This window comes from Pirellulales bacterium (genome assembly GCA_035546535.1).
Lineage (GTDB): Bacteria > Planctomycetota > Planctomycetia > Pirellulales > JACPPG01 > JACPPG01.
In genome coordinates, this window is sequence record DASZWQ010000047.1 from 1 (window position 1) to 45,206 (window position 45,206).

At 62.7% G+C, this 45,206-nt stretch carries 34 protein-coding genes; 23 read left to right on the forward strand and 11 right to left on the reverse strand.

Annotation, left to right across the window (positions count from 1 at the left end; translation table 11 throughout):
- Positions 1-1,725: alkaline phosphatase family protein (locus tag VHD36_05480; protein ID HVU86749.1), on the forward strand; the 1,725-nt coding region annotated here is incomplete at its 5' end.
- Positions 1,726-1,752: 27 nt separating this feature from the next.
- Here VHD36_05480 and VHD36_05485 read toward each other — a convergent pair.
- The 3 genes from VHD36_05485 to VHD36_05495 all read right to left on the reverse strand — a co-directional run bounded on the left by VHD36_05485 (position 1,753) and on the right by VHD36_05495 (position 6,958).
- On the reverse strand, positions 1,753-2,592 hold the full coding sequence (locus VHD36_05485) for a transglutaminase-like domain-containing protein (protein ID HVU86750.1): 840 nt from the start codon (positions 2,590-2,592) through the stop codon (positions 1,753-1,755).
- 404 nt (positions 2,593-2,996) lie between these two features.
- Positions 2,997-6,569 carry a M56 family metallopeptidase gene (locus VHD36_05490; GenBank protein HVU86751.1) on the reverse strand — a complete coding sequence of 1,191 codons (3,573 nt, stop codon included), beginning with the start codon at positions 6,567-6,569 and terminating at the stop codon, positions 2,997-2,999.
- Positions 6,566-6,958, reverse strand: coding sequence for a BlaI/MecI/CopY family transcriptional regulator (locus VHD36_05495; protein ID HVU86752.1), 393 nt, complete (start codon positions 6,956-6,958; stop codon positions 6,566-6,568). Before VHD36_05495 ends, VHD36_05490 begins: the two co-directional genes overlap by 4 nt.
- A 290-nt stretch (positions 6,959-7,248) precedes the next feature.
- Here VHD36_05495 and uvrA point away from each other — a divergent pair, with 290 nt between their 5' ends.
- Positions 7,249-10,203, forward strand: coding sequence for an excinuclease ABC subunit UvrA (gene uvrA, locus VHD36_05500; GenBank protein ID HVU86753.1), 2,955 nt, complete (start codon positions 7,249-7,251; stop codon positions 10,201-10,203).
- 49 nt (positions 10,204-10,252) lie between these two features.
- On the opposite strand, the gene VHD36_05505 is transcribed toward uvrA, so the two are convergent.
- The gene (locus tag VHD36_05505; protein ID HVU86754.1) at positions 10,253-10,579 is read right to left on the reverse strand and encodes a hypothetical protein; all 327 of its coding nucleotides are present in this window, start codon (positions 10,577-10,579) and stop codon (positions 10,253-10,255) included.
- Positions 10,580-11,125: 546 nt separating this feature from the next.
- Between VHD36_05505 and VHD36_05510 the strand changes: the two genes are divergently transcribed.
- Genes VHD36_05510 through trmB form a run of 3 tightly spaced genes read left to right on the forward strand, consistent with a single transcriptional unit; the run spans position 11,126 to position 13,182 of the window.
- On the forward strand, positions 11,126-11,662 hold the full coding sequence (locus VHD36_05510; protein HVU86755.1) for a 3-hydroxyacyl-ACP dehydratase FabZ family protein: 537 nt from the start codon (positions 11,126-11,128) through the stop codon (positions 11,660-11,662).
- 34 nt (positions 11,663-11,696) lie between these two features.
- A complete protein-coding gene (locus VHD36_05515; protein ID HVU86756.1) occupies positions 11,697-12,503 on the forward strand; it encodes a rhomboid family intramembrane serine protease in 807 nt (268 codons plus the stop codon).
- Entirely contained in the window at positions 12,442-13,182 is a 741-nt protein-coding gene (gene trmB, locus VHD36_05520; GenBank protein ID HVU86757.1) for a tRNA (guanosine(46)-N7)-methyltransferase TrmB, read from the forward strand. Before VHD36_05515 ends, trmB begins: the two co-directional genes overlap by 62 nt.
- Before the next feature lie 466 nt (positions 13,183-13,648).
- On the opposite strand, the gene VHD36_05525 is transcribed toward trmB, so the two are convergent.
- Together VHD36_05525 and VHD36_05530 are read right to left on the reverse strand one after the other, a co-directional pair.
- Entirely contained in the window at positions 13,649-14,335 is a 687-nt protein-coding gene (locus VHD36_05525) for an RluA family pseudouridine synthase (GenBank protein HVU86758.1), read from the reverse strand.
- Between the two features lie 40 nt (positions 14,336-14,375).
- On the reverse strand, positions 14,376-15,038 hold the full coding sequence (locus VHD36_05530) for a DUF1361 domain-containing protein (protein ID HVU86759.1): 663 nt from the start codon (positions 15,036-15,038) through the stop codon (positions 14,376-14,378).
- A 122-nt stretch (positions 15,039-15,160) separates the two neighbouring features.
- Between VHD36_05530 and VHD36_05535 the strand changes: the two genes are divergently transcribed.
- From VHD36_05535 to odhB, 5 genes are all read left to right on the forward strand, one after another.
- Entirely contained in the window at positions 15,161-15,778 is a 618-nt protein-coding gene (locus tag VHD36_05535) for a Maf family protein (protein ID HVU86760.1), read from the forward strand.
- 238 nt (positions 15,779-16,016) lie between these two features.
- On the forward strand, positions 16,017-17,207 hold the full coding sequence (locus tag VHD36_05540; protein HVU86761.1) for an aminotransferase class I/II-fold pyridoxal phosphate-dependent enzyme: 1,191 nt from the start codon (positions 16,017-16,019) through the stop codon (positions 17,205-17,207).
- Between the two features lie 280 nt (positions 17,208-17,487).
- Positions 17,488-18,522 (forward strand): hypothetical protein, encoded by a 1,035-nt coding sequence (locus VHD36_05545; protein ID HVU86762.1) that lies wholly within the window; start codon positions 17,488-17,490, stop codon positions 18,520-18,522.
- A 140-nt stretch (positions 18,523-18,662) separates the two neighbouring features.
- Entirely contained in the window at positions 18,663-21,482 is a 2,820-nt protein-coding gene (locus VHD36_05550; GenBank protein ID HVU86763.1) for a 2-oxoglutarate dehydrogenase E1 component, read from the forward strand.
- 86 nt (positions 21,483-21,568) lie between these two features.
- The gene (gene odhB, locus VHD36_05555) at positions 21,569-22,912 is read left to right on the forward strand and encodes a 2-oxoglutarate dehydrogenase complex dihydrolipoyllysine-residue succinyltransferase (GenBank protein HVU86764.1); all 1,344 of its coding nucleotides are present in this window, start codon (positions 21,569-21,571) and stop codon (positions 22,910-22,912) included.
- A 95-nt stretch (positions 22,913-23,007) separates the two neighbouring features.
- Here odhB and VHD36_05560 read toward each other — a convergent pair whose 3' ends face one another.
- Positions 23,008-23,565: a hypothetical protein gene (locus VHD36_05560; GenBank protein ID HVU86765.1), complete on the reverse strand. Its 558-nt coding sequence runs from the start codon at positions 23,563-23,565 to the stop codon at positions 23,008-23,010.
- A gap of 257 nt (positions 23,566-23,822) precedes the next feature.
- Between VHD36_05560 and mutY the strand changes: the two genes are divergently transcribed.
- The 7 genes from mutY to VHD36_05595 all read left to right on the forward strand — a co-directional run bounded on the left by mutY (position 23,823) and on the right by VHD36_05595 (position 33,100).
- Complete coding sequence (gene mutY, locus VHD36_05565; protein ID HVU86766.1) at positions 23,823-24,914, forward strand: A/G-specific adenine glycosylase; 1,092 nt, start codon at positions 23,823-23,825, stop codon at positions 24,912-24,914.
- Positions 24,915-24,962: 48 nt separating this feature from the next.
- The gene (locus tag VHD36_05570; GenBank protein ID HVU86767.1) at positions 24,963-25,580 is read left to right on the forward strand and encodes a hypothetical protein; all 618 of its coding nucleotides are present in this window, start codon (positions 24,963-24,965) and stop codon (positions 25,578-25,580) included.
- A gap of 8 nt (positions 25,581-25,588) precedes the next feature.
- Positions 25,589-26,047: a hypothetical protein gene (locus VHD36_05575; GenBank protein ID HVU86768.1), complete on the forward strand. Its 459-nt coding sequence runs from the start codon at positions 25,589-25,591 to the stop codon at positions 26,045-26,047.
- Between the two features lie 207 nt (positions 26,048-26,254).
- On the forward strand, positions 26,255-29,401 hold the full coding sequence (locus VHD36_05580; protein HVU86769.1) for a PSD1 and planctomycete cytochrome C domain-containing protein: 3,147 nt from the start codon (positions 26,255-26,257) through the stop codon (positions 29,399-29,401).
- Positions 29,402-29,409: 8 nt separating this feature from the next.
- Complete coding sequence (locus tag VHD36_05585) at positions 29,410-30,639, forward strand: TlpA disulfide reductase family protein (protein ID HVU86770.1); 1,230 nt, start codon at positions 29,410-29,412, stop codon at positions 30,637-30,639.
- Positions 30,640-30,732: 93 nt separating this feature from the next.
- A complete protein-coding gene (locus VHD36_05590; GenBank protein ID HVU86771.1) occupies positions 30,733-32,214 on the forward strand; it encodes a DUF1501 domain-containing protein in 1,482 nt (493 codons plus the stop codon).
- A 319-nt stretch (positions 32,215-32,533) separates the two neighbouring features.
- On the forward strand, positions 32,534-33,100 hold the full coding sequence (locus tag VHD36_05595) for a hypothetical protein (protein ID HVU86772.1): 567 nt from the start codon (positions 32,534-32,536) through the stop codon (positions 33,098-33,100).
- A gap of 468 nt (positions 33,101-33,568) precedes the next feature.
- Here the strand turns inward: VHD36_05595 and VHD36_05600 are convergent, their stop codons facing one another.
- On the reverse strand, positions 33,569-33,832 hold the full coding sequence (locus VHD36_05600; protein HVU86773.1) for a hypothetical protein: 264 nt from the start codon (positions 33,830-33,832) through the stop codon (positions 33,569-33,571).
- A 9-nt stretch (positions 33,833-33,841) separates the two neighbouring features.
- Between VHD36_05600 and VHD36_05605 the strand changes: the two genes are divergently transcribed.
- The 5 genes from VHD36_05605 to VHD36_05625 all read left to right on the forward strand — a co-directional run bounded on the left by VHD36_05605 (position 33,842) and on the right by VHD36_05625 (position 39,728).
- Positions 33,842-34,303, forward strand: a complete 462-nt coding sequence (locus tag VHD36_05605) for a hypothetical protein (protein ID HVU86774.1) — start codon at positions 33,842-33,844, stop codon at positions 34,301-34,303.
- A gap of 407 nt (positions 34,304-34,710) precedes the next feature.
- On the forward strand, positions 34,711-35,985 hold the full coding sequence (locus tag VHD36_05610; protein HVU86775.1) for an amidohydrolase family protein: 1,275 nt from the start codon (positions 34,711-34,713) through the stop codon (positions 35,983-35,985).
- Between the two features lie 168 nt (positions 35,986-36,153).
- Positions 36,154-37,407, forward strand: coding sequence for a PQQ-binding-like beta-propeller repeat protein (locus VHD36_05615; GenBank protein ID HVU86776.1), 1,254 nt, complete (start codon positions 36,154-36,156; stop codon positions 37,405-37,407).
- Positions 37,408-37,514: 107 nt separating this feature from the next.
- Complete coding sequence (locus tag VHD36_05620; protein HVU86777.1) at positions 37,515-38,252, forward strand: VOC family protein; 738 nt, start codon at positions 37,515-37,517, stop codon at positions 38,250-38,252.
- 27 nt (positions 38,253-38,279) lie between these two features.
- Complete coding sequence (locus VHD36_05625) at positions 38,280-39,728, forward strand: DUF1501 domain-containing protein (protein HVU86778.1); 1,449 nt, start codon at positions 38,280-38,282, stop codon at positions 39,726-39,728.
- 167 nt (positions 39,729-39,895) lie between these two features.
- Here the strand turns inward: VHD36_05625 and VHD36_05630 are convergent, their stop codons facing one another.
- The 3 genes from VHD36_05630 to VHD36_05640 form a co-directional block, all read right to left on the reverse strand.
- Positions 39,896-40,300 (reverse strand): Dabb family protein, encoded by a 405-nt coding sequence (locus tag VHD36_05630; protein HVU86779.1) that lies wholly within the window; start codon positions 40,298-40,300, stop codon positions 39,896-39,898.
- Positions 40,301-40,410: 110 nt separating this feature from the next.
- Positions 40,411-41,535 (reverse strand): peptidylprolyl isomerase, encoded by a 1,125-nt coding sequence (locus tag VHD36_05635; protein HVU86780.1) that lies wholly within the window; start codon positions 41,533-41,535, stop codon positions 40,411-40,413.
- Complete coding sequence (locus VHD36_05640; GenBank protein HVU86781.1) at positions 41,532-42,827, reverse strand: hypothetical protein; 1,296 nt, start codon at positions 42,825-42,827, stop codon at positions 41,532-41,534. Before VHD36_05640 ends, VHD36_05635 begins: the two co-directional genes overlap by 4 nt.
- Positions 42,828-43,327: 500 nt before the next feature.
- On the opposite strand from VHD36_05640, the gene VHD36_05645 reads away from it, so the two are divergent.
- Complete coding sequence (locus VHD36_05645) at positions 43,328-44,995, forward strand: long-chain fatty acid--CoA ligase (protein ID HVU86782.1); 1,668 nt, start codon at positions 43,328-43,330, stop codon at positions 44,993-44,995.
- Positions 44,996-45,206: the final 211 nt, after the last annotated feature.

Here is a 45,206-nt window from a genome sequence, read left to right on the forward strand (position 1 = left end):
GTCAGTTGCGCCTCGAGTAACTGCGTGTCGGTGATCGACACGCGGCGCGGCGTGGTGACCGAGACGATCATGACGACGCTTTTCCCGAAAGCGCCCGAGGGGAGCACGCCGGACGCCGTGGCCGTCTCGCCCGACGGCGAAACGCTGTTCGTCGCCAATGCCGACAATAACTGCATTGTCGTCGTCGACATCGAGGAGCCAAACGAGAGCGGCGTCAAAGGGATGATTCCTACAGGCTGGTATCCGACGGCCGTGGCCGTGACGCCGGATGGCAAGAACCTGCTCGTCGGCATCGGCAAGGGAAATCAGACCAAGCCAAACCCGATCCCTGCGCAACTGGAACCCAAAGACAAAGACCAGATCGCGCGGCGCGGTTTGCCGTTTCCCTACATCGGGACGACACTCTCGGGCGCGCTATCCATCATCCCGATTCCCGACGATGACGACGACCTGGCCGCATACACCGAGCGCGTGTACAAGAACTGCCCTTATTCCGACAAGCTGTTGGCCGGCACACCCAGCGAGACGAAGACCGCCGTGCCCACCAAGGTCGGCGATCCCTCGCCGATCAAGCACGTGATTTACATCATCAAGGAGAATCGCACCTACGACCAGGTCTTCGGCGACATGCCGGCCTCGAACGCCGATCCGTCGCTCGTCATGTTCGGCGAGGAGATCACGCCCAACCATCATCAACTGGCGCGCGAGTTCGTGCTGCTGGACAACCTTTATTGCAACGGTCAGGTGTCGCGTGACGGTCATCCCTGGTCGACGATGGCGTACAACACCGACTACGTCGCGCGCGATTGGACGCTGACTTATTCCGGGCGTGAAGGGGTCGAGGACGACGACGAGGGGGATTTGTCCAATGCACCCAGCGGCTACATCTGGGATGCCTGCGCGAGGGCCGGGCTGACCTATCGCAGCTACGGCGAATATGGCCGCCGCGTGAGCCAGCCCGACGGTTCGGTACGCGTCGAAGGGGCGGTGCCGGGCCTGGCGGGCCACATGTGCCCCGATTACGGCGTGCCCAAGGTGCCGGGACAGCGGTCGCGCGACACCGACAACGTCGAGACGTTCTTGCGCGAGTTCCGTGAATTCGAAAAGCAGGGCAACCTGCCGAATTTCATCGTCATGAGCCTGGGCGAGGATCACACCTCGGGCACGACGCCCGGCGCGTTCACGCCGCAATCGTGCGTGGCCAGCAATGACCTGGCGTTGGGGCAATTGGTCAATGCCGTCTCGCATAGCAAATACTGGCCCGAGACGGCGATCTTCGTCATCGAGGACGACGCGCAGAATGGGCCCGACCACGTCGATGCTCATCGCACGATCGGCCTGGTAATCAGCCCCTACACCAAGCGCAAGCACCTCGACAGCACGCAATACACGACGGTGAGCATGCTGCGGACGATGGAACTGATCCTGGGGCTGTCGCCCTTGAGCCAGTACGACGCGGCGGCGAACCCGATGTACGGCTCGTTCACGGACAAGGCCGACCCGACCGCGTATACGCACGTGCCGGCGCGCTACGACTTGAACCTGAAGAACACGGCGCTGTCGTACGGGGCCGAGCGTTCGAGCAAGATGGACTTCAGCGAGTACGATCGCGTGAACGATTTCGAGTTGAACGAAGTCCTGTGGTACGCGGTGAAAGGCGAGAACGCCCCGCTGCCGCCGGCCGTCCGCCGGGCGATTGCGTATCGGGGCGCGGTTGAACGGTGATTCGATTCGCACGGCGCAGTGGATGAGCTAATTTCTCTCAGCGACCATGCGACGCGCCGATTTCAAGAAGGGAAGCACCGCTTCGGCGTCGGCCGGCGGCGCTTTGTCGATATATTCCTCGAGAAGCTTTGCCGCTGGATGCGGATCGCTGTTGCGCAAATAGATCAGCCCCAGGTCGCGCCGCTCGTCCGGCAGCTCGGGCAGTAGCGCGACGAGCCGCAGTTGAATCGGCAGGGCCTCGGGCCAGGAATCGCGCATGGCATAGGCCGCCTTCAAATTCCGCAGCACGCGGGCCGCGATCTCGCGCGGCGTGGCGGCGCGCAGGTGCTCGCTCGACAAGACATTCTGCTGGCCCAGCACGCGCTCGATGCGCTCGCGGCACGCTTGTTCGTCGAGAACCGTGCCGGCGTCGAAAGGATCGACGTACAGCGTGCGGCCGCCGTCGTGGCAGCCCACCATGAAATGGCCGGGCGAGCCCACGCCGAACAGGTCGAGCCCCGCCTGCCGGCCGACAGCCGTGTAGACGATGGCCAGCGAAATCGGAATACCCAAGCGACGCTCGAGCACTTCATTGAGGTAGCTATTGCGCGGATCGTAGTACGCATCGTGGTTGCCGCGAAATCCCTCCTGCCCATACAAGAGTTCGCTGACGGCTTGCAGTCGCTCGGTAGCCTCGCGGCCTGATTCTGCGACCGCTTCTTGGGCCGCCTGGCCCAGCCGGGCCAGTTCGGTGAGCGGCCCTTGCACGTCGAGCGCTGGATATTCGTCCGTGGCAAACTCCAGCATGAGCCGCACGAGATCGACCTGGTCTTCGCGACCGGCGAGCAGGCAGGCGAACTGCGGATTGTCGGAGAAGGGCGAAGACATGAAGACGGGTGAAGGAAAGTCCGCTAAGGGAACTGTTCGAATCCGATAAATTCCAGACGCACCAGAACCGCGACGATAAGTAGGGCGCCTGTCGCGACGACTGGTGCCAGCCCCACAGCGATGACCCAACCATTCTCCTCTCGCCTGAGGAGCCGATGTATGGCCGCACTGATACCGACAAGCACCGCCGCCACGAGGACATGGCCTCGTCCGCCAAGTCCAGGGCTCGAACCGATGAGCACTATACAGCCCACCCACAAGGCGCCGACGGCGCACGCAATCAACAACGTGGCTGGTGACGGCTCAGACCGCATGGCAACGACATGATACCGCGCCACGGAAGCCCAACGACAGTGCGGGTGTGGCGAATCATGGAGAACGGCCGAGGGAAATGGCCCGGCGGCTCAGCGCTCGGGCCGCTCTTTGTAGCCGGCCGGCGGTTCCGTACTGAAAAGCTCGGCGTCTAGCGGCCGATCGAAAATGATGTCGCTTTGGACCCAATCGGACTCGGCATGGCCCGGATTGGTGCCGCGCAGCGAGACCTCGATCCGCACGGGCAGCTTCGTTTGCGGATCCAGCCAGTACCGGCGCGTCCAGGTGTCGATTCCGGCCGCACGCTCTGCCTTCGAGATCACCTCGTAACCGTTTGCGACTTTGCCGTCAATGTAGCGGTCTGGTAGCTTCATTGCGGTTGCGACCGGCACGTCGCGCATACGGCCGTAATAGTCGATTTGCGGCTGTGGCTCGGGTTTCGATTCGACAACTTCACCGGCGTCGTTGATACCGAGGATTTGCTTGACATATTCATAGGTCTTGTCGTTGGGGTCGAGCGTTAACAAGACTCCCTTCTTCGCGTCCGTGATCTGGACGTAGGAGCTTGTGTCACCGCTCTCCGGTTGATCGCCCGGCGTGTGCTGCATCTCCTCGCGCTGGCGATATCGACCGAGCACCTTTACGCGCCGGATCAATCCTTGCACCTTGCGGCCGTCGGGTAGTCGATTTGTGCGCGTTTCGGTGTATTGGACCGTGTGGCCGTCGGACAGGTCGGCGTCGCTCGCGGCAGGCTTCTGAGCGCCGACATCCTGACTCTCTTTGGTGGCCGCGGGCGCTGTCGGGCGATCCGGGTCAGGCGTGAAGGTAAGCTTCTGCCCCTGTTTTGCGCCGCGATCTTCTGGCGGGGCAGCGGGCTGCGGCATATCGCGATACGGCTTGTTTTGTTCGTACAGCTTCAGCCGCTGTTCGGCCCCGATTTGAAATTGCTTCTTTTCCGCAGCTAGCTTCATGGCCATGGTTTGCCACTTGATGGCAGCTTCGAAATTGCCGACCTCGGCGCTGGCGGCTGCGAGTGTATCGATGGCTTCCGCGGCTTGCGGTCCTTTCCAGCCCAAACCTTCGCACGACGTGCGCGCCAGTTCCACGGCGCGCTGGCCATCGCGAATCTTGTCATCCGGACAGGTGGCCAGCAGCCAGGCCAGATTGCACGCCACCAGGTTGCGAAGTTCGCCGGCCGGTGGGCAATGGCGCAGCGCCTCTTCGTAGTCGGATTTCGCGCGCGAGAATTCGTGCCGGGCGATCCATTTCTGCGCATCGTTTACCAGTCCGTCAGCGCGAAGACGTCGACCGTTTTCGACCGTCTCTTGTTCGGTGTTGATCGCCTCGACATGGATCTTCTTGGTGTTGTCATCATCGGCTTGTATTACAGCGAAATTGGCAAAACGATCTTCGTACGCGAGAATCGTCACCTTCGTTTTCGGCAGTGCTGACTGCAGACGCTCGATGCTTTTGTTGGACAATGTTTCAACTGGTTGCAGGTTCAGCGTTGTCAGCTGCTTCAGTTTCGCAAGTGCGTCCACGGCCGCATCGTCGATCGTCATCGCATAGGCCGTCAACGAACGCAATGATTTCACGCCGGCCAGGTTGGCATAGCCCGGTCCGCGAATCTTCCAGCATTGGATCAGCTCCAGTGTGTCGAGTTTGTCGAGCCCCGATAGCGCTGCCAGCGCATCGTCACTGATCCCTGCATCGTAGAGCTGCAGGCTTTTCAGACTCTGGATCCGAGCAATGCTGCCCAAGCCTTGATCGGTGATGCCTTTTTCAGCAAAGGTGGCAAGGTACGGTGTCGGGATTTCTAACCGCTCGATACCAACGGCCAACTCCGCCAACCTCTTGAATCCGTGGTCCGATAGTCTATAGCGCGGCAGAGCTAAAACCGTAGAGGGTGGAAGCCGGTCCACTTTTGCGAGCACTTCGTCCGAAAGCGCATCGAGGTTCAAGTACGGGATCGCATGAGTGAACTTCAATTGTTTCAGCCCATCCGTGCCGACAGGCTTTTCGAAATCGAGATGCAGCCACTCGAGTTCTGGCAGGTCATTGATCAATTTCAGATCGTCGTCGGTCCCCTTCCACGCGAGATCAATGCCGATCTGCTTGCGATTCGCCGGAGACGTGCCGAGTTCCTGCAGTCGATTGAGGGCGCGCTCGGCCTTTGTGCCTGTCGCCTCGTCTGGCGATTTTTCCTCTGTTCGCTTATCGGCCTCTGCCTGTCGTTCCAAGACGACCGAGGACGTTGGAAAGTCCTTACTGTAAGCAAACGTCTTCGGTCGCTTGTTCTTGGCACTGCCGACACCCACGCAGACGGTCAGCTTGTTGTTTTCCAGTTTGTAGATGCCGAGCGTGTCTGCGTCTGCATTGGCCGCGGTCTCTCCCTTTAACTTCATCTCAATCGTGGGCGGATTCACAGACGAATCCAGCTTTACGGTTCCCGTGTGTTGTTTTTTCCCTTCGAAGAGAATCGTTATTTTGTCATCCGCGACGACCCAAATGATCGGGGGCGCTTTATATGTTTTTCCCTCTTCTACGGACGCTACGCACGTCCACGTGCCTTGAATCGCCTCGAGGGCGGATATGTCACGCCGTTTGGGAGGTGCGTCCTGCGCGACGAGCCGCCAGGGAACAATAGCGACCGTTCCGGTTAGCAGCAGCAGAAACGCGGCAACGGTAATGCGCCGGCGCGAAAACGACTTGACCCGGGCGATTGTTCGAACTCGCCGCTCGAGGTTTCGATACGCCCCCAGTACACCGGCCGTTGCTAAGCTGGGTTGCGTCTCGGACGACGCCAGCGATGCCAACTTCAATAGCAGCCGGCCATACGCCGCCGGCTGCGCCACGCGCCGCTGAATGACCAGCTCGTCGCAGGCCGCCTCTTGCGCCTCGGACCAGCGGCGCATCATGAGCCACACCAGCGGATGAAAGAAAAACAGCCAACTCGCGACGGTGGGCAGCCAGTTCCAGGCCAGGTCGTGCCGCGCAAGATGAGCCAGTTCATGCGCCAGCATCATGCGCAGCTCGGGCTCGTCGAAGGCCTCCTCGGTGCGCTGGGGAACAATGATCGTCGGATGCCACACTCCGACAAGAATCGGGCTGCCGACTGATGATAACCGCCGCAATTCCGGCACTCGATGAGTGCCCAGCCGCGCCGCTTCCTCGGCGCAAAGTTGGGATAATCGCGAGCTGCTGTCGAGATTCGCGGCAGTTGTCAAGCGCCGCGCTGCGTGCCATTGCCGCCATCCGCGAAGGACGCAATAGCTCACACCAGCCAGCCAGATCGACAACAGGATCGCCGTGACGCTCAGCGGGTTTGTTTGCGGGGCAGGCTGTGCGGGTGACCATTCGACTTTGGGTGCGCCTGCAAGCGGTTGCACGTCGAAGGGCTCGATCGGTTCGAATCGAGATACCGGCGGCGGCGCTTCGCGCACTTGTGCCGGTAACAGCGCAAGCAGAACCGGCTGGCTCCAGACGAGCGCTACCAGCAGCTTCAGACAAGCCACGCGCCAGATCCAGCACACCACCCGCGGCGACAGCGTGGTCCACCATCGCTGCACCGCCCAGGCAATGGCGATGGCGAGCCCTCCCTGCCACGACGCGCGCACGATCGCCGCCGACCAAACGTCCGCCAGTTCATTCCAGGCAGGGATCATGTTCCCTCCTTTTCGCGCGCTTCGAGGCGTTTGAGCAGTTCTTCGATCTCGCGGGCTTCGGCCGGCGTGAGCAGCGACGACTGCGACAGATACGCGACGAACGGCGAGACGGCCCCGCCCAACGACGCGTCCACAAACTCGGCCACCAGGCCGCGCAGCAACTCGGCCTTGCCGACGGTCGGGCAGTACAGGTGCAAGCCATCGACCTTGCGGCGCCGCAGGAAGCCTTTGGCACGCAGGCGTTCCATCGTGGTCAATAACGTCGTGCGGGCCCGGCCGGTCGTTTCGGCGAAATGTTCGGCAACCTCGCGCACCGAAATCGGATGGTGGTCGCCGACGTATTGCAGCACGTCGAGCTCGAGCGGGCCGAGTGCTTCCTTGGGGGGCATAACGAATCTCCTTTGACTATCTTGGTAGTCACGTTATCGCCGACTATCGCGATAGTCAAGAAAAATGCTGCTGACATTCTTGTCAGCGTCGTTCTCCGATCCACGACCGCCACGACCTTTCAGTCGATGATGTTGAGAGGACTGTGCAGCCGAGACGGCCGCACCACAACATGTTTCGCGTCGGCATCTTGTGGTGCAGGCGTCTCGCCTGCATCTTTGCTGCCCTGGCGGCCGGAGCTATCATGAGAGATTGCGTTACTACATCCCGGGGCCGACAGGGAGAACTGTAGGTGAGCGAGCGGCTGATCTCGTTGCGCGGCGTCGAGGTACACAACCTGCAGGGGATCGATCTCGATCTGCCGCATCGGAAGTTGATCGTCTTCTGCGGCGTCAGCGGCAGCGGCAAAAGCAGCCTGGCCTTCGACACGATTTATGCCGAAGGGCAGCGTCGCTACATCGAGAGCTTTTCGGCCTACACGCGGCAGTTTCTCGAACGGCTGGAAAAACCGGCGGCCCAGCGGATCGACGGTATCTCGCCGGCCATCGCCGTGGCCGCCTCGAACACCGCCCGCTCGAGTCGCGCGACGGTGGGCACTTCGACCGAGGCGTACGATTATCTGCGCCTGCTCTTGGCCCGGGTTGGCCGTGTCTTCTGCCGACAATGCGGCCGCGAAGTGGTGCGGCACGCGCCGCAGAGCGTGGCCGCTGAACTCGCACGGCTGCCGGCCGGAACGCGCTACATGGTCGCCTTTCCCTGGCCGCATCCGGCGTCGGTCGCGCCCGCGGACCTGGCAGCGCGGATCGTTGAAGAGGGATTCGTCCGCGCGATCGTCGATTCGCAGATGGTCGAGCTGCCGAACCTGGCAGCGCAAGCGGCCGCGGCCGAAACCGCCGCCGTGCTGCCACTGTTTGCTGAGCCGGCTGAAGAAGCGACTGCTGCGATAGAGCAAGAAGCCGGAGAGGCCGAGCCGAAGGAAACGCCTGCGCCTGCGACCGCCGATTGGCAAGTGATTATCGATCGGCTCACCGCGGGCAGCACCGCGGACGAGCGATTGCGAGACAGCCTGGAAGCCGCCTTCGACAAAGGACGTGGCCAGGCCGTGCTATACGTCGAAGAAACCGCCGCGGCCGCCGCCGACCTCGGTGGCGCCTCCATCGAGATCGATGGTCGGGCCTGGCGTCGCGTGAAACGCAACACGCGGCTGGTGTGCGACGACTGCGGCCTGGAATATCCGCAGCCCGACCCCCGGCTCTTCAGCTTCAACAGCCCACTGGGCGCGTGCCCCGAGTGCGAGGGTTTTGGCAACGTCGTGGATATCGACATGGACCTGGTCGTGCCCGATAAGCAGAAGACGATCCGCGAGGGGGCGATCGCGCCGTGGAATACGCCGGCCTACGCGCACGAGCGTGACGAGTTGGTGGCGCTGGCCAAGGATTACAAGCTGCCGATCGATGTGCCCTTCGCCGAGTTGAACGACGAGCAGCGGCGGTTAATCCTCGAAGGTGTGCCCGAGCGCGAGTTCGGCGGATTGCGCGGCTTTTTCGCCTGGCTCGAACGGCGCAAGTACAAGATGCACGTGCGCGTGTTCCTGAGTCGGTGGCGTAGCTATCGGCCTTGCCCGGCGTGCGGTGGCGCGCGGCTGCGGCCCGAGGCCTTGGCGGTGCGCATCGGCGGCAAGAATATCGCCGAGATCTGCGCGATGCCGGTCGACGAAGCCGAGCCGTTTGTTCGGCAGTTGCCCCTTTCCGATTGGGAGCGCGCGGTCGGCCGCACGATGCTCGAGCAGGTGCAGGCCCGGCTCGTTTTTCTATGCACCGTGGGGCTCGGTTATCTGACGCTCGACCGCACGCTGCGCACGCTCTCGGGCGGAGAGTCGCAGCGCGTGGCCCTGACCTCGGCCCTGGGCTCGAACCTGGTCAACATGCTGTACGTGCTCGACGAACCTTCGGTCGGGCTGCACATGCAAGACACGGCGCGGCTGGTGAAGGCCATCACAGGGCTTCGCGATCGCGGTAACACCGTGATTGTCGTCGAGCACGAAGAGGAAATGATCCGCGCCGCCGACATGGTGGTCGAGATCGGGCCAGCCGCCGGCGAGCGGGGCGGCCGCGTCGTCTTTCAGGGCACGCCGCGCGAGATGGAAGAGAGCACCACCAGCCTGACGGGCGACTACTTGTCTGGCCGGCGAATGTTTCACACGCCCGAGAAACGCCGTGCGCCGAATCACGGGTGGATCCGACTGGCTGGCGCGCGGGGCAACAACCTGCAAAACCTGTCGCTCGATTTTCCACTCGGCGTGTTGTGTGTCGTGACGGGCGTCAGCGGGGCGGGTAAAAGCACGCTGGTCGAAGACACGCTCTACCCGGCGCTATGCCGGCGGATGCGCAAGGAAGCCCCGGCTCCCGCCCCGTGCGATGATGTTTTCGGCGATGGGCAGATCAACGACGTGATCCTGGTCGATCAAAGCCCGATCGGGCGCTCGCCGCGTTCGAACCCCGTGACGTACATCAAGGCGTTCGACGAAATCCGCAACGTGTTCGCCGACACGCTCGAAGCGCGCACGCGCAACTACACGGCCAGCCATTTCAGCTTCAACGTCGAAGGGGGCCGCTGTGCGGCGTGCAACGGCGACGGCTACATCCAGATCGACATGCAATTCCTGGCCGACGTCTATATGAAGTGCGGTCAGTGCCACGGGCGGCGCTACCGGCAGGAAATCCTCGACGTTACCTATCGCGGCCGGAACATTGCCGACGTGTTGGAGATGACCGTCCGCGAGGCGTTCACGTTCTTTCGCGGCAGCCCCAAGGTGCAGACGGCCTTGAAAAAGCTGATCGACGTGGGGCTCGACTATCTGCGCCTGGGGCAGCCGGCCAACACGCTTTCCGGCGGCGAAGCGCAGCGGCTGAAGCTGGCCGGATATATGTCCTCGGCGCGGCGGTCGCGGACGTTGTTCATTCTCGACGAGCCGACGACCGGTTTGCACTTTTTCGATATCGTGCAACTGCTCGATTGCTTCGAGGCGCTGTTGGCCGTGGGGCATTCGCTAATCGTCGTCGAGCACAATCTGCAGGTGATGAAGGCGGCCGACTATATCATCGACTTGGGGCCGGGCGCGGCGGCCGAAGGAGGACGTGTTGTCGCGCAGGGGACGCCGGAATTCGTTTCGCGGAATCCGCAGTCGATCACCGGCCGTTACCTGGCCCAGGCGCTAGCTAAGGACCGCAAAGGGAAATCGGCATGAGGCTTTGGCGCGATCGCCTGCCGCAACGGGCCGCCGACGCGCAAGCGAGTTACTTCGGCACATCGGCCGCTGGCGCCTCGTCAGCGGGTCTCTTGTCGTCATTGCCTGACGGAGACCGAGCCGCGCCGCCCTCCTCGGCGGGGCTCGCCGTGGACGGTTCTTGCGTACCGGTGGCTTTCGCGGCCGGTCCATCAGGAAATTCCGTGACGATTTCGCCCAGGTCCGAGCGACGAACGCCGCAACCGGCGCTACAGACCACGGCCAGCAAGATCGTTATGCCGGCAAATTGGCGGAAATTTGTCGCGCGAGAATTTCCGACGCGCGGCGACGAATTCACCGTCGCACGCTCGCCGCGGGTCAATGTTGCCTGGAACATGAAAGCCCTTTGTACTACTAGCATTATCGTTCGCCAGACGTGTCTTTTCAGGCTGGCAAAAGCATGATAGCCTATGGAGAACTTAAGCGGAAATTCCGGCGTGGCACGGTGCAAGCGCTGCCGCGCCTTGTGCCCCGACGCATGCACGGTCGGGCCTTAAATTGCCGCTATCAAGCGTGGACGCGCGTCCTTGGCTGCTCAGCCCGCCGTCCGGCGTATCAGGGAAATCGTTAGACCGGAGAACTCGCATGGCCAAGCCGCATCGTCAACTGAAGAAAGCCAATCACGGCGCACGTCCTGCCAACAGCAAAGCCCGCAAGGCCAAGCGCAAGCACATCAAAACGTAGTTTCGTTGGCCAGCGGCGTTTGAGTTCGTGCGGCCAGGGCGCGCTACCGGCGCGGCCCTCCTCTTTCCAAGACAATTGTGTTCGGCCGTCGCATTCGCGGATGAATGCGACTCGTCATGTCGACCGCATCGGGGCGCCTGAGGGTGCCAGGAGCGAAACGGTGCATGACCAGCGGTCTTCGAATGTCTGGGGTGGGAGCATGTCGACGAAGGACTTGATTCTTGACTTCTCGGCGTACGATTTGAGCCGTTGCCTGGCGGATATCGAAGAGATCCGCCGCTGGAATCCGCAACGGTTCGAGATGGAGCAGCTCACGGCCATCGTTTACGAGGACGTCGAGCGAAAGATCTGCGTCGGGTATCGCGATTACGGCGAGCATGAATTCTGGATTCGCGGGCATATGCCGGGAAGGCCCGTGCTGCCGGGGATCTTGATGTGCGAGGCCGCTGCGCAACTGTGCTGCTACTTCGCCACCAAGCACAATCTCATGGGGCGCGAGATCCTGGGCTTCGGCGGCCTGGACGAAGTGCGCTTTCGCGACATGGTGGTGCCGGGCGACCGGCTGGTGATCGTGGCCGAGTTGAAGAAGATTCGCCGCGGAGCCATGCTGGTGTCGCGGTTCCAGGGTTTCGTGCGCCAGTCGATGGTGTGCGAAGGAGAGATTCGCGGCGTCCCCTTGCCCATGGACCGCCTGGCCGAAATCGCGCGGTTCTCTCAGCAAAAGGGCTCCGGTTGACGCGCGTCGCCGCGCGTGTGCAAGAGCAGCGACAATGCTTTTTCCCTTTCGTGACGATGTGCCGGCGCGACGCGTGCCGATCGTCACGTATCTCATCATTGTCGTGAACGTCGTGACGCTCATCTGGCTGTCGCGGCAGCCGCTGATCGTGCAGAACGTGATCGCCTACGAACACGGCTTCATCCCGCTGCGCGTGGCGCAGATCAATGTGCCGCAGGCCATTCCCGTGCGGATCGACGTGCCGCCGCGGCCCGGTTTTCCGCCACAGGTGGTGCAGGTCATCCTGTCGCCCGAGCGCGCGGATATCTATCTGTCGTTCATCACCGCCATGTTCCTGCACGGCGGCTGGCTGCACATGATCGGCAACATGTGGTTCTTATGGATATTCGGGGACAATGTCGAGGACCGTCTGGGCCATTTCGGCTTTTTGATGCTGTACCTGGTCGGCGGCATCCTGGCCAGTCTGTGTCATTGGTATATGCAGCCCGACAGCAGTATGCCCGTGATCGGCGCGAGCGGCGCCGTGGCTGCCGTGCTGGGAGCGTACGTCATCACCTGGCCGTTTGCGCGGGTGCATTCACTGTTGTTTCTCGTGATCTTCTTTACCGTGATCGAGCTGCCGGCGCTCGTGGTGCTGGGCGTCTGGTTCCTCGAGCAGTTGTGGGCCGCGCGGATGGTGCAGAATAAGCTCGCCGCGGCCAATGTCGCCTGGTGGGCCCACGTGGGCGGGTTCATCGCCGGCATGGTGCTGATGCAAATGTTAAGCTTCGGCATGCCCGATGAGCCGCCGCGCGAAGAGTATCCATTCGACACCGCCGAAGATCAGCATCCCGCTCTTTGATCGGCTGTGCTGTGCCTGGAAATACCTGACGAGGACCATGGGACGCCGCGCGTTACGAAAAATTGATCCCGCGCTTGAGTACGCGGATTGGCTGTGGACGGTCGAAGAGCTGCCAAACCCGTGGGATGACGCCGCGGTGTTCGCGCAGGCAGCTCCCTTGGAGGTCGAGCTGGGGAGCGGCAAGGGGCTGTTCCTGGCGGGCGCCGCGCAGCAGCATCCGGGGCGCAACTTCCTGGGCATTGAGCTCGCGCAAAAGTACGCGTCGTTTGCCGCGGCCCGTTTGGCCCGCGCGGGGCTCGCCAACGCGCGCATGGTGCAGGGGGATGGGCTGCGCGTGTTCCGCGAAATTCTGCCGAGCGAAACGCTGGCCGCCGTACACGTCTATTTTCCCGACCCCTGGTGGAAGGCGCGGCACAAGAAGCGGCGCGTGATGAACGAATCGTTCTTGCGCGACGCCGAGCGCACACTGCGCGCGGGCGGTAGCCTGCACTTCTGGACCGACGTGGAAGAATACTTTCACGCGGGGCTGGAAGCGGTGCGCGAATTTACGAGCCTCGATGGGCCGCTGGCCGTGCCCGAGCGCCCAGCCGCACACGATCTCGATTACCGCACCCATTTCGAACGCCGTACCCGGCTGCACGGACAGGAAGTCTATCGGGCGGAGTTTCGCAAGCGATGATTGCGGAGTGATGAGTGATGAACGGAAGAGGGCACGGGCGATGTCGGACGGCCCCGTGACGCGAAGAGCATTCGGCTCATCACTTAGCACTCATCGTTCATTACTTTGTCGGGCTTACGTCGCCCCTTCGGGGCTTTCGGAGCGCTCTTTGTGCCGCTAACCGTGGGTTGACACCCACGGCTACACGATGGCGCCCTGCGGGGCTTTTGGCTGACGCGCGCTTTAGGCGTCTTCGCTCTTGTTCGTCATTCTGCGTTCATCATTTTGCATTTGACCGAAGCTGGAGGTGAACCATTCACACCAGCCCGAAGCGCCAGCGAGGGTCTTTTACGCGCGATCAAGAACCCTCGCTGGCGCTTCGGGCTGGTGTACCTCCCTTCGTTTATCGCTCAGCACTCATCACTTCGCGCTTCGGCATGTTTATTCGGCTACGCCGAAAAAGCATGGCACGGCACGGTGTGGTGCGTTAGCGCAAATCGCGCACACCCAGCTTCAGCCAAGTGGCCGGGAGCGGGGCTACGAGTTCGATGCGCTCGTCGCGCGTGGGATGCATAAACGTCAGGCGGCGGCTGTGTAGGGCTATGCTGTCGGCGAATGGTTGCTGGCTGCCGTACTTTCGATCGCCGAGGATCGGCCAGCCGCGGCCGGATAGTTGCAGGCGAATTTGGTGCTTCCGCCCGGTTTCCAGTTCCACTTCCAAGAGTGTGCCGGCCGCGAGGCTTGTGATGCGGCGATACGTGAGCCGGGCCTCTTGGGCGCCGGGCTGATCGGCGCGGGTGCGGTGCATGCGGCGATGGCGCTCGTCAGCGCGGACAAAATCGATGAGCCGATCGGCCGGTGGAGCGACGTCTCCCGTCACCAGCGCCCAATAGAGCTTCTCGACCGCGCGAGTACGAAATTGCTCGGTCAAGCGGGCCGCGGCTTTCGAAGTGCGGGCAAACAACAGCACGCCGGAGACCGGCGCGTCGAGCCGGCTCATGGCGCCCAAATAGACGTTGCCGGGCTTCTGATAGCGCTGCTTGATGTAATCCTTCGCGCGCGTGAGCAGGCTTTCGCGATCGGCCGTCACGCCCATCGTGGGCAAGCCGGCCGGCTTATTGAGCGCCAACAGATGGTTGTCTTCGTACAGAACTTCCAAGGCAGCAGATGACATGGCGACGGGCGCAATTCGCGCAGACCTGAAGGGAAACGGGCTAACGCGGCGTCGTCGACAGGGGGCCGAACGAGCGGCCACCGCTGGTGCCGTCGCCGCGGGCCAGCGATGATTTGATCGCGCGGATCACGGCAAAGTTCAAGAACTTCACCAGGTAATACAGGAACACGAGCACGCCAAACGCGATCAACACGACGTACCACGGCATGGCGCTCATGAAGTCTTCGGCGGTCTGCGTCCCCAGCCGCAACGGATCGCGCAGGATGTCCCAACTGTTGAAACGCCGATAACGTCCGAGATACAGCCCGATGGCGACGGCGAAGTTCAGCACCAGTTCGGCCGGCACGACCCATTTGGCGCGCCCCAGCGAGCGCAAATACGCCCCCACCCGGCACAGCGAAAGCACATGGCATTCAAACCCGGCGATCATGAAAGCCGCATATTGCGGCACCAGCACCAGGGCGATTGTCCATACCGGGACGTAGGGCTGCTGGCGCACGCGGCGCACCAGTTGAATCACGTCGGTCAGGACGTAAGCCGCATTGGGCAGGAAGAGAATAAACGCGGCCACGCCCAACCAACCGAGTGGCCCAAGTCGGCTGCCGCGACGAAAGAGCAGACCGGCGAGCACCAGCGGAATGAACGCCAAGGACAGATTCCACCCCATGCCCGACAGCGACACAAAATTGTAAGCTACCGGCATTGCCTTGATTCCTCGTGCCCCTGTTCCGTCTCTGTTCGGCCTCTAGTTCACCGCGAACGCGTTCCGGCGGCCGGTTTTATTGCCCGCGCGCCGGATAGTTACAACATTATCCGAAAGTACCGATGAGTGCTCAACATTCCGGCGGCTCTCCGCGCGCCGCGTCGATCCCGGCAAAGCTGATCCTGGCCAGCGGTTCGCCGCGGCGCAAGCAATTGCTGACGGCGGCGGGCTATAAATTCGAGATCGTGGTGCCCAGCGAATCGGCCGAGTGCGGCGTGTGCAGCGGGGAAACGCCCCCCGAGCTGGTCGCGCGGCTGGCGTATCAAAAGGCGGCCGACGTTTCGACGCGCGTCGGCCCGTCGGTGATCATCGCCTGCGACACGATCTGCGAATGCCAGGGGCAATTGCTCGGCAAGCCGCGCGACGAAGACGATGCGCGGCGCATGCTGAACATGCTTTCCAATCGCCGGCATCGCGTCTACAGCGGCTTGTGTATTTGGCACGTGCCGGCCGGTGAGCCGAACGTGCGCGTCGACGAGACGACGTTGCGCATGGACCTGCTTTCCCAGCAGCAGATCGACGACATCGTGGCCAGCGGCGCCTGGGAAGGAAAGGCGGGCGCCTTTGGCTATCAGGACGGGCTAGATTGGGTCCACGTCGAACGAGGGAGCGAAACGAACGTCGTCGGGCTGCCGATGGAATTGCTCGCCGAGATGCTGAGCGCGCTCGAAGCGTCTTAGCCAAGCCGCTGCTTCAAGGCCTTGGACCCATGCCGGCGCGATGCCACTGGCAGCTTGTCGACCGTGAGGCCGGGACGTCCTGGTGTGACTTCCGGGGTCGCAGACGCCGGCCACAGACTTTGCAACTCGGTAGACCGCCGAATGCCCTTGCCTACTGGCCGGGGCTCGACAAAGATGACACGGCCCGGTTTGCCTCGACCTGTCAAGATTCCTCGCTTTCGAGATCGATAGCCGCTCGATGTTCCGCCCCAGCACGCCGCGCCCTGTCGCCCAGCGCGTTCAGTACTTCACCGAGTCTGTGATTCGCGAGATGACGCGGCTGGCTGTGCGTGCCGGCGCGATCAACCTGGGGCAGGGGATGCCCGACTTCGATCCGCCGCAGGAAGTCAAAGACGCCGCCTGCCGCGCGATTCACGACGGCTATAACCAGTATTCGATCACCTGGGGCGTGCCGGCCCTACGGCAGGCGATCGCCGCGAAGGCCCGGGCGTTCAACGGCATCGAGTGCGACGCCGATACGCACATCACGGTCTGTTGCGGCGCGACCGAGTGCATGATGGCGACGATGCTGGCCTTGATCGACCAGGGGGACGAGGTCGTCATCTTTCAGCCGTTCTACGAGAACTACGGGCCCGATGCGCAATTGACCGGCGCCCGGCCGGTGTGGGTGCCGCTGCGTCCGCCGGACTGGCGCTTCGATCCGGACGAGTTGCGCGCGGCGTTTTCGCCGCGCACCAAGGCCGTGATCGTCAACACGCCCAACAACCCGACAGGCCGCGTCTTCACGCGCGAGGAGCTGTCGCAGATTGCCGCCTTATGCCAGGAGTTCAACGCGTTCGCACTGTCGGACGAAATCTACGAATACATCCGCTATGGCGACGTGCCGCACACCAGCATCGCCACGCTGCCGGGCATGGCCGAGCGCACGGTCACGATCAGCGGCTTATCGAAAACGTTCAGCATGACCGGCTGGCGGCTTGGATATTGCATCGCTCCGCCGGCCATCACCGATGGAATACGCAAGGCGCACGATTTTCTCACCGTGGGCGCGCCGCATCCGTTACAAGTGGCTGGCGCTGCGGCGCTGGCCCTGCCGCAGTCGTACTACGATTCGCTGCGCGATCATTACGCACGCGGGCGGGACATACTACTAGGCTACTTGCGGCAAGCCGGCTTTGAGTTTCAAGCCCCCGAAGGGGCGTACTACGTGATGACTGATATCGCCTCCTTCGCGACCGGCTGGGACGATACGCAATTCGTGCGTTGGATGATCGAAAACGTGGGGGTCTCGGCCGTGCCCGGCAGCAGTTTTTACTCCCCGCGCGAGCGCGGAGCGAACAAGGTACGGTTCATGTTCGCCAAGCGCGACGAGACATTGCACGCCGCCGGCGAGCGGCTCTTGAAACTGCGCGAGCGGCTGCCGCGATAAGCGGAAAACAGTAAGAAGCAATGCGCACCCATCAATCCATGATTAGACTGACAGCAACAGAGCGAATATACGATTCAAGGCCAGAATGGGCCGAGTATCCGCGTCTGACCTGGAACATTCAAAATAAGGGATCAAGTCATGCGATTTGAGTTCTGCATTCTCAACGCGGGCGCAACCATTCCGTAGCCTCGCGCGGTGTGTAGACTCATCGACCGGGTTGGCTTAGTCGGCCAAAGACAACCGCTCGACGCAACCATTACCCATCGGTGGTGGACCACGAATGCCAGAAGGTAATGAATGGTTAGAGCCGCGAACGCTCGTGTCCATCGGGTCGCTTTTGGTGGGCCTGATGGGCTTGTTGTTCGGCTTGTGGAACCGCCGTGAGTCTCGATTGACCGCGCTGAGCAAGATACTTGAGCCTTTGGTTCGCTCTGTGCAAGCGCTAAACGATGCAAACAATGCACGAAGGACTCGCGAGCAATTAATTGCCTCTTTTACCGGTCAACCAGCACCCGACGCAGTTGAGCACGCGAAGATGCTCATGGAAACGTATACCAACGCCATCACTACATCGCGAAGCGAATTTCAGAATGCAGAAGCTGGCCTAGCGTCTACTTCTTTTCGATTTCCCGACCGCGTCTCCCAGTTAGTCAAAACCGCAATATTGTGCGTGTCGGAGTTTGGCCGTTTAGTAAATGAAGGACTCTGTGACAAAGCAGAGTTACAACTTGCAAAATTTCGTGACGATTACCGCCAGATTCAGAAATACGCTCGCGGATGGCGGCTCGCCGATCCGCTCGAATGGGTGCGCGGTTATTTTCGGCGATCACGTACGCCTGCGGTAGACGAGGGACCGTACGAGCTATCCGAAAAGGAAATGGGAGAGATTATGGAGTTGGTCCAAAAGCGGGCCACAACGCAAGCCGACAACACGTTCGTCGTCCATCCACCTCAAAAGTTACTTGATGACCCCGCAATCGCGAAATCGGAAAAGGTGATTGAAGAACTTGACGATTCCGCCTTTCTTGTTGTCTTTCAAGACGGAACGACCAAATTACTGTCGTTGGTTGAACTTCTCGTGTTTTTGTACAACCTTATCGTGCTGAGAAATCAGCACGCCGAAATAAGCCGAATGGTGCGAGCCACTGGCCCAAGCGCCAGCGTAAATGTCAAAGTGAAATTCGCTTTCTCAATCACGGACATAATGCGCCCGGAAATGGCCAAGGCGCTCCTCGCCAAGGTCGAATTCTCGAAGATAGCGAGCGACGGCCCCGCAGCGGACGGTGAAGCAGGTGCTAGGGCCAGCGGCTCTTGAAACTGCGCGAGCGACTGCCGCGATAAGCGGAAAACGCCGCTCTTTCGTCCCTCGATTCCCCCCTGAACGCCCCGCGGCGCGACGTATAATACGAAAGCCCGGCGCCTCGACCCGAGCTACCCTTGCCACGCGAATATTCGATGCAACCCGAAGAGATACCGTTCGACAGCCACAGCCTGGCTTTCGTCGAAAGCCTGTACGGCGACTACGTGCGCGACCCGGCCAGCGTCAGCGACGACTGGCGTCGGTTCTTTGCCTCGCTGGCGGGGCGCGACGGACGTTTTTTGCGCGAGCCGCAACTGGGACCGACGTTCACGCCGCAGAGTTTGTTTCATAGCGCCGGCACAAACGGCGCCGCCACCAACGGCGCCGCGGCGACCGTGGGCATGGGTTCGGGCGTGCTGCAAGAGCGCGTCGACCAATTGATCCGCGCCTATCGTGTGCGCGGCCATCGCCTGGCGCGCGTCAACCCGCTGGGCGAACCAACAGGGCCTTTGCCCGAACTCGACCTGGAATTCTACGGCCTCGGTCCGGCCGATCTCGATCGCACGTTCTCGACGCGCTCGCTGGGCGGGGCCGACGAAGGAACGCTGCGCGATTTGCTCAAGCGGCTGCGCAACACCTACTGCCGGTTCATCGGCGTGCAGTTCATGCACATCGACGATCTGACCGTCCGCGGCTGGCTGCAAGAACGCGTCGAAAGCACCGAAAACCGGCTGCAACTCAGCCGGGCCGAGCAGCTTCGCATTCTCACCTGCCTGACCGACGCCGTGCTGTTCGAAGAGTTCATTCAAAAGCGCTACCTCGGTGCGAAAAGCTTTTCGCTCGAAGGTTCCGAGAGCTTGATTCCGCTGTTGGACCTGGCGCTCGAGAAGGCCGGCCGGCAGAGGATCAATGAAATCGTCATCGCTATGGCCCATCGCGGCCGTTTGAACGTGCTGGCGAACATCATCGGCAAAAGCCCGCAACAGATCTTCCACGAGTTCGAGGATATCGAGCCCGCCATGCATCGCGGCCGTGGCGACGTGAAGTATCACCTGGGCTACAGCTCGCAGCACGTCACGACCGACGGCCACGAAATTCACCTGTCGCTGTGCTTCAACCCCAGCCACTTGGAATTCGTCAACCCCGTGGCCTCGGGCCGGATGCGCGCCAAGCAGGATCGCGAGGGGGACACCGAGCGTGCGCATGGCCTGGTGTTGATGATTCACGGCGACGCGGCCTTCGCCGGCGAAGGCGTTATTCAAGAGACGCTGAACCTCAGCCAGTTGCCCTCGTACACGACGGGCGGCGCGCTGCACGTCGTGGTGAATAATCAACTCGGTTTCACGACGCCGCCCGAGCAAGCCCGCTCGAGCACTTACGCCACCGACGTGGCCAAGATGCTGCAGATCCCGATCTTTCACGTCAACGGCGAAGATCCGGAAAGCGTCGCCCAGGTGGTGAACCTGGCGATGGATTTCCGCGAGCGATTTCGCCGTGACGTCGTGCTCGATATGTATTGCTACCGGCGACGTGGGCACAACGAAGGGGACGAGCCCTCGTTCACGCAGCCCTTGATGTACAAACAGATCGAAGAGCAGCCGACCGTTCGCGAGAGCTACCTCGACCGCCTGTTGCTGTTGGGGGAAATCACGGTCGACGAGGCCGACAAGATCGCCGACGAAAGCCGGGCCCGGCTCGAAGCCGGCTTCTCGGCCGCGCGCAGCCGCGGCTACGCACCGCCGCCGGAAGTTCCGTCGGGCGTGTGGGAGGGCTTTACCGGCGGGCGCGAGGCGAACATCGACGAAATCGACTCGGGCGCCGCGCACGATCGGCTGGTCGAACTGCTGGGCGCATTGACGAAGGTGCCCGAGGGCTTTCACGTTCACCCGAAAATCGAACGTCTGCTGTCCCAGCGCGCGGCGATGGCTACGGGTGAACGGCCGCTCGACTGGTCGACGGCCGAGGCCCTGGCGTTTGCCACCCTGGCTACCGACGGCGTGCCGGTGCGACTGAGCGGACAGGATTGCGAGCGCGGCACGTTCAGCCAGCGGCACGCCGTGCTGCACGATTTTGAAAACGGCGCCCACTACACGCCGCTATTGAATCTCAGCCCGACACAGGCCACGGTCGAGATCGTGAACAGTCCGCTTTCCGAGGTTGGCGTGCTGGGGTTTGAGTACGGCTATTCGCTCGATCGCCCCTCGACACTCGTGATGTGGGAAGCGCAATACGGCGACTTCGTCAATGTCGCGCAAGTGATCATCGACCAGTTCATCGTTACGGCCGAGGACAAGTGGCGCCGCCTGAGCGGCCTGACGCTGCTCTTGCCGCACGGACTGGAAGGGGCCGGGCCCGAGCATTCCAGCGCCCGGCTCGAGCGATTCCTGACCCTGGCCGCCGAAGACAATATGCAAATCGCGCAGCCGTCGACGCCGGCGCAATATTTTCACTTGCTGCGTCGGCAGGCGCTGCGCCGCTGGCGAAAGCCGCTGGTCGTGATGACGCCCAAGAGCTTGTTGCGGCACGCGGCCGCGGTGTCGCCACTCGACGCGCTAACGACCGGAACCTACCAGCGCGTGATCGCCGACGAAGTGGTGCCCAACGGCGCCGAAGTGCGCCGCGTGTTGATGTGCTCGGGCAAGGTGTATTACGAACTGGCGCACAAGCGCACCGAGCTTGCCCGGCAGGACGTCGCCATCATTCGCATCGAGCAGTTCTATCCTTTCCCCTACAAGCAACTACGGGCCGCACTGGCCACCTACCGCGACGGTACGCCGGTGGTGTGGATCCAGGAAGAGCCTGAAAACATGGGGGCCTGGAGCTTCTTGCGCATGCAATTCGGCGACCGGCTGTTCGAGCGGCTACCGCTGTCGGGCATTTATCGCCGCGCAAGCGCGAGCCCCGCGACCGGCTCGGCCAGCAGCCATCGCCTGGAGCAGGACGAGCTGATCGCCGCGGCCTTTGGCGGCACCTGAAAGATCAAAAACTCGATCGACGCGTAGCCAACGCGATCGAATACCAACAAGAACTTTGAGCGAAGTGGACCGAAAAGAGGCGAGCCATGCCCTTGGAATTGAAAGTGCCATCGGTCGGTGAATCGATCACCGAAGTGCAGATCGGCGCTTGGTTGAAGCGCGTCGGCGATCCGGTGCGCAAGGATGAGTCGCTGGTCGAGATCGAAAGCGACAAGGCCACGGCCGAGCTGCCGGCCCCGATCGACGGTGTGCTCACGCAAATCGTGAAAAAACGCGGCGAGATGGCGCAAGTCGGCGAAACGATCGCCTACATGGAGGAAAACGGCGCGGCGGGTGCCAGCGGCAAGGCGGACGCAGCAAAGGGAACGGCAGAGAAAGCAACCGCTCCCGGCGCCAAGGTACCGGCGCCCCCTGCCAAAGTCGAAGCGCCCGAGCAGCCCGCCCCGCAGCCGGTCGTCACGGCCCAAATGCAGGCTCCCGCCAGGCCAGCAGCACCGGTTGCTGCGGTAACGAAGCCCGTTCCGGCGGCGCCGGTAGCACCGGTTGCTGCGGCTCCCCCCACACCTAAGGCAGCGCCTCCCGTGGCGAAGACAACCCCACCAGCGCCGGTCGCATCGCCGCAGCACGCGACTCCTGCCTCCGTGCCCGCTACGCGCAAGATGCATCCGACGACGCGCCCCAAGCGGGTTGATGGCGAGATCACGATCGAGCCCGCCGCCGCGCCCCTCGGCGAGGATGAAGAGGTCGTGCCGATGAGCCTGCTGCGGCAGCGCATCGCCGAGCGGCTGGTCGAGGCACAGCAGACGCAGGCGCTGCTGACGACGTTCAATGAAATCGACATGTCATCGGTGATGGCACTTCGCACCGAAAATCGCGAGCTATTTCAAGAGACGTACGGCGCGAAGCTCGGCTTCATGTCGTTCTTCGTCAAAGCCGTGGTACACGCCCTGAAGCACGTGCCGGTCGTCAATGCCGAGATTCGCGGCACCGACGTCATTTACCGCAACCACTACGATATCGGGATCGCGGTCGGCGGCGGTAAGGGGCTGGTCGTGCCCGTGCTCCGGCATGCCGAGCGGCTGAGCTTCGCCGAGATCGAGCGGGCCATCAGCGACTTCGGCGCGAGGGCGCAGAAGAATCAACTGAAGGTCGAAGAGCTGCAAGGCGGCACATTCACCATTTCCAACGGCGGCGTGTACGGTTCGCTCCTGTCGACGCCGATCGTCAATCCGCCGCAGAGTGGCATCCTCGGCTTGCACGCGATCCAGGAACGCCCGGTCGCCCGCGCAGGCCAGGTCGTCATCCGGCCGATGATGTACGTGGCGCTGACCTATGACCATCGCCTGGTCGACGGCCGCGACGCCGTGACGTTTTTGAAGATGATCAAGGAAATGGTGGAAGAGCCGGCCCGGATGCTGTTGGAAATCTGAGAGAATGCAGAATGCAATATGATGAATGATAACCAGCTCGGGGTGCCACTGGTGGCTCGCCCACCAGTGCCGAACTGGTAGACGCGGCTGGCGCATCACTTCGGCAACTGTTCCAGCCAGGGCCCGACGCGGAGCGGGTCGCTCGGGTCGAAGCGGAGTAGCCGCTGACCCACTTCACGGGCTCGGGCCGGTTCGCCGATTTCGAGCAGGCACAAGGCCAGCCCCTTGGCCGCCGTGAGAAAGCTGCGATTGCCAGGCAGCCGGAAGGGGAGCGCGCCGGCCCAGGCCTCGCTCGGCAAGGCCTTCAGCCCAATGTCGTACGCATAGCCGAAATGAGCGCGGGCCAGACGCGTGTCGCCATCGGTCAACGCCAACTCGCCCAGCAGTTGATGCGCCTCAATGAAATCGGCGCAGCCCGAGAGGAGCCAGCGCAGCTCGTCGACGGCGATTTCCGACTCGCCGCCATCGATCATCTGGTGGACTTCTTCCAGGTCGTCCGCCCGTTCCCGGGCACATGCCGGATGCACGAGTTCGAATTCGTATCGACGTTCCGTCCGACGCAATTTGACCGACGACGCGCGCTCGCCCGACGGGCCTTCGGTCGCGTGCGGACCGGTGCGCGGTTTCTTGGTGGTACGACGTTTCGCGGACAAGGATTCTTCCTGCAGGCGATGCCGCCGGTCGTTGAGCGGCGGATAGTTCGACGCGTTTGACGAGTCACGATTATACTGTCCCGCGGATTCTTCACACGCGGCCCCGAGGGCTGCGTCCTTTACTTCGTCGGGAATGGATGCCAATGCCTCCCGTTGTAAATTCCAAGCGGCGTTTGCCAGCCCACCGCCTAAAGACCGCACCGGCACCCTCCGCCGCGTCGACGGTTCCCACAACGACTCAGATTCATGCCGAAGCCGTGGCTGCTCTGTCCGCGCCGCGCACGCGCGCTTCAATCGCCCGCCGCTTGTTGGCCTGGTACGCCGGAAATGCTCGTGATCTTCCCTGGCGGCGTTCGCGCGATCCGTACCGGGTGTGGATCAGCGAGATCATGCTGCAGCAAACCGTCGTGGCGGCGGTGGTGCCGTACTTCGAGCGATTTCTTGCCCGCTTCCCCACGGTCGCGGCGCTGGCCGACGCGCCTGAGGAAGACGTACTGCGGCTCTGGGAGGGCCTCGGCTATTACCGACGTGCCCGGCAGATGCACCGTGCGGCCGGCGTGATTTGCGACGAGCATGCCGGCCAATTCCCGCGCAATGCCGAAGCGGTGCGCGCGCTGCCGGGCATCGGCCGTTACACGGCCGGGGCGATTCTGTCGATTGCCTACGATCAGCCGCAGCCGATTCTCGAAGCCAACACGATCCGACTGCTGGCCCGGCTGACGGCTTTCGCCGGCGACACGCATTCCTCTGCCGGGCAACGAATATTGTGGGAAACGGCCGAACGGCTGCTACCGCGGCGCGACGTCGGACGTTTCAACCAGGCGCTCATGGAATTGGGCAGCCAGGTTTGCACGCCGCGCGCGCCGCGCTGCGACGTGTGCCCGCTCGCCGCGCTCTGCCCGACGCGCCGCTGGCAACTGGCCGACCGCATTCCGGCCGCGCGACCGCGTCCGCAGGTCGAGATGGTGCGCGAGGCGGCTGTCGTCGTGCGGCGCGGCGAAAAAGTCCTTATCGTCCGCCGTCGGCCGGGCGAGCGTTGGGCCGGGTTGTGGGATTTTCCTCGCTTTCCGCTGACGCCCGCGGACGAGATACCCGCCGAGCGCCAACTGATCGCCGGGGTGAGCAAGTGTGTCGGTGTTAAGATAAAACCAGGCGCGCTATTGACCACGATCCGCCATAGCGTGACGCGTTTTCGTATTTCGCTGGAATGTTATAACGCGGTCTACGCGGGCGAAACCGGCCGTGCCGCCGGGAAGCCGGAATCGCGCTGGGTGCATGCCGCGGAGCTTGCCGATTTTCCGCTCAGCACGTCGGCGCGAAAGTTGGCACGGCTGTTAGCGAAATCGTGACACACTCAGGCGGCATTCATTCAGGCGCAAGCGGGGCTCAGTGACGCGATGTCGAAATACCACGACGACCGCACCGCCGCCTCGGACGCCGTAGGGATCAGCCTTTCGGACGAGCGGCTATGTGGCCTCGAGCCCAAGCTTTACGGCTGGCGATCGATTTTCTGTCGCATTTTGATCCACGGTCGGCCCTACAATGCCCGGCAAGCGCGCCAATTACTCGCCGAGCATGTTCGCGGCGGCGACAGCCGCGCGGCAATGGTCGTCCGGCGCAATCCATTACTCGTCGCCGCTTATACCGACGAGCAAGACTGTGTCGTGCTGCTCGAATTCCCACGTTGGCTGGCCGACGAACACCGCCTGGACGAAGGAAGCAAGCTGCTGACCATCAATACTTATGTGCACGGCGGGACGCCCGCCGCGGATCTCGTGCTCGGACCAAACTCGCTCGGCCGGTGGACGAACTTTTATCCCGTCATCGCGCAATTCGTATCGGACGATCGGCCGCGCATCGAGAACCGTATGCGCGCGATCACGACCGCCGAATGGGACCGCACCGTCACGTTCGCCCAGGCGCTGATATCGCAGCCGACGTTTTCGGTGCGCGATGGTCATCCCACGAACAGCTTCAGGCCAGGCAAGGTCGTTCCACGGGATTACGCGGGGTGAGGTGAAATGTGACGGACGTTCACCTCGTTTTCATGACCGATCAGTTCAACTGCTCGCAGCCGCAGCCGCACTACATCAACGACTGTTGTTACGGTGATGATTTGGCGGACTGGTTGGCTGAAAAGCTACGCTCGCGTGGGTACCGCGTCGAAAAGCCGGGGCAAGAGGATTGGGGTTGGTACTTGTACGCGTGGTCCGCAGCGGCGGCCTACTTTGTTGCGATCGGTGTCACGCCCGGCGACGAGAACTGTCCCTCGTTCGCGGGCGCGGTGAAGGCGACGAACCGCTCGCGACATCGGAATCTGGGTGAGTGGCGCATCATTGTGCAGAAACGCCGGACGCTGTGGCAGAAACTGATGGGCATGAATCGGATTGCGAGCAACGACGACTTCGTCCAGGCAATCCGGCAAATCCTAGCGTCTGAACTCGGTGTGCAAATAGGCGCTTCGGACAGAGCATTGCCCTGACAGAGGCTTCACGGCTGGCCCATCCGCGCTGCCCCGACGGCATGATCTTTCCCGAACCAGACCGTTGAGTCTGGCCCGGCCCGCCGGGTAAACTAGGGACTATCCGCCGGTGGCCGGGCCGCACCCCGGCCGCTGCCCGCGCGGACCAAGCCCCGATTTCACTCCGTGAATTTCCCACCTGTCCGGAGTCGTGAGGTTACGAACCGCATGCTGTTGCGAATTCTATTGGTCGCGATTCTCTTTACTCTCTGGCTGCCTACCGCTGTAGTGATTGCCGACGAGCCGCAGGCGACCTCGCCGGCGCGTCTGAGCTACAACCGCGACGTGCGGCCGATCCTGTCGAACAACTGCTTCAAATGTCACGGCCCGGACGCCCGCGAGCGGCAGGCCGAGCTGCGTTTGGACATTTCCGACGAGGCACGCAAACCGACCGCGACGGGCGCCCTGGCCATCGTGCCCGGCAAGCCGGACGAGAGCGAGCTGGTTGCGCGGGTCTTTGCCGCGGACGAGGCGGCCCGCATGCCGCCGCCGGCCAGTCACAAGGAACTCTCTGACCGCGAGCGAGAAACGCTGCGCCGCTGGGTCGCCGAAGGGGCCGAGTACGAGGCTCACTGGTCGTTCATCGCGCCAAAGCGCCCCGAGTTGCCGGCGGTGAAACTTTCGTCCTGGCCGCGGAACGCGATCGATCGGTTTGTTCTTGCGCGGCTTGAGCGCGAAGGGCTCACACCGTCGCCCGAGGCGGATCGGGCCACATTGTTGCGGCGCGTCACCCTGGACCTGACCGGCCTGCCGCCGACGCCGGTCGAGGTCGATGCGTTTCTGCTCGACAACAGCGCCGGGGCCTATGAAAAAGTGGTCGACCGTCTGCTGGCGTCGCCCCATTACGGCGAGCGGCTGGCACTCGATTGGCTCGACGCGGCTCGCTTTGCTGACACCAACGGCTATCACATCGACAACGGCCGCGACATGACCCGCTGGCGCGAGTGGGTGATCAATTCGTTCAATCGCAACTTGCCGTTCGATCAGTTCACCGTCGAGCAACTGGCGGGCGATCTGCTGGAAGGGGCCACGGTCGACCAGCGCATCGCCAGCGGCTTCAACCGCAACCACATGATCAACTTCGAAGGGGGGGCAATCCCCGAGGAATATCACACCGCCTACATCGTCGATCGGGTGAACACGACCGGCACCGTCTGGTTGGGCTTGTCGGTCGGTTGCAGCCAGTGCCACGATCACAAGTTCGATCCGATCACGCAAAAGGACTATTACCGGCTGTACGCGTTCTTTAACAATGTGCCGGAAAAGGGGCTCGATGGTCAGACCGGCAATTCGCCGCCATTTCTCAAGCTGCCCACCACGGAGCAGCAGCAAAAGCTCGACAGCCTGGCGGCCACGATCACCGACCTCGAACAACAAATCGCCGGGCCGAACGCCGAGGTCGACGCGGCGCAGGCCGCCTGGGAAACAAATCACACCGGGCGCGTGGCGCCGAGCTGGCACACGATCACGCCCCTGTCGATCGCGGCTGAAGGGGGCGCGACGTTCACGCGGCTTGACGATGGCTCGTACCTCGTCACCGGGCCGAATCCGGCCAACGATGTCTATACGATCGTCTTCGGCGGCACGACGCTGCCCGGCACCGGCCCGATCACGGCCCTGCGGCTGGAAGCTTTGCCAGACGACAGCCTGGCCGAGCGCGGGCCGGGACGCTCGGCCAATGGCAATGTTGTCCTCACGCAGGTGGCGGCCAGCGCGGATTTGGGCCAGGACATCGTGACCAGGGTCGAGCTGAAATCGGCCTGGGCCGACTTCAGCCAGAAGGATTTTGACGTCGCAGGCGCCATCGATGACAAGCCCGAGACCGGCTGGGCGCTGCATCCCGAGATGGGCAAACCACACACGGCCACGTTTGCACTTGCTCAGCCGCTGGAACTGCCGCAAGGCTCGAAGCTTACGGTGCAACTGCGCTTTCAGTCGCAATTCGCCCAGCACCAACTGGGCCGGTTGCGCTTGGCCGTGACCGACGCGGCCGATCCGCGCGAGCCATCGGCCCTGCCCGAGGCGGTCGCCAAGATTCTTGCCACGGCAGCCGGCGAGCGCAGCGACGCGCAGCGCGGCGAGCTGCGGACATATTATCGCGACAGCGTTTCGCCGCGCATTGCAGAACTGAAAGATCAACTGGCCGCGACCAAGAAAAGCCGCGAACAGTTGGACAAGAGCATCCCCACCTCGATGGTGATGCAGGAAATGGAAAAGCCGCGCGACACGTTCATGCTCGAGCGTGGTCAGTACGACAAGCGCGGCGAGCAGGTGTCGCCCGGTGTGCCGGCGGCATTGCCGCCACTGCCCGAGGGCGCTCCGGCGAATCGCCTGGGCCTGGCCCGCTGGCTGGTCGACGACGCGCATCCGCTCGTGCCGCGGGTGGCAGCGAACCGCTACTGGCAATTGTTCTTTGGCACGGGGCTGGTGAAGACGGCCGAAGATTTCGGCTCGCAGGGTGAGTTGCCCAGCCATCCCGAGTTGCTCGATTGGCTGGCGGTGCAACTGCGCGACGGGGGCGAAACAAGTGGTGCTTCGGCAAAACCGTGGGATGTGAAGGCGCTGTGCCGACTGATCGTTACCTCGGCCACGTACCGGCAAAGCTCGCATGCCCGGGCGGACCTGGCGGCCCGCGATCCCGACAATCGCCTGCTGGGCCGGGCGCCGCGCGGGCGGTTGATCGCCGAATTCATCCGCGACCAGGCCCTGGCCGTGAGCGGATTGTTGGACTCGCGCATCGGCGGGCCAAGCGTATCGCCCTATCAGCCGGCCGGCTTGTGGGAGGAACTGGCCTTCCGCGCCGACGGTAAGAACTGGACGGCGCAAACGTACACGCAAAGCCACGGCGCCGACCTGTATCGGCGCACGATGTACACGTTCTGGAAACGCACGTCGCCACCGCCGACGTTGATCACGTTCGATGCACCGGATCGCGAAACCTGCACGGTGCGCCGCGCCACGACGAACACGCCGCTCCAGGCGCTTGTTCTTTTGAACGACCCGACGTATGTCGAGGCGTCGCGTAAGCTGGCCGAGCGGGTGATGACCGAAGCGCCGCAATCGCCCGACGAGCGGATTGCGTTTGCCTTCCGGCTGGCCACCGCGCGCCGGCCCAGCGAAGCCGAAATCGGCGTGCTGCGCCGTGTTTACGAAGAGCAGTTGGCCGCGTACCGGGCACACCCCGAGGCGGCGCAAAAGCTGCTCGCCGTCGGCGAAGCGCCGCGCAACGACAAGCTCGACGCGGCGGAGCTCGCGGCCTGGACAATGGTGGCCAGCATGATTCTGAACCTGGATGAGACCGTGACCAAGAGTTGAGGCGGCACGTGACTTTCGTTAAATCAAACTTCGGCCATACGCGGCACTTGGCGCTTGCTTTTGCGCTCGCGCTAACTTGCGTTACACCGTCAAACGGCGATGAGCCAGCGCAGGATGCGAGTGCGAAGCGCGGCTCGTTCTCGGTACTGCTGATCGACAGCGACGGAAAGCCGGTCGAGGGGGCCGACGTCGGCTATCCGGCCTCGCTGGGAGAGACGGCGCGGGATGCGGCGAAGCGTGATGGCACGGAATGGGAATATGGGAATCACCAGCGTTCCAACGATACTGGTGTGGCGACATTTCCAGAGCTTCCTGAGCCGGCTTCCCCGTTTGCAATCGTGGCGCGGCATGAAAAGCGAAAGCTGATTGCGATCGCTTCTGTCGACTGGGGAAAGGTCGATGGGCCAGTGCGTATGACGCTCCTCCCCGAGCGCGAGGTGGTAGGCCGCTGGACCTGCGAAGAGCTAGCGGCCCTGGGGCGAGATTTAGAACACGAGGGACGGGCCGGTCTGGTCGAGATCGATTTTTTTGTCGGGAAGAGGTTTGCTATCGCCTTAGCCTTTGCCGATCCGGAGTTTCGGCTCGCGCTACCGCCCGGCGAATACAAGCTGAGCGCGAAGGCCGGCCTGACGCATTTCGTCGAAAAGACTTTCACGGTTACGTCGCAATCGGGTGTACAGCAACTCGCGACGTTCAATTTACCGGCCACGCGGGCGACATTACTTGAAGGTCACCCGGCGCCGGAAATTCCTGACGTCGTGGCATGGAAGAACGGGCCGGCCGTCAAATTGTCCGAGCTGCGCGGTCAGGTGGTTCTGCTCGAATTCTGGGGGTATTGGTGCGGGTCGTGTGTCTATCGCATGCCCGACCTATTCGCGGCGCATGACAAGTACCACGATTGCGGGCTGACGATCATCGGCGTGCATACGGACCTTGGCGTCGACGAAGAAGAGCCGGTCGACACGGTCGAGCGACTCGACGGGCGCCTGACTTCGACGCGTAAAGAACTGTGGAAGGGGCGCGACCTTCCTTTTCGAGTGGCACTGGTCCGCGGAGACAGTACGTCGTACGGCGAAGGGATCGACCATGAGGCGCGCAGCACGGCGGCGGCCGCGTACGGCATCGTCGGATATCCCAGTTGCGTGTTGATTGACCGCCGAGGAATCGTCGTAGCGCCGCATTGGGCGCCTAACGAAGCTGGGATCGCACTCTTGGAAAAAGTATTGGCGGAAGAATAGCGCGGCGCTTGTCGCTCGATTTGGCAAACACGCACGCCCCGGGAACCAACGCCGCGATTTCGCGCTGCAGCCGGAGGCAACAGGAATTTGGAAATGAGCAAGCAATCTCGTCGAGAACACGAACTACTACTCACGCGCCGGCACTTTTTCGGCCGCACGGCCACCGGCATCGGCACCGTAGCGCTTGCGTCGCTCTTGAATCCGGAACTATTCGCAGCGACCGCCGGCGACGGCGCAGGCGGCCTCGCCACGCACGGCGCGCTCTCCCCGCTGCATTTCGCGCCGCGGGCGAAGCGCGTTATTTTCCTGTTCATGTCCGGCGGACCGTCATCGATCGACCTTTTCAATTACCAGCCGAAGTTGCGCGATCATCACGGCCAAGAACTGCCCGACAGCGTACGCCAGGGGCAGCGCATCACCGGCATGACGTCGGGCCAGAAGTCGTTCCCGTGCGTGGCGCCCATGTTCAAGTTCGCACAGCACGGCCAATCGGGCACGTGGGTCAGCGAACTCTTGCCGCATACGGCCGAGATTGTCGATCACATCGCGGTGATCAACTCGCTCAACACCGAAGCCATCAATCACGATCCGGCCACGACCTACATTCAAACCGGCGCGCAGCAGCCGGGTCGGCCGAGCCTGGGCTCGTGGCTCAGCTACGGCCTGGGAAGCGAGAACCAGAACCTGCCCGGCTTCGTGGTAATGATCTCCCAAGGAAGCGGCAACAAGACTGATCAACCATTGTTTTCGCGCCTGTGGGGAAGCGGCTTCATTCCCAGCCAGCACCAGGGGGTGCGGTTCCGCTCGGGCGATGACCCGGTGCTGTACCTGTCGAACCCGCCGGGCGTCGACGCCGCATCGCGCCGCCGCATGCTGGACGGCGTCGGCGAACTGAACAAGATGGCGGCGCAGTCGTTCGGCGATCCCGAGATCAACACCCGCATCGCGCAGTACGAAATGGCGTTCCGCATGCAGTCGAGCGTGCCGGAGCTTACGGACTTCAGCGACGAGCCGCGGCACATGGTCGAAATGTACGGCGTCGACGAGACTGGCACCGACGGCGGATTTGCGCGTAATTGCCTGCTCGCCCGGCGAATGGTCGAGCGCGGCGTGCGCTTTGTGCAGCTGATGCACCGCGGCTGGGATCAGCACGGCAGCTTGCCCAAGCAGATTCGCGGCCAGTGCAAGGACGTCGACCAGGCAAGCGCGGCTCTGGTGAAGGATTTGCACGCCCGCGGGCTGTTAGACGATACTCTCGTCGTGTGGGGTGGCGAGTTCGGCCGCACGGTGTACAGCCAAGGCGCGCTGACGGCGGACAATTACGGCCGCGATCATCACGGCCGCTGCTTCAGCCTGTGGATGGCCGGCGGCGGCATCAAAGGGGGCATCACGTACGGCGAAACCGACGATTATTGCTACAACATCACCCGCGACCCGGTGCACATCCACGATTTCAACGCCTCGATCCTGCACTGTCTGGGCATCGATCACACGCGGCTGACGTACCGCTTCCAGGGGCGCGATTTCCGCCTGACCGACGTACACGGCAACGTGGTCAATGCGCTCTTGGCCTAAGCCGGATTTCAGTTACCGGTAGCTAGTGCGCCGAAGTCTCAGCGGTTCTTTTCGAGTCCGCGAAAGGGCACGCAATCGGCCGGAAAATGCCGGCTAAGAAAAAGCTAAGCTGGTCATATCGGCCCCCGGGGCGTCCTAGCAGCCTGTTGAAGAACTCAACGGGTTGCGACATCGCAGGGATGCGATGGCAAAATATCGACGTAAGTCGTTATTTTGCGAGCCGTGCGAAGCTTTGCTTCGCACTTGGCGAGGTTGAAAAAAGCCACGAGGGCTTTTTTCAACAGGCTGCTAGGTCACGCGCGCTCTCGTGAGACGAGTCATGCCTGAGTTACTGGCACCAGTTGCGCAGCATCCGGCCGTGCGCGCGGTTTACGAAATGCTCGAGCCGTGGCGCGCGGGCATCGCTGAGGTAACGGAGATACTGTTCGGCGACTATGCTCCCGACGACCCAGATGACGCCTCCGATGACGTGATGCTTTTCATCCGCCCGCGCAACCCGTGCGCGGCGCCCGTCGAAGTGCACGTCTACGCAGCAGAGACCGACCGCGTGGATGTCGTTATCGACCGCTGGTCACATGTCGCCAGGGTGCTGGGAGTCGCATACCCCTTCCGCAAGAAAACGATCGACTATTATGTTTGCGGGGGCTTCGGCTTTGTGACGCTCGACCATGCGCGCTCGGTCATCGAGGCCGCGGCGCGCGGAGATATTCGCGTGACGGGGGCGTTTCTTCGCGGACGGCTGCGCGGAACGACTGTGACACTCCGCTGGCCTGATGGTTCAAAAAGCACGGGCTCCATGGGAATGGCAGCGAGCGCACGGCTGCTTTCCGTTGTCGGCCTGGCCGAGATGAAATCTTTTCAGTACGAGCCATGGCACACGGACTGAGCTTCCTTCGTTCGCGGTTACCGGCGCCTCGTCGCGCGATGTGTCGGCAGCCCGCAGGTGTGGAGTAACGCCCCGCCTGTATACCTGTCGACTGCCGCATGGCATATGTTCGCGACGGCCCCGGCAGCTAGAGTGAATACAGCAGAGGTTTCTTTCTAGGAACCGACGTCGGAAGCCGCCCGGGGTGCCCGAACTCCCCTGGCGGCTTTCTTTATGCGCTTGTTCGCGCTCCTGGACGCCCTGAGGTCGTCGGCTTTGCGTACGACGTTGAGATGGCGGGGCGAAGCACCGACTCGCATCGACACCGAGCACCGGCTCGCATCGACACCGAGCACCGACTCGCAGCACCATCGTCGAAGGGCTGCGATGCACCGCGCGCAGAGTGCGGCGAAATATTGACGAGCAATATTGGCCGAACGGATCGGCCAGCGAGGCACGCTGCACCCTGCCTGCGAGATGGAGAGCTGTCTATCCCGCTTGCACGCGACCAAATTCCAGAGGCGACTCGGCCAGCACCGTGGTCGGAATGGACAAGACTTTGGCGGGCACGCCCGCCACGCGCACGAATTCCGGCACGTCGCGAATGACCACAGACGCCGCACACACGACGCTGCCGCGTCCGACCAACACGTTGGGAATGACGATCGCGCCCGTTTCCAGTGATGCGCTATGTCCGACCTGCACAAAACCGGCAAGCTGCACGCCCGTGGCGATCTCGACGAATTGGCCCACGAGGCAATCGTGAGCAACCGTGGCCTTTGCGCCAACGATGGTGTGCGCGCCGATTTGCACGCCCGGCTGTACGACGGCGCCATCCAGCACCACGCACCCCCGCTCGAGCTGAGCAAACTGGTCGACAATGGCCTGCGGGTGAATAACGCTCTGCCAATTCAAGGGCAACTGGGCAGCCAGCTCTTGACGCTGCTGCGGATTGCTGGCGGCGAGAACAGCGGGCACGCCGGCATGCGCTGCCTGACTGATCGGACCCTTGATGGGTACTTCGGCAATCGATTGTCCCCACAGCCGACTGTCATCATCGTATACGCCGCGCACAGTCATTTTGGAGAGACGGGCGGCGTGGATAATCTCGGCGGCATGGTCTCGCGCACCGATAACGACGATTTGGCGCATATTTACCTCGGCGTCCCCTTTATTCTTGCCCGTCTCTTGCCGCGACCCGCATCCGCGGCCGATCAATCGTAAGGGTACTGGCCCGCCATTCACTTAACGGTAGGCCTGTGGCGAATTCGAAACCATATGCCAATCGGCAGAGTCAAACCTGTCAATTCGAGCTTGCCGGAGGGCCTGGCCCCCCGGGTGACCTTTTGAAGAACACCGAGATCGACCTACCGTTACGAAGGAACGACAAATCGAATCCCACATACCACTGCAGAGGTATATAGCCGGCCGCTCAACGAGGCCGGGGGCGACATTCGGAACCCACGGCGTCGGCTTATAATTCCAGGAAGCGATTCCTGAACCCGGTTGTGCTTTCGAGGGGGCTTTGCTTGCGTCATTATCTGATGAACTTCGTGGTTTCCGGCAGTCTTGCTTTGATATCACTCGTGCCAGGCGCTATTCCGCGGGCTGCAGGTTCCGAGGCTCCGCCGGTGGTTTGCGTAAAGGCGGGCCGGCTCTTCGACGGCACCGGCGACCAGTACCGCGCGGATGTCGTGATCACGATCGAGGGGGAGCGGATCAAGGCGGTCGAGCCTCTGGCGGGGGCCTCGATTCCGCCGGGGGCCAAGATCGTCGATCTTTCACACGCCGCGGTGCTGCCCGGCTTGATCGATTGCCACACACACCTGGGGGGGCGGGCCGACCGGTTTGACGAAATCTACAAGTTCAAAGACACGCCCAACCACAGCGCCTTCGCCGCGGTGAAAAATGCCCGGACCACGCTCGAGGCCGGCTTCACCACGGTGCGCGACGTCGGTTCGCGTCCGTTCCTGGCCGTCGATCTGCGCGACTCGATCAATGAAGGATTTCTCGTCGGCCCGCGCATCGTGGCCAGTGGCCCCGGCATTTCCATGACCGGCGGGCACGGCGACTTGAATCGCTTCGCGCCGCAGGTCCGCACGTCGATGTTTCCCAATGAGCGCGATTACAAAATCGCCGACGGTGCGGACCAGGTGCGCCAGGTGACCCGCGCCCAGATCAAGCACGGCGTCGATGTGATCAAGGTACACGCTTCGGGCGGGGTGATGTCGCGCGGCGATGCGCCCGGCGCCGCACAATTCACCGTGCAGGAACTACAGGCCGCGGTGGAAGAGGCGCACGCCGCCGGCCGCAAGGTGGCCGCCCACGCGCACGGCGCGCAAGGCATCAAGAACGCGGTCGTGGCTGGCGTCGATTCGATCGAGCATGGCAGCCTGATCGACGACGAGGGCATTCAACTGATGCTCAAGCACGGCACCTGGCTGGTGGCCGACATCTACAACGACGATTACCTGCTCGGCAAAGCCGTCGAGTTCAAGCTTCCGCAGGAGTCGATCGACAAGGAGCGCGCCATCGGGCAAACGCAGCGCGACAATTTCGCGCGCTGCGTGAAAGCGGGCGTGAAAGTCGCGTTCGGCACCGACGCCGGCGTCTATCCGCATGGCGACAACGGCAAGCAGTTCTTCTACATGGTGAAATACGGCCTGACTCCCGCGCAGGCGATTCGCGCCGCCACCAGCGACGCGGCCGAACTGATTGGCCGGCCGAAGGACGTGGGGCGCGTGGCGCCGGGCTTGTACGCCGACCTGATCGCCGTCGACGCAGATCCGTTGGCCGACGTGCGGGCGCTCGAGAAAGTCGAGTTCGTGATGAAAGGGGGCGTGGTCATCAAGGACGAACTGACCGCAGCCGGTGAGCCGGCACGCCAGCCCGCGGCTGGCCGCTAGCGATTGCGGCGGATTCTAATTGCGCAAGAAACTCGCGCAGTGCATTGTGTGCCGGTGGCTGTACAATGCGCGTCGTGGCTGCCGCGGTGGTGATTCGAGATCGTCCGCGCGCGTCGGCCAATTAACGACTCGCACATTCATGGCCAACTCGTCCCAGGAGGGTGTCGCATGTACGCGCGATTCTCGTTCGCCATTCTCGGTGTCGCGATTCTCTGTACCTCGCTGTCGGCCGCCGATTGGCCGCAATGGCGCGGACCCGAACGCGACGGCATCTCGCAAGAGAAGGGGCTGTTGCAAGAATGGCCCGCCGACGGTCCCAAGCTCCTGTGGCAGGCGATCGACATCGGCAGCGGCTACTCCACGCCCTCGATCGTCGGGAATCGCATCTATCTGATCAGCAACAAGGGGATGGAGGACGAATACGTCCAGTGCCTGAACACGGCCGATGGGAAGGAAGTATGGCGCACGCGCATCGGCAACGTCGGCGTGAATAAGGGACCGCAATACCCTGGGTCGCGATCGACGCCAACGGTCGACGGCAAGTTGATTTTCGCGCTCGGCTCGGACGGTGACCTGACGTGTCTCGACGTGGCCGACGGCAAGGTCCGCTGGCAGAAGAATCTGCGCACCGATTTCGCCGGCCAGCCGGGCAATTGGGCCTATGCCGAATCGCCGTTGGTCGATGGCGGCACGCTGGTTTGCACCCCCGGAGGGGCCGAGGCCACGATCGTCGCGCTCGACAAGCGAACGGGTGACGGCATCTGGAAAACAGCGCTGCCCGAGGCTGACCAGGCAGCCTACGCCTCGGCGATCGTCGTGAACGCAGCGGGCGTGAAACAGTACGTGCAGTTCTTGCAAAAAGGACTGGTGGGCGTCGACGCGCACACCGGAAAATTTCTCTGGCGCTACACGAAAACGGCCGAAGGCAGCCCGGCCAATATCCCCACGCCGATCGCGCATGGGGACCTGGTCTATAGTTCAGCCGGCCGCAGCGGCGGCGGATTGGTAAAGATCAAGAGCGAAGGGGGCGAAGTCGTCGCCGAGCAGGTTTATTTCGAGCAGAAACTCCCCACCAGTATTGGCGGAGCCGTTGATCTCAAGGGCTATCTCTACGGCACTACCGGGCAAGTTCTGGTATGCGCGGACTTTGCAACCGGCCAGGGTAAATGGCAGGAGCGCGGCGTCGGGCCGGGCTCGGTTTGTTACGCCGACGGGCGTCTCTATGTACACAACGAAAAAGATGACGTCGTGACGCTGGTCGATCCCTCGCCCGACGGTTACCAGGAAAAGGGGCGTTTTACGCTGCCCGATCAGCCCGATCGCGGCCGGGCGCAGGCTTGGGCCTATCCCGTGGTGGCCAATGGCCGGCTGTACCTGCGAGATTTAGACTCCCTGTGGTGCTATGATGTGAAGGCGCCGTGAACCGGCGCGCCCGCCAATTTTCCTTCCCACGTGCGCATCTTCGGCAGAAGATGACTTCAGCGAATCTCAACACGTCGCCGTCTGGCAGTCGGAACCGGCTCGGGATCGTGTATGCGCTCGTAATCGCGTTCGTTATCAGTTCGCGCCTCGCAACCGCCGCCGAATTCGACCATGTACACCTGAACGTCACGGACCCGGCCGCGGCGGCCCGCTGGTACGCGAAAAATCTGGGCGGCCAGTCTCCTTCGGACGATTCGGTGAACTTCGGTCGCGTAACGCTGCGATTCCGCAAGGTGGCGGAGGCCGCCGAGGGGAGTGTCGGTAGCGCGATCGACCACTTGGGTTTTGCTTATCCCGACATCGTGGCCAAGATGCGCGAACTGGCCGCTAGCGACGTCGAAATCGTCTCGGGCATCGAAGTCGAAGGGCCTATCAAATACGCGTTCGTCAGAGATCGCTGGAACACGCTACTCGAGATTGTCGAAGACGCCGAGGTCACGGGCTTTCACCACATTCACATTGCCACGACCGATCCTCGCGCAGCGCTCGCCTGGTACCAGGATTCGCTTGCGGGACAGCGCGGGCGGTTTGCCGGTGTGCTGCCGGGTATTCGCTTCCGCGACGGCTGGGTGTTGGCCAAGGGAGCCGACAAGCCGCGGGCGCCGACCAAAGGGCGCTCGATCGATCATGTCAGTTGGTCGGCGGCGAGCGCCGATCGACTGGTCGAAACGCTGCAGAAACGCGGCGCCCGCGTCGAGCGCGAGACCGATGACGGCGATCAAGCGCCGGATCTGTTTCTCGCAGCGCCGGATGGTGCCCGCATTGAACTCGTCGAACGGAGATAGCTGCGCCGCGCCGCAGCCGTGAAAGTCATGTCTGATTCACAACGCCAACGCCGAACTCGCCCGCACGCTGGCCATCCGTGGTCGCGCCGTGAATTACTGCAAGTCGGCTATTCGAGCATGCTGTCGGTGGCGCTGGCTCCCTTGTTGGCACGGCAGGCTCGTTCGGCAGAACGTGCCACGCGCGCGGCCGGCGGCTCGGGCGCGGTTGTGCCACGCGCCAAGAGCGTGCTCTTGATATTCCTCACCGGCGGGCCCAGCCATATCGACACGTTCGATATGAAGCCCGATGCTCCGGCCGAGATTCGCGGCTCGTTCGATCCGATCTCGACCGACGTTCCCGGCATTCAGTTTTGCGAGCACTTGCCGCTGGTGGCCCGGCACGCCAGCAAGCTGGCCATCGTCCGCACGATGCACGTCAATCCGGGCCTTGCCGCGCACGAGACCGGCACGCACGCCATGCTGACCGGCAACAACGATTTGCCTCCCGGATCGAGCCTGTACGCCTCGCGCCATGACTGGCCCTGCTATGCGGCAGGACTCGACTTCGTTCGCCCCGGCACGGCCGAGTTACCCAGCGGCGTTAATTTGCCGACGTACATGCATTTCTCAGGCGCCGGCTACTGCGGGCAAAATGCCGGCATGCTGGGCGCCGGCCACGACCCCTGGCAGCTTCGCCATGATCCGAACCATCCGAAGTACAAGGGCGACGATAGCCTGACCATGCCCGAAGGTCTGTCGGTGTCGCGTTTCGACAGCCGCCGCATGCTATTGGCCGAAATTGACCGGCAGCGCGCGGCGCTCGACGCCCATTCCGTCGTACGGCAATTCAACGCTCAGCAGCAGGCCGCGTGCGACACGCTGACGGCCGGCCGCCTGGCCAAAGCTTTCCAGCTCGACGACGAGCCCGCCGCGTTACGCGACAGATATGGCCGCCACATGTTCGGGCAATCGCTGCTGCTCGCGCGCCGCGTGCTGCAAGCCGGCGTGCCGATGGTGCAGGCCAACATGGGCTTTGCCGGCCAGTGGGATACGCACAGCAATAATTGCCCGGGCTTGAAGCAGAATTTGCTGCCGCCGCTTGATCGCGCGTTTGCCGCGCTTCTGGAGGACATGCAAGCGCTCGGCATGCTCGACGAAACGCTGGTGGTCCTGACCGGCGAATTCGGCCGCACGCCGAAGCTGGGGGGCAACGTCGGCACGCCCACGTTCTCGCCCGACGGCCGCGACCATTGGACGCAATGCTTCACCAGCGTATTCGCCGGCTGTGGCGTACACGGTGGTCGCACGATCGGCACGTCAGACAAAACCGCCTCTTTCCCGCTCACCAAGGCCTTCGACCCGCGCGACATGGGCGCAACCGTGTACAGCGCGCTGGGCGTCGATCTCGAGACCGAAATTCACGATCAGCTCGGCCGGCCGTTGCGTTTGAACACGGGCCAGCCAATCGCGCCGGTCTTCAACGGCGACGAAGTGTAGCGGCCGATCCGTTAATGCGCTGGTCCAGCGCCACCGGTGCCCCTAGCGCGGAGCCCATCGATAAAAACGGGTCGCCGGCACGCAATCAGGTTCCGAAGCCGCGACGGTGTCTTAGCAACACGAAGCATGCTTATTCGCCCACGGCGAAAAAGCATGGCACCCGGCGTTCAGCGATCCGCCCAGTAGTCGAAGACCACGACTTTCTCGCGGCGATCTTTGACGACGTTGACATACGCCTGGTGCGCCGGATGCACGAGGTAAGCGTCGCGCGCCTTTTCGTCGACGAAGCTGACCACGAAAACGTGCGTCAATCCGTCGGATTTCCCTTCGGGGCTGACATTGGTGCCGTGTTCGAAGCCGACGATACCGTCGATCTTTTTCGGTAGCGCCGCGAACGTGGCGACGACTTCCTGCACCTGGGCCGGGGTCGCGTCGTCTTTGAATTTATAGAGCACGATGTGGCGCAGCACCTGCGAGGATTTTTCACCGGCCCTTGCGCTTGCGCGATCGGCAAACGTCATCGCAAAGCCCCCGCACAGAAAGACGGTCGCTAAGAGTAACACCATGCGCATGGCAAAGAATCCTCGGTCTTGAGTGGAGAATCAGCACCGCGCCAGTGTAACGGCGACGACGGCCCAGGTCGAAGCATGGGCGCCGTGAGTACGTCGTGCTAGCGCGCGGCCTACTTGGCCGCGGACGTTTCGCCATCCTTGGCCGGCTTTTCGGGTTCGGCCGGTTTGATGAGCGAGCCGTCTTCCGGATTCAGATGCGGAAAGGCGTCGCTGTACTCGATTTCGACTGAGCCGCGCGCGGCCATCGCGATTTGCTTGAATATTTCCAAGCGGACTTCCGGCATGATCTCGCGACGGACATCATTGAGCGTTTTTTGGCCGGCTCGGATATCGGTACACTTGATCAAGTGTACGCCCAAGTGGCTTTTGACCGGCTCGCTAATCTCATCCTTTTTCAGCTTGAACGCGGCGTCGGAGAATTCTTCTGGCATGACGCCGCGCCGCTTGATAAAGCCCAGGTCGCCGCCCTTTAGTCGGCTAGGACCATCGGAGTATTTTTTGGCGGCCTCTTCGAAGGTGGTCAGCTCGCCGATGATTTCGTTGCGGATACGCTCGGCCTGGCTGACCAGCCGGTCGAGTTCCTCGACGTCGAGGTTACCATCGGGGCGCAATACGATGTGCGAAACCCGCAACTCGGTGGCATCGAATTCCTGGCGGTGCGCGTCGAAGTATTGTTGCAACGCTTTTTCGGTGATCGCCTGGCGCAAAAACTTGGCCCACCGTAGCTCCCAACGGATTTCGTCGCGCATCTGTTGAGCGGTCACGCCATTCTGGGCGCGCACTTCGGCGAGATTGCTGTCGGTTTTTCTTAAGCTTTTTTCGCGTTCGGCGAGAGTCTTGTCGATCTCGTCGTCGGTGACCGAGATCTTCTGCTTGTCGAGAACGGCTTCGACCACGTGGCGATTGACGATCGACTCCAGGGCGTTAGCTTCCAGCCCCGGCAATGCCGCCTTGCTGGCGGGGCGGCCGCGCAAGGTCTGCTTGACCAGGCGATTCACTTCCGCGCTGTCGATGGGTTTGCCGGCGACGGTGGCAGCCACGATGCCCGGCGGTGGCAGCGCTCCCACCGCAATCAGCTCGTCGCGAGCCGTTTCAGCCTGGGCGCGCACCGACCGCGGCGACGCCAGCGTGGCAAGCAACAACATGACAAAGGCCAGCTTTTTCATCGTCCCCTCTCTCGAACGTCCGTCGACCAGGAATCCGCAGCGGCTGAGCAAGACCACGTTTTCGCTCACGGCAACGGAATATCGTGTAGCTCGTAAGGAACCGAGGCATTCAGAAGCACGGTTGGCGTTGTATACACAAACGTGCATCCGGCTATGTCGGGCACATCGAACAAATACGACACGCCAACTTCGCTCTCAGTTTGCCGCGTCGTTTCCAGACCTGCAAAATCGATCGTCTTCTTGTCCGGAGTTTCCAGCACCGCTTCGTTGTGCAGCACCCACGTGCGATGCGATTCCAGGGCTCGCCCGGGCGTGTCGAACACGATCCTGGTTCGCACTTCCCACACGTCGTTATTGCGGCGCACCTGATCGAGAACCACCTTGACGGCTCCGCGGCGCTGCTCCCGGGGCGTGTCTTCGCCCAGCTTGTCGAAGCGAAATGCCTCGACCTGGCCCGGCATCATCACGCCAAAGCTGCCTTTCAGCCTGGCGATCTTTTTCATATCGCGCGACGGCAGGGCGAACGTCAACGGCATGTCGGCCGACGAATCGCCGGGATTGACCGTGGCTTCGAACTCGCCCGCCGAGCCGGCCGCCAGCGTCTCGCCGTTGTCTCCCACGCCCGTTACGTTCGCGGCGGCCTGCGTGATCGCGATCGGCGCCAGACGCGGCTCCCACGCCACCTGCACGGCTAGTTTCAGCGTATGACCATTGGGATCGCGCAAATCGCGGCGCGCCGTGATGTCGGTCGCCTCGATGCGAAAGGCCCCCGCGTATACACCGCGCTTGTAACGCGGCAACTCGTCGCCGGCCCGGTTTACGAGCGACAGTCCCGGCACACCGGCGTACGAATAAATCGTCATGCCCGCCTGGTCGAGTATTTGATCGACCGCAGGCCAGAATGGTGTTCTCTCCAGGTCGAGATTGAGCGATTTCGCACCCGCTTGCTGTCCGAATTCGTTGCGGAAGTCGACCAGCTTGTTCGTGGTTTGCTTTTCGATTCCGGACAGCACGTCGGCCAGCGACAACTCCTTCCCGGAAATCGTCACCTGGCTGGCCTGAACTTGCTCTTCACCCTGCCGCGTCTCGAGCTGCGTGCGGATGCGCGCCACGCGCAGACGGACTTCGGCGCTGCCGGCGTCCGGAGCCGGCAGATGCGGAAGCGCGGCAGGGCCAAGCTCGAGCAATTGTCGCTCGGCATCTTCGCGGCGCGCTTTTTCCGTGGCATCGAGCTGCCGCACGAGGCGGGCCACGGTCGGCGCCACGGCCTGCGGCGCCACGGCCTGGGCCGCGACGAACAAGCCGGTCAGGGTGCAAATGACGGCGTGGGTCATTGCCAGCACGACGGCCTGAACAGCCATCGCGTTCGGTGACGAAAGGGATCGGAAAGGTGCCCGATTACTCGATTCTAAGCGCGGCCAGGGGACATCGCCATCGGACCGCTGGCGACGCGCCAAGGTGCGACAGCTTCTGACGGTGGCGTTGGCAACTTTATGCCGAATATGCCGGCGCGATGCGCCCTCGCCGCGAGCCGCTTGGCGGGGAGCAAAGCCGGCAGCATCCGTGGCCGGGCCTTCCCCGGCACCTTGAACCGCCACCTGGTCCCGTACACCAGGCTACCCGGCGGCCGGCCGTTCGATAAACCCTGGCATCCGCCCCGCGGCCGGCTAAACTTCGCCGCCGCCGGATGTCGCGGCGCCGCGCGACCCACTACAATAGCGGCCTGGGCGCCGGGGCGCGCGGGGACGGTTCACGGCAAGCGACATTCGCGCGCTGCACGAGCGCATCGTGGTGTGGCTTGCCGCGCCAGGCCCATCAACCTTTCCATTGCTCTTTATTCTGACGTGCTGAGAGGAATCGCATGCTTAACGGCCTGATCATGGACTACGAATTGACGATTCCCGTCATGCTGCGCCGGGCAGAGCAGATGTACTACGACCGGCAGGTGACCACGCGTTTGCCGAACAAGAGCCGGCACGCCTACACCTACGCCGACATGATCGATCGCACCAAGCGGCTGTCGCTCGCGCTAAAGCGGCTGGGCGTCGAAAATGGCGACCGCGTCGCCACGTTTTCCTGGAATCATTATCAGCACCTGGAAGCGTATTTCGGCATTCCCAGCGCGGGCGGCGTCTTGCACACGCTCAATCTGCGTTTGCACCCGAACGATCTCACATACATCGCCGGGCATGCCGGCGACAAAATCGCGCTGGTCGACGATGTGCTGTGGCCCCTGTTCGAAAAGTTCAAAGACCAGGTGCCGTTCAAACACGTCGTCGTGATTCCCACGGCCTGCGGCCAGACGCCGCCAGGCACCTTGAATTACGAAGAGCTACTAGCGGCCGAAGATCCGGCGCGCTTCGATTATCCCGACCTCGACGAGCGACAGGCCGCCTGCATGTGCTACACCTCGGGCACGACCGGCAAGCCGAAGGGCGTGCTGGCCTCGCACCGGGCGATCGTCTTGCATTCGATCGTCAATGGCCTGGCCGATACCCAGGGCGTTTGCGAGCGCGACGTGGTACAGGCCGTGGTGCCGATGTTTCACGCCAATGCCTGGGGCTTGCCGTTTGCCTGCATGATGGTCGGCGCCAAGCAAGTCTTTCCCGGCCCGCATCTCGATCCGCGCAGCCTGCTCGAGCAGATCGAGGCCGAACGCGTGACGCTCACCGCCGGCGTTCCCACGATCTGGCTGGGCATCTTGCAAATTCTCGACGAAAACCCCCAGGCCTTCGACCTGAAATCCTTGCGGGCGATGGTCGTCGGCGGCTCGGCCGCGCCGCCGTCGATGATTCAAGGATTCCAGGACCGGCACAATCTGAACATCGTTCACGCCTGGGGCATGACCGAATTGTGCCCGATGGGCACGATCGCCAACGTGCCGGCCCGGCTGGAAGAGAAGAGTGCGAAGGAGAAACTCGCCTTCCGCGCCAAGCAAGGCCGCCCGGTGCCGCTCGTCGAAGTGCGCGGCCGCAACGAAAACGGCCTCATCCCGCGCGACGGGCAAACGATGGGCGAACTGGAAGTGCGCGGGCCGTGGATCGCCAGCAGCTACTTCGAATGCCCTGAAGGGGCCGCCTCGTTCACCGACGACGGTTGGTTTCGCACCGGCGATATCGTGGCCATCTCGCCCGACGGCAGTATTCAGTTGCAGGATCGCGCCAAGGACGTGATCAAGTCGGGCGGGGAGTGGATCAGTTCGGTCGCGCTCGAAAACGCCCTGATGGGACATCCGGCCGTGGCCGAGGCGGCCGTCGTGCCGGTCGAACATCCGAAGTGGGCCGAGCGGCCGCTGGCGGTCGTGGTGCTCAAACCAAACAAGCAAGCCACGCCGGCCGAGTTGATCGAGTTTCTCGCGCCCAGCTTTGCCAAATGGTGGTTGCCCGAAGGTGTCGAGTTCGTGGCCGAAATTCCTCGCACGTCGGCGGGCAAATTCCTCAAGTCGGCCCTGCGCGAGCAGTTCCGCGATTATTACAAGACCAACGGCAACGCGGATAAAGCCGTGGGAAAGCAGCAGGCAACCGCCTGAAGCGGCACAGCGGGGCGGCCAATCCATAGAATTGAACATCGCTTCTTGAACCCCTCTCCCCTCGGGAGAGGTCAATAGTGTTCGGTTCAAGATTTGCTACGGGGGTTTCGCTGTGGCGTGATGTTTGGCGATAGCTTGCTCAAGTTCGTCGAGTGTGGCCCAGCCGCTGAGGTAGTGGCAGAGCATTTCGTAGAGTCGTTTGTTGGGTTTG

Bases quoted from the DNA above. Each gene is read 5' to 3' on its own strand.
- VHD36_05590 (HVU86771.1), top strand. From the start codon at position 30,733: ATGAGCAAGCAATCTCGTCGAGAACACGAACTACTACTCACGCGCCGG.
- VHD36_05530 (HVU86759.1), bottom strand. From the start codon at position 15,038: ATGCCGGTAGCTTACAATTTTGTGTCGCTGTCGGGCATGGGGTGGAAT.
- VHD36_05640 (HVU86781.1), bottom strand. From the start codon at position 42,827: ATGGCTGTTCAGGCCGTCGTGCTGGCAATGACCCACGCCGTCATTTGC.
- VHD36_05545 (HVU86762.1), top strand. From the start codon at position 17,488: ATGCCAGAAGGTAATGAATGGTTAGAGCCGCGAACGCTCGTGTCCATC.
- VHD36_05525 (HVU86758.1), bottom strand. From the start codon at position 14,335: ATGTCATCTGCTGCCTTGGAAGTTCTGTACGAAGACAACCATCTGTTG.
- VHD36_05535 (HVU86760.1), top strand. From the start codon at position 15,161: ATGAGTGCTCAACATTCCGGCGGCTCTCCGCGCGCCGCGTCGATCCCG.
- trmB (HVU86757.1), top strand. From the start codon at position 12,442: ATGAGCCGCCGCGCGAAGAGTATCCATTCGACACCGCCGAAGATCAGC.
- VHD36_05495 (HVU86752.1), bottom strand. From the start codon at position 6,958: ATGCCCCCCAAGGAAGCACTCGGCCCGCTCGAGCTCGACGTGCTGCAA.
- odhB (HVU86764.1), top strand. From the start codon at position 21,569: ATGCCCTTGGAATTGAAAGTGCCATCGGTCGGTGAATCGATCACCGAA.
- VHD36_05490 (HVU86751.1), bottom strand. From the start codon at position 6,569: ATGATCCCTGCCTGGAATGAACTGGCGGACGTTTGGTCGGCGGCGATC.
- VHD36_05645 (HVU86782.1), top strand. From the start codon at position 43,328: ATGCTTAACGGCCTGATCATGGACTACGAATTGACGATTCCCGTCATG.
- VHD36_05510 (HVU86755.1), top strand. From the start codon at position 11,126: ATGTCGACGAAGGACTTGATTCTTGACTTCTCGGCGTACGATTTGAGC.
- VHD36_05625 (HVU86778.1), top strand. From the start codon at position 38,280: ATGTCTGATTCACAACGCCAACGCCGAACTCGCCCGCACGCTGGCCAT.
- VHD36_05595 (HVU86772.1), top strand. From the start codon at position 32,534: ATGCCTGAGTTACTGGCACCAGTTGCGCAGCATCCGGCCGTGCGCGCG.
- VHD36_05615 (HVU86776.1), top strand. From the start codon at position 36,154: ATGTACGCGCGATTCTCGTTCGCCATTCTCGGTGTCGCGATTCTCTGT.
- VHD36_05540 (HVU86761.1), top strand. From the start codon at position 16,017: ATGTTCCGCCCCAGCACGCCGCGCCCTGTCGCCCAGCGCGTTCAGTAC.
- VHD36_05550 (HVU86763.1), top strand. From the start codon at position 18,663: ATGCAACCCGAAGAGATACCGTTCGACAGCCACAGCCTGGCTTTCGTC.
- VHD36_05515 (HVU86756.1), top strand. From the start codon at position 11,697: ATGCTTTTTCCCTTTCGTGACGATGTGCCGGCGCGACGCGTGCCGATC.
- VHD36_05630 (HVU86779.1), bottom strand. From the start codon at position 40,300: ATGCGCATGGTGTTACTCTTAGCGACCGTCTTTCTGTGCGGGGGCTTT.
- VHD36_05570 (HVU86767.1), top strand. From the start codon at position 24,963: ATGTCGAAATACCACGACGACCGCACCGCCGCCTCGGACGCCGTAGGG.
- VHD36_05505 (HVU86754.1), bottom strand. From the start codon at position 10,579: ATGTTCCAGGCAACATTGACCCGCGGCGAGCGTGCGACGGTGAATTCG.
- VHD36_05485 (HVU86750.1), bottom strand. From the start codon at position 2,592: ATGTCTTCGCCCTTCTCCGACAATCCGCAGTTCGCCTGCCTGCTCGCC.
- VHD36_05580 (HVU86769.1), top strand. From the start codon at position 26,255: ATGCTGTTGCGAATTCTATTGGTCGCGATTCTCTTTACTCTCTGGCTG.